This is a genomic window from Actinoplanes sp. GCM10030250, assembly GCF_042666575.1.
In the GTDB taxonomy this organism is placed as follows: Bacteria; Actinomycetota; Actinomycetes; order Mycobacteriales; family Micromonosporaceae; genus Actinoplanes.
In genome coordinates, this window is sequence record NZ_JBHTDO010000024.1 from 115,344 (window position 1) to 163,420 (window position 48,077).

The 48,077-nt window shown below is 68.8% G+C and carries 38 protein-coding genes (1 of these 38 only partly in view); 21 read left to right on the top strand and 17 right to left on the bottom strand.

The window, feature by feature from the left end:
- The 6 genes from ACFQV6_RS27715 to ACFQV6_RS27740 form a co-directional block, all read left to right on the top strand.
- On the top strand, positions 1-4 hold the end of the coding sequence (locus tag ACFQV6_RS27715; protein WP_378030532.1) for a sensor histidine kinase. 1,070 nt of this gene lie to the left of the window's left edge; the window shows 4 of its 1,074 coding nt (coding positions 1,071-1,074); the start codon falls outside the window, past its left edge; it ends in the stop codon at positions 2-4.
- A gap of 14 nt (positions 5-18) precedes the next feature.
- Positions 19-462 carry a roadblock/LC7 domain-containing protein gene (locus ACFQV6_RS27720; protein ID WP_378030533.1) on the top strand — a complete coding sequence of 148 codons (444 nt, stop codon included), beginning with the start codon at positions 19-21 and terminating at the stop codon, positions 460-462.
- 16 nt (positions 463-478) lie between these two features.
- The gene (locus tag ACFQV6_RS27725; protein WP_378030534.1) at positions 479-838 is read left to right on the top strand and encodes a DUF742 domain-containing protein; all 360 of its coding nucleotides are present in this window, start codon (positions 479-481) and stop codon (positions 836-838) included.
- Between the two features lie 37 nt (positions 839-875).
- On the top strand, positions 876-1,493 hold the full coding sequence (locus ACFQV6_RS27730) for an ATP/GTP-binding protein (protein ID WP_378030569.1): 618 nt from the start codon (positions 876-878) through the stop codon (positions 1,491-1,493).
- A gap of 16 nt (positions 1,494-1,509) precedes the next feature.
- Positions 1,510-2,754, top strand: a complete 1,245-nt coding sequence (locus ACFQV6_RS27735; RefSeq protein ID WP_378030535.1) for a styrene monooxygenase/indole monooxygenase family protein — start codon at positions 1,510-1,512, stop codon at positions 2,752-2,754.
- Positions 2,755-2,903: 149 nt separating this feature from the next.
- Positions 2,904-6,293, top strand: a complete 3,390-nt coding sequence (locus tag ACFQV6_RS27740) for a TIR domain-containing protein (RefSeq protein WP_378030536.1) — start codon at positions 2,904-2,906, stop codon at positions 6,291-6,293.
- Between the two features lie 175 nt (positions 6,294-6,468).
- Here the strand turns inward: ACFQV6_RS27740 and ACFQV6_RS27745 are convergent, their stop codons facing one another.
- Complete coding sequence (locus tag ACFQV6_RS27745; RefSeq protein ID WP_378030537.1) at positions 6,469-7,290, bottom strand: hypothetical protein; 822 nt, start codon at positions 7,288-7,290, stop codon at positions 6,469-6,471.
- A 3-nt stretch (positions 7,291-7,293) separates the two neighbouring features.
- Positions 7,294-7,971, bottom strand: coding sequence for an alpha/beta hydrolase family protein (locus tag ACFQV6_RS27750; protein ID WP_378030538.1), 678 nt, complete (start codon positions 7,969-7,971; stop codon positions 7,294-7,296).
- Between the two features lie 426 nt (positions 7,972-8,397).
- On the opposite strand from ACFQV6_RS27750, the gene ACFQV6_RS27755 reads away from it, so the two are divergent.
- From ACFQV6_RS27755 to ACFQV6_RS27770, 4 genes are all read left to right on the top strand, one after another.
- Positions 8,398-8,997, top strand: a complete 600-nt coding sequence (locus ACFQV6_RS27755) for a hypothetical protein (RefSeq protein ID WP_378030539.1) — start codon at positions 8,398-8,400, stop codon at positions 8,995-8,997.
- Positions 8,981-10,327: a DUF4407 domain-containing protein gene (locus ACFQV6_RS27760; protein ID WP_378030540.1), complete on the top strand. Its 1,347-nt coding sequence runs from the start codon at positions 8,981-8,983 to the stop codon at positions 10,325-10,327. Before ACFQV6_RS27755 ends, ACFQV6_RS27760 begins: the two co-directional genes overlap by 17 nt.
- On the top strand, positions 10,324-11,811 hold the full coding sequence (locus tag ACFQV6_RS27765) for a hypothetical protein (protein ID WP_378030541.1): 1,488 nt from the start codon (positions 10,324-10,326) through the stop codon (positions 11,809-11,811). Before ACFQV6_RS27760 ends, ACFQV6_RS27765 begins: the two co-directional genes overlap by 4 nt.
- A 108-nt stretch (positions 11,812-11,919) precedes the next feature.
- Complete coding sequence (locus ACFQV6_RS27770; RefSeq protein WP_378030542.1) at positions 11,920-12,150, top strand: hypothetical protein; 231 nt, start codon at positions 11,920-11,922, stop codon at positions 12,148-12,150.
- A gap of 39 nt (positions 12,151-12,189) precedes the next feature.
- Here ACFQV6_RS27770 and ACFQV6_RS27775 read toward each other — a convergent pair whose 3' ends face one another.
- Together ACFQV6_RS27775 and ACFQV6_RS27780 are read right to left on the bottom strand one after the other, a co-directional pair.
- Positions 12,190-12,687 (bottom strand): DUF4262 domain-containing protein, encoded by a 498-nt coding sequence (locus ACFQV6_RS27775; protein ID WP_378030543.1) that lies wholly within the window; start codon positions 12,685-12,687, stop codon positions 12,190-12,192.
- A 242-nt stretch (positions 12,688-12,929) separates the two neighbouring features.
- Positions 12,930-13,184, bottom strand: coding sequence for a hypothetical protein (locus ACFQV6_RS27780; RefSeq protein ID WP_378030544.1), 255 nt, complete (start codon positions 13,182-13,184; stop codon positions 12,930-12,932).
- A 210-nt stretch (positions 13,185-13,394) separates the two neighbouring features.
- Here ACFQV6_RS27780 and ACFQV6_RS27785 point away from each other — a divergent pair, with 210 nt between their 5' ends.
- The 3 genes from ACFQV6_RS27785 to ACFQV6_RS27795 all read left to right on the top strand — a co-directional run bounded on the left by ACFQV6_RS27785 (position 13,395) and on the right by ACFQV6_RS27795 (position 17,063).
- The gene (locus tag ACFQV6_RS27785; protein WP_378030545.1) at positions 13,395-14,348 is read left to right on the top strand and encodes a beta-ketoacyl-ACP synthase 3; all 954 of its coding nucleotides are present in this window, start codon (positions 13,395-13,397) and stop codon (positions 14,346-14,348) included.
- 315 nt (positions 14,349-14,663) lie between these two features.
- The gene (locus ACFQV6_RS27790; RefSeq protein WP_378030546.1) at positions 14,664-15,143 is read left to right on the top strand and encodes a hypothetical protein; all 480 of its coding nucleotides are present in this window, start codon (positions 14,664-14,666) and stop codon (positions 15,141-15,143) included.
- Positions 15,144-16,763: 1,620 nt separating this feature from the next.
- Positions 16,764-17,063: a CPCC family cysteine-rich protein gene (locus ACFQV6_RS27795; protein WP_378030547.1), complete on the top strand. Its 300-nt coding sequence runs from the start codon at positions 16,764-16,766 to the stop codon at positions 17,061-17,063.
- Between the two features lie 545 nt (positions 17,064-17,608).
- On the opposite strand, the gene ACFQV6_RS27800 is transcribed toward ACFQV6_RS27795, so the two are convergent.
- On the bottom strand, positions 17,609-18,511 hold the full coding sequence (locus ACFQV6_RS27800; protein ID WP_378030548.1) for a hypothetical protein: 903 nt from the start codon (positions 18,509-18,511) through the stop codon (positions 17,609-17,611).
- 406 nt (positions 18,512-18,917) lie between these two features.
- Here ACFQV6_RS27800 and ACFQV6_RS27805 point away from each other — a divergent pair, with 406 nt between their 5' ends.
- Positions 18,918-19,715 (top strand): formylglycine-generating enzyme family protein, encoded by a 798-nt coding sequence (locus tag ACFQV6_RS27805; RefSeq protein WP_378030549.1) that lies wholly within the window; start codon positions 18,918-18,920, stop codon positions 19,713-19,715.
- Positions 19,716-20,026: 311 nt separating this feature from the next.
- On the opposite strand, the gene ACFQV6_RS27810 is transcribed toward ACFQV6_RS27805, so the two are convergent.
- A complete protein-coding gene (locus ACFQV6_RS27810) occupies positions 20,027-20,746 on the bottom strand; it encodes a hypothetical protein (RefSeq protein ID WP_378030550.1) in 720 nt (239 codons plus the stop codon).
- A 344-nt stretch (positions 20,747-21,090) separates the two neighbouring features.
- On the opposite strand from ACFQV6_RS27810, the gene ACFQV6_RS27815 reads away from it, so the two are divergent.
- Positions 21,091-21,558, top strand: coding sequence for a hypothetical protein (locus ACFQV6_RS27815; RefSeq protein ID WP_378030551.1), 468 nt, complete (start codon positions 21,091-21,093; stop codon positions 21,556-21,558).
- 86 nt (positions 21,559-21,644) lie between these two features.
- Here the strand turns inward: ACFQV6_RS27815 and ACFQV6_RS27820 are convergent, their stop codons facing one another.
- The 8 genes from ACFQV6_RS27820 to drmD all read right to left on the bottom strand — a co-directional run bounded on the left by ACFQV6_RS27820 (position 21,645) and on the right by drmD (position 37,207).
- Positions 21,645-22,043 (bottom strand): hypothetical protein, encoded by a 399-nt coding sequence (locus tag ACFQV6_RS27820; protein WP_378030552.1) that lies wholly within the window; start codon positions 22,041-22,043, stop codon positions 21,645-21,647.
- A gap of 778 nt (positions 22,044-22,821) precedes the next feature.
- Positions 22,822-23,241: an ASCH domain-containing protein gene (locus tag ACFQV6_RS27825; RefSeq protein ID WP_378030570.1), complete on the bottom strand. Its 420-nt coding sequence runs from the start codon at positions 23,239-23,241 to the stop codon at positions 22,822-22,824.
- 6 nt (positions 23,242-23,247) lie between these two features.
- A complete protein-coding gene (locus tag ACFQV6_RS27830) occupies positions 23,248-23,595 on the bottom strand; it encodes a hypothetical protein (RefSeq protein ID WP_378030553.1) in 348 nt (115 codons plus the stop codon).
- Positions 23,595-24,335 carry a DISARM system phospholipase D-like protein DrmC gene (gene drmC, locus ACFQV6_RS27835; RefSeq protein ID WP_378030554.1) on the bottom strand — a complete coding sequence of 247 codons (741 nt, stop codon included), beginning with the start codon at positions 24,333-24,335 and terminating at the stop codon, positions 23,595-23,597. The genes ACFQV6_RS27830 and drmC overlap by 1 nt, the downstream gene beginning before the upstream one ends.
- Entirely contained in the window at positions 24,325-26,328 is a 2,004-nt protein-coding gene (gene drmB / locus ACFQV6_RS27840; protein ID WP_378030555.1) for a DrmB family protein, read from the bottom strand. Before drmB ends, drmC begins: the two co-directional genes overlap by 11 nt.
- A gap of 4 nt (positions 26,329-26,332) precedes the next feature.
- Positions 26,333-30,007, bottom strand: a complete 3,675-nt coding sequence (gene drmA / locus ACFQV6_RS27845) for a DISARM system helicase DrmA (protein ID WP_378030556.1) — start codon at positions 30,005-30,007, stop codon at positions 26,333-26,335.
- A complete protein-coding gene (locus ACFQV6_RS27850) occupies positions 30,000-34,025 on the bottom strand; it encodes an Eco57I restriction-modification methylase domain-containing protein (protein WP_378030557.1) in 4,026 nt (1,341 codons plus the stop codon). Before ACFQV6_RS27850 ends, drmA begins: the two co-directional genes overlap by 8 nt.
- A 62-nt stretch (positions 34,026-34,087) precedes the next feature.
- Positions 34,088-37,207, bottom strand: a complete 3,120-nt coding sequence (gene drmD, locus ACFQV6_RS27855) for a DISARM system SNF2-like helicase DrmD (protein WP_378030558.1) — start codon at positions 37,205-37,207, stop codon at positions 34,088-34,090.
- A 139-nt stretch (positions 37,208-37,346) separates the two neighbouring features.
- Between drmD and pdxY the strand changes: the two genes are divergently transcribed.
- Positions 37,347-38,198 (top strand): pyridoxal kinase PdxY, encoded by an 852-nt coding sequence (gene pdxY, locus ACFQV6_RS27860; RefSeq protein WP_378030559.1) that lies wholly within the window; start codon positions 37,347-37,349, stop codon positions 38,196-38,198.
- A 106-nt stretch (positions 38,199-38,304) separates the two neighbouring features.
- Positions 38,305-39,243 (top strand): LLM class flavin-dependent oxidoreductase, encoded by a 939-nt coding sequence (locus tag ACFQV6_RS27865; RefSeq protein ID WP_378030560.1) that lies wholly within the window; start codon positions 38,305-38,307, stop codon positions 39,241-39,243.
- Here ACFQV6_RS27865 and ACFQV6_RS27870 read toward each other — a convergent pair.
- The gene (locus ACFQV6_RS27870) at positions 39,206-40,153 is read right to left on the bottom strand and encodes a LysR family transcriptional regulator (protein ID WP_378030561.1); all 948 of its coding nucleotides are present in this window, start codon (positions 40,151-40,153) and stop codon (positions 39,206-39,208) included. The two genes, ACFQV6_RS27865 and ACFQV6_RS27870, sit on opposite strands and share 38 nt — an antisense overlap.
- Positions 40,154-40,212: 59 nt before the next feature.
- Here ACFQV6_RS27870 and ACFQV6_RS27875 point away from each other — a divergent pair, with 59 nt between their 5' ends.
- Positions 40,213-41,292: a methyltransferase gene (locus ACFQV6_RS27875; protein WP_378030562.1), complete on the top strand. Its 1,080-nt coding sequence runs from the start codon at positions 40,213-40,215 to the stop codon at positions 41,290-41,292.
- On the opposite strand, the gene ACFQV6_RS27880 is transcribed toward ACFQV6_RS27875, so the two are convergent.
- A complete protein-coding gene (locus ACFQV6_RS27880) occupies positions 41,264-42,172 on the bottom strand; it encodes a phosphatidylinositol mannoside acyltransferase (protein WP_378030563.1) in 909 nt (302 codons plus the stop codon). The genes ACFQV6_RS27875 and ACFQV6_RS27880 overlap by 29 nt on opposite strands.
- Before the next feature lie 95 nt (positions 42,173-42,267).
- Here ACFQV6_RS27880 and ACFQV6_RS27885 point away from each other — a divergent pair, with 95 nt between their 5' ends.
- Together ACFQV6_RS27885 and ACFQV6_RS27890 are read left to right on the top strand one after the other, a co-directional pair.
- On the top strand, positions 42,268-45,345 hold the full coding sequence (locus tag ACFQV6_RS27885; protein WP_378030564.1) for a S8 family serine peptidase: 3,078 nt from the start codon (positions 42,268-42,270) through the stop codon (positions 45,343-45,345).
- A gap of 167 nt (positions 45,346-45,512) precedes the next feature.
- Positions 45,513-46,124, top strand: coding sequence for a hypothetical protein (locus ACFQV6_RS27890; protein ID WP_378030565.1), 612 nt, complete (start codon positions 45,513-45,515; stop codon positions 46,122-46,124).
- A 7-nt stretch (positions 46,125-46,131) separates the two neighbouring features.
- On the opposite strand, the gene ACFQV6_RS27895 is transcribed toward ACFQV6_RS27890, so the two are convergent.
- The gene (locus ACFQV6_RS27895) at positions 46,132-46,920 is read right to left on the bottom strand and encodes a CAP domain-containing protein (protein WP_378030566.1); all 789 of its coding nucleotides are present in this window, start codon (positions 46,918-46,920) and stop codon (positions 46,132-46,134) included.
- Between the two features lie 249 nt (positions 46,921-47,169).
- Between ACFQV6_RS27895 and ACFQV6_RS27900 the strand changes: the two genes are divergently transcribed.
- Entirely contained in the window at positions 47,170-47,919 is a 750-nt protein-coding gene (locus tag ACFQV6_RS27900; RefSeq protein WP_378030567.1) for a spermidine synthase, read from the top strand.
- The last annotated feature ends 158 nt before the right edge of the window (positions 47,920-48,077 follow it).

Consider the following 48,077-nt stretch of genomic DNA (forward strand, 5'->3'; position numbering starts at 1 on the left):
CTGACGAAGGACACCACCATGACCGATTACCGCCATCCGTCCGGTGAGCTGCCAGACGTCACCTGGCTGCTGCGCCGGCTCGCCGAGGAGGTCCCCGGCGTCACGAGCGTCGTGCTCGTCTCGTCCGACGGCCTGCAACTGGCGGCGGCCGGCACCATCGACCGCACGCTCGCCGACAGCGTCTCGGCGCTGACGTCCGGCCTGCTCGGCATCGTCAAGCAGCTCGGGCGCGAGTTGAGCGTCGGCGACCCGGAGACCTTCACGATCCGCTACCCGCACGGCCATCTCGCGTTCGTGCGCATCGGCGACTCGGCCGGGCTGTTCGCATCGGCCTCGGTGGACACCGATCTCAAACGCCTGGGGTACGGGATGGGCCGGTTCGTCGAAGGCGTAGGGCACGCGCTGACCCCGCAGATCCGCCAGCAGCTGCACCAGAACACGCTCAGCCGGTCGGCCGGATGATGGGAGCCCGACCGTGATGCCCACGCCCTGGCGCATGCACTGGAAGGTGCGGCCCTACCTGCTGGCCGGTGGCCGCACCACCACCCGCGACCCCCTGCTCGTGCACACCCTGGTGTCCTCCGGTGGACGGTACGACCCGCTGTTCGCCGCCAGCCTGGCCCCGGAGACGCGCACGCTGTACGAGAAGGCGCAGGACCGGCGCACGTGCTCGGTGGCCGAGCTGTCGGCCAGTTGCGGTATGCCGCTGGGCCTGACCCGGGTGCTGATCGGCGATCTGCTCAAGGTCGGCCATCTCGTTATCCACGACGACCGCCGGCCGGCCAACGACCCCGACCTGTTGGAGAGACTTCGTGCAGGGCTCCTCAAGCTCGCGTGACGCCGCGGTACCGCCGGCGGCGGTCACCTCGGCCAAGATCGTCGTCGCGGGCGGGTTCGGCGTGGGCAAGACCACCGCTGTCGGCGCCATCTCCGAGATACCGGCGATCAGGACCGAGTCCTGGATGACCGCCGCGACCGCCCAGATCGACCGGCTCGATCCCGGCATCGACAAGACCACCACGACGGTTGCCATGGATTTCGGCCGGATAACCATCGACAATTCTCTTGTGCTGTACCTGTTCGGCACTCCGGGACAGCCGCGCTTCTGGCAGATGTGGGACGACCTGTCCCGGGGCGCGGTCGGCGCTCTCGTGCTCGTGGACACCAACCACCTCGACCTGAGCTTCCCCGCCGTCAACTACTTCGAGCAAGACACCGACCTGCCCTGGGTGGTCTGCGTCAACCTGTTCCACGGCCACCTCAGCCACGACCTCGCCGACGTCCGGGACGCCCTGTCGCTGCCGGCGCACGTACCCCTGATCTCCGCCGACATCCGCGAGTCCCGGCACGTCGCCCAGGCCCTGCTGGCCGTGGTGGATCACGCTCGGGCGCAGACCGCCCCCGGTGGCCGGCTGGGCCGTCCGGGCGCGCAGACCACGACCGGAGGCCGGCCGGGCCATCCGGTTGCTCCATTCGCCATCGCCGGCGGATGACCAGTCAGGAGGCAGCATGCGCAAGGTCCTCATCGTCGGAGCCGGGCAGTCCGGGCTGCAGCTCGGGCTCAGCCTGCTGGCCGAGGGATACGAGGTGACGATCATGTCGGCCCGCACCCCGGACGAGATCCGCGGCGGCTGGCCCACCTCGACCCAGGCCATGTTCAACCTGGCGCTCGACACCGAACGGGCCTACGAGCTCAATCTCTGGGAGGGGCAGGCACCCGCCCTGGGCGGTCTGCACGTGACGCTGTCCGCGCCGCCGGGCACCCTGGCCCTCGACATGATCGCCCCGCTGGATCACAGCGCGTCCTCCGTCGACCAGCGCCTCAAGATGGCCGGCTGGCTGGAACTGGCCGAACAGCGCGGTGCCGACGTCATCTACAACGCGGTCACCACCGAGGATCTCGATGTGCTGACCCGGATGGGCCGCTACGATCTGGCCGTCGTCGCGGCCGGCAAGGGCGAGCTGGTCGCCGCGTTCGACCGCGACCCGGAGCGCTCGCCGTACACCACACCGCAGCGTGGCCTGGCCGTCGCCTACGTGCACGGCCTCGAACCCGACCCCCGGTGGCCGGAACCGCACATCGGCTTCCACGCCGTACCCGGGTTCGGCGAGCTGTTCATCATCCCCGGCCTGACCCTGAACGGCCCGTGCGACATCCTGTTCTGGGAGGCGGTGCCCGGCGGCCCGCTCGACCGGTGGCCGGACGGGCCCACCCGGATGCACCCCGAGGAGCACCTGCGGCTCACCCTCGAGCTGATCAAGCAATACCTGCCGTGGGTCGACGAGCGGGCCGGCAACGTACGCCTCACCGACGCCAAGGCCACCCTGCACGGCCGGTACACCCCGACGGTGCGCCGCCCCGTCGCCCACCTGCCCAGCGGCGGCGCGGTCCTCGGCATGGCCGACGTGGTGGTCGCCAACGACCCGATCACCGGGCAGGGCTCCAACACCGCCGCGAAGTGCGCCGACGCGTACCGCAGGGCCATACTCGACCGCGGTGACCAGCCGTTCGACGCGCAGTGGATGAACGACACGTTCGAGGCCTTCTGGGCCGACCACGGGCGCGCGGTCACCGCGTGGACCAACGCCATGCTCGGGCCGCTGCCGGCGCACGTGCAGCAACTGCTCGGCACCGGCGCGGCCAACCCGGCGGTGGCGCGCCGCTTCGCCAACGGCTTCTCCGACCCGCGCGACTTCGACAACTGGTTCATGACCCCGGACCGGGCCGCCGCGTTCCTGGCTCAGGTGACCTGAGCGTTCCGGCTCGGTTCTCACCGTGGCCGGGCCGCGCCGGGCTCGATGCCGGATTGAGAAGGTTCACTGTGGCCGGCGCTCTTCTCCTGAGGGGCGCCGGCGTGGAGAATCGGTCGCCGCCGATCATTTCCGACCACGGGGACCGAGCCATGCCTTTCGATGGGTTCATCTCGTACAGCCATGCCGCCGACGGTCGCCTCGCGCCCGCCGTGCAGCGTGGCCTGCACCGGCTCGCGAGGCCGTGGCACCGGCGCCGGGCATTGTGGATCTTCCGGGACCAGACCGGGCTGGCGGTCACTCCCGGCCTGTGGTCGTCGATCCAGACCGCGCTGGACGGATCACAGCACTTCGTGCTGCTCGCCTCACCGGAGGCGGCCCGCTCACCGTGGGTGAACAAGGAGATCGAGCACTGGGTCGCCACGAAGTCCCCCGAGCGGATCCTGCCGGTGCTGACCGACGGCGAGTGGCGCTGGGACACCGCGACCGGTGACTTCACCGACGACTCCACGGCGGTGCCGGCCGCGTTGCGCGGCGTCTTCGTCGAGGAGCCGCTCTACCTGGACCTGCGGTGGGCCCGGGACGACCTGCACCTGAGCCTGCGGCACGCCCGGTTCCGGGACTCGATCGCGCAGCTGGCGGCGCCGATGCACGGCGTCAGCAAGGACGAGCTGGAGGGCGAGGACGTACGCCAGCACCGTCGAGCCCGCCGGCTGTGGTCGGCGGCGACGGCGATGCTGGTGGTGCTGGCCCTGGTGGCCTCGCTGACCGGGATCCTCGCGATGCGCAACGCCGGGCGGGCCAATGCCTCGGCGGTGGAGGCGATGCGGCAGCAGCAGATCGCCTCCGACCAGCGCGGTAGCGCCGAACGAGCCACGCAGGAGTCGCGCAAGCAGCAGGAGAACGCCCAGCTCCAGGAGGACCGGGCGAAGGCCGCCGCGACGGAGACCCGGCGGCAGGAGCGGCTGGCCCGCGAGCAGCGCGCGCTGACGACCCAGGCGGCGGCCGAGGCCACCCTCCAGCAGGAGAACGCGGGACGCCAGCAGGAGAACGCCCAGCGGCAGCAGGAGAACGCCCGGCGCCAGCAGGAGAACGCCCGGCGCTCCGCCGAGGACGCCCGGCGGCAGAAGGAGAACGCCCGCCGGCAGCAGGAGAACGCCCGGCGCCAGCAGGAGGACGCCCGGCGCTCCGCGGAGGACGCCCGGCGGCAGAAAGAGGACGCCCGGCGGCAGCAGGGGCTCGCGGACCAGGCGGAGACCCGGGCGCGGGAGCAGGAGCGGCTCGCACGGCACCACCAGGAACTCGCCGAGCAGGCGACCGCCGAACGGCTGCGGCAGGAGAAGATCGCGCGGGAGCAGGAGCAACTGGCTCGGGAAGCCGCTGAGGAGGCACGCCGCCAGCGTGAGGAGGCGGCACTGCAGCGGCGGATCGCGATCAACCAGCGACTGGTGGAACGCGCCCGCGCGATGATCGCCTTCGACCCCAGGAAGGCACTCATGCTGGGCGTGGCCGCCCAGCAGCTGCACGCCGACGACCAGACCCGTGACCAGCTCAGCCACCTCGTCATGTCGACGAACTACGCCGGCGCCCTCACTGACGTCACCGAGGTCGCCGCGATCTCGAACGGGATCCTCGCCACCGCCGAACCCGGCGGGACAGTGACCCTGTGGGACATCTCCCGCCCCGCGCAGCCGGCCCGGCTCGCCGGCGTGCCGGCCGGCACCACGACCGGGAAGACGCTGGTGCCCTCCCCGGACGGGAAGACTCTCGCTGTCCTCGACGGGCAGTCGCCGGCGGTCCTGTGGGACGTGAGCGACCCGGCCCACCCGGCCCGGATGACGGACCTCGGCGACGCCACCGGGACGGTCACGGTGGCGTTCAGCCCCGACGGGCGCACCGCCGCCACCAGCAACCGCGACAAGAACACCACCCTGTGGGACATGACCCGCGGCCAGGCTCCCGTCGCGCTCACCACGATCACCGCAGCACACTCGCTGTCGTTCGGCCCGGACGGGAAGACCGCGGTGACCAGCGGCGCGACGGCCACCATGTGGGACCTCGCCGATCCGGCCCACCCGGTCCAGCTCGCCACGATCAGCAACGCCCGCCCCGATGGGATCGTCGTGTACAACCCGAAGATGGCGGTGGTGGCCGTCGAGGAGAAGGACGGTTACGTCGCCCCCTGGGACGTGCGGGTCCCCGCCCAGCCGAAGCGCGGTTCCTCGCTGGACGCGGCGACCGGCGACGCCGAGCTCACCCGGATGGCGTTCACCTCGGACGGGTGGACGCTGGCCCTCAGCGACTCGAGCGGAACAACGCGGCTGCGGGCTCTCACCCTCGGCGCGATACCCGGGCAGACCGGCCTGCTGGGCCGGGTCGGCATCCTGACCGGCCGCGACGGCCCGATCCGGTCGATGGCCCTCAGCCCCGACGGCCGCATCATGATCACCGCCGGCGAACGCCGAACGGCGACACTGTGGACCACCAGGGGCGCGTTCGCGCGGGACGTGATCGCCGCGCTCCCCCGGCCGGCCCCCGCCGACATCGTGGGCGTGGCGTTCGGCCCCGACGGCCGCACGCTGGTCGCCGCTGACGCACCGGGAACCGCCGTCACCTGGGACCTGGCCGACCCGGTCCACCCCGTCGAGGGCCCGTCCCCGTCACTGAGCAGCGGACGGATCCAGTTGATGGACCTCAGCCAGGATGGGCGCACGATGGCCGTCGGCGGCATGGACGACGTCGTCACGCTCGTCGACATGACCCGGCCGGCCGAACCCGCACAGCTCGCCACGATCACCGGCGGCAAGCAGGTGTACGCGCTGACGCTCAGCCCCGACGGCAAAACCCTCGCCGTCGGCCGCGCCGGCAGCACCACGGACCTGTACGACCTGACCGACCGCTCCCGGCCGGTCCCGCTCGCCGAGGTCACCGACCGCGGGATCGTGAGCTCGATCGCGTTCAGCGCCGACGGCCGCACCATGGGCATCGCCGCGGGCTACAACGTGACCCTGTGGAGCCTGGCCGACCGTTCCGCCCCGGCACGCCACGCGGAGCTCTCCATGGGCACCTCCACCTTCACGCTGGCCTTCAGCCCGGACGGGAGCACCCTGGCCGTCGGAGCCGGCTACGACGGGACAGCGATCCTCTGGGACGTCGCCGACCTGGCCCAGCCGCACCGGATCGGCACCCTCCAGGGGGCCGAGAACGGGGTGGCCTGGCTGGGCTTCAGCCCCGACGGCCGCATCCTGGCAACGGGCGGAATCAGCGAGGCCCGCCTGTTCGAGGTCACCGACCGCACCACACCGGTCCGGATCGCCACGCTGGCGCACGCACAGCTCCGAACCCGCGACCTGGTGTTCAGCCCCGACGGGCACACCCTGGCGGCCGGCGGGAGCCGAGCCGTCACCCTGTGGGACTACTCGGTGCCGAAGGAGCTGAGCGCCGACCCCGGTCGACACGCCTGCGCCATCACCGGCCGGGGCCTGACTGCCGAGGAGTGGGCCCGCTACGTGCCCGAACTCCCGTACCAGCCCACCTGTTGATCCAGGCGCTGTTACTGCAAAGGCCGGACATCCACGGGGGAAGATGTCCGGCCTTGCGCGAGCATCAAACCACACTGCCACCGAACATCACCACCCTTGCCCGCGGCAACCTGTGGCTATCGATCACCGCAGCCTCGTCGGCCCGATCGCCTCGACGATCCGTGTCCTCCGCTGGTCACCATGGCCTGAGGAACGGCCGTCGACCCGAACCGCCGCCGTCCAGTAGCCGGATGGCTTCGGCGAGGTGCCGTTGCATTCTCTGGAACCGGCAGCGCCTGAAGTCCATGTCTCCGTCGAGGTCGAGGAGAAAATTCGAAACGACACGAATCCACCACAGCTCGCCGTCTGCGTCCTGCTTCGTTTTAAGGAATAACAACCTGAACGATCCATAACCGATGACCGTACGGGGCGACGTGCGAGTGAGCATTCCTTCGCCGATTGCGCGCTGCTCCTCCTTGAATATCAGTCGGTCGGTCCACTGGTGCACGTTCGGAGCGTCGTTCAGCCGGCCGCTCGCGAAGTCGTCCCTGATCTCCCCGATCACTTTCTCCAGCTGTTTGTCGATTCGGCGACGGCTGGCACGAAGGAAGGTCAGCTCCTGCCGATAGAGTTCGAGCCATCCAAAAAATGAACAAATACGATAGTGCATGCTCAGCAACCGATACTGCTTGTAGTATTCATCCTCGACAGAGTTGGCGAGCAGCCGCTCGGCCGGGGGCGCCAGCAGGACTGCGGTCCGCAGGTAGGTCGTGGGGTATGACTCACCTATCTCATCGACACGCCCCTTGAACTCGCGGGCCGCGAGCAAGAGCGGATCCCTGTATTTCGCGTGCACCGAGATGAGAGCCTGCCGACTCTTCCAGCCCTCCAGCGACCGCGCGAATATGTACTCCTTCAGCCACGTGGCGACGAGATTCCCGGCGACGGTGACCAACGCCGCGATGACGGACAGCCCAAGAACTTGAGACCAGGTCAGACCGAGCAACACTCTCACCACCCGTCATAGATTTTTGAACCAGTCGATGAGGAAACCCACGAACTTCTCGTCCCACGCCGGCAACTCCAAAGCATGACGGGCCCTTGGTATGACCTCGTGCGACGAGTTCCGCGACGCTCTCAGATACGCCAATATCTGTGAGTGCGGAATGCGCTCGTCAAGCTCGGATTCCACGACCAGGACGTCGCCGGCGAAATTGGACACCGCGCGGATGCTGTCGAAATCCGACGGCCGATGATTCTTCGGTGCCGGGAACTCGACGTCAGAAGCCAGGGCCGGAGCTCTCAGCACCAGCCGTTTCACGTTCCTTCGCGCTGACAGCAGAGCCACCAGGTAAGCGCCGTAACTGGCTCCGCAAGCCCCCATCCTGGCCGCGTCCGCACCTTCGACCACAGTCAGGTGGTCATACGCCGAGACAACGTCGTCGATGTGCTCATAGATCGAGTAATGCGACAAATTCGCCTTGTCGGCGCCGTGGCCGCTCAGATCGAAGGTCAGACATCGGAGGCCAAGCGCAAGTACTGTCCGTTCCGCGCGCGGCAGATAGGCTTCCTGACTGCTCCCCAAGCCATGCACGAACAATACGGCCGCACTCGAAGGTCGGCCGCCGGCCCTTTCGGTTACGGTGCCCCGCAGGCGCCGGCCCGCTGAATCAATATCCACAGTTCGTGTGGTGAGCATGAAGACCTGCCTTTCGGGCACCTCCTGCCCAGGCGAAGGACGATTCCACGATAGACCGATCGAATTGTTCCGGGAACCCGCCACTGACACTGACTCCCAAAGCTGCCGCGCGGCAACAACCAGCTCTCACACAACCTCACCGTGCGCGCCCGCTGGTCCAGGCACCCGTCAGGGTGGATGGGCTGTGGCGGCTCGCCTGCGGGCCGGCCCAGATCCGGCTGGATGTGAGTGCGGTCCAGCCGCACTCATAGGCGTGATCAGATCCGGTCGGAGCCGTCGGGGCTTCACTCCTTCGTGTGACTGCGTCACGGCCTTGGCGCCGATACCTTGGATCGACCGCGCGTCGATCGAGTTCGGAGCCCTCTGGTCATGGTGACGAGTACCGCCACGACCGCTCCCACGCGGAGGGCGCCCGACCCCTACCCGGTGCTGGCCTATCTACGCGTACTCCGGCCGTACCGGCTGGGGCCGCTCTTTCGCCATTACTACCGCGCCGAAGACCTTCCGGAAGCCGTCGAGGGCACGGTTCTGGTTCTGGGCATGAACGGCGTGTTCGAGCGAGCCGTCTTGGAACGTCGCGGCGTCCGAGCGAATGCCGATGCGCCGGCCGACGCCTATCTGGTCTCGACCGTCAACCACACCGTGCACTGCACCGTCGAGCTGAACTCGGCCGAACCACAGCAGACGTTCACCATCTCCGCGCGCTTTGCCTGTTTCGTCAACGACCCGGCGGCGTTGCTCCGCAACGGCTGTACCCGAGCCGCAGATCAGTTGACGTCCTACCTGTACGGGCTGGTCAATCTCCGAGCGGAGCTGGCCAAGCACCGCGTCACGGACCTGGAGGCGGTGCACGCCGTGTTGATCTCCGAGGCGCAGGCGGAGGTGGAGTTGTCCCCGCCGTCGATACCCGGCATGAGCGTGCAACGGCGGCCGTACCTGAGCTTTGATCCGAGAGGCGTCCCTGACCTGGTGACTAAGAATGTCGGACCGCGACCGCCGGAGGGCACGGATGGCTGCACGACGTAAAAGCCCCTTCCGCCGGCCGATCGGCAGCCACCTACGAGCCGTCGTCGGCGTCCAGGAAGCGGTGCTGGACGAGGTGCCGAACGAACGCCCTCGATACACCGCCCTCGGCGGCCTGATCCTCGGCGCGTCGCTGCTCGCGGTCGTCTCCATGCTGGCGGCGATGCGCTGGATCACCGACTCGTGGGGTGTGGCCCTCGCCGTGGCGCTGATCTGGGGCGCGATGATCCTGACCCTTGATCGCTGGCTGGTGACCTCGGTCTCCGGGGCCAGCGGTGTCGGACGGCTGGGCAGCTATGTGCCCCGAATCCTGATGTCCATGCTGATGGGCGTGGTGATCGCCGAACCGCTGGTCCTGTCCGTCTTCCACCGCGAGATCGAACAGAAGGTGTCAGTCGACCGGATACGGTCATTGCAGGAGTACGAGAGCAAGCTTCGACTCTGCAATCCGGTTGCCGGGACGGACGAGTCGGCGATACCCCGGGACGTCACCGCCTGTCAGGATTACCTGCTCGTCGTTCCGGACCCTGGCGCGGATCTGGTGGCGCTGACCGCCTACAAGGCTCAGGCGGACGAGCTGCGGGACTCCGTCGACGCGGACGCCGAGAAACTGGCTCGCCTCGAAGCGCAAGCACGACAGGAATGCAACGGTGAGAACGGTCTCGCGCTGACCGGAGAGGCGGGTCAGGGGCCGAACTGCCGGCGCCTGCGTGCCGAGGCGGACCGTTTCCGTGCCGGCCAGACCAGCGAGACGGCGCGACTCGCCGAGCTGCGAAAGCTGATCCAGAACAGACAGCAGTCGCTCAGTCAGGTCCAGGAATCCTCGGCGCGGGTACGCAACGCGGCGATCGAGCGCCTGACCCGGTCGCGGGAGGCGGCACAGGGGCCGATCGGGCTGACCGATCGGCTGACCGCTCTGCAGCGCCTGGGTTCCGACAGCGGCAACGTCGCCGCGGCGACCTGGCTCCTGCGACTGCTGATCATGATGATCGACGTTCTCCCCGCCCTTGCCAGGCTGGTGATGGGCACCACGGCGTACGACCGGATCGTCGCCTACCACTCGGAGATCGCCGTGCGGACCCAGTTCGCCGTCGCCGAGAATCGTCGCGACCTGGTCCTCGCCGACGAGGAGCTGGCCCGGGAACGCAAGGAACTGGAACTCGCGGTGCTGCGAGAGCAGATCGAACTCGAGGCGAGCATCGACCGCCTGCTGGTCGACTCCCGCCGCGCCGGACTGATCTCGCGACGCGCCACCGAACTCCGTGGCGCGAGCAAGAGCATCTCGGCCACCGACCTGCCGGACAAGCGCGACCATCCGAGTATCGGGCCGTGACCTATCGTGACCGCGAGTGCCGGCGCGTACAAGCCACGTCCGCCGCACACCGCCGCCGGCAGATCAGCCGGCGAGTTCTGCCCGCCCTGCTCCTCATCGGCGCGGCCATCGCCGTTTCCGCCCTGCTGGGGGCGCCCTCGACCGCGGACACCGGACCCGCGCGCACCCATGCGGAGGTGCCCAAGGGTGCCTTGATGATCTCCTTCGGCGCCGGGCGGACACCGCTGACCCGGACCATGACGGTGCGACCGCCGATCGGCAAGATCGCCGGGAATCCGCCGGGCGCCTTCCTGGCCCGCCTGGAGTCCGACCTCGCCGACACCCGCACCGGGCGCCAGTTCCCCGCTCAGCAGGTGACCGTCGCCGCCAGCGAGATAGTCCCCGGGGTACTGGCGCTCACCGTCTCGGCCAACCCCTGGTCACCGGAGCAGGTCCCGGCCGGCGACTTCCGCGGCTCGATCCGGGTGTCGAAGGACGACTCTCACGCGGAGGTCCCGGTGGTGCTGCGCGTAGGCGAACGGGGCGGCTGGTCGGCCCTGTACGCCGTCCTCATCCTGGTAACCGGCGCGGCCGCCGGGTTGCTGATCAAATGGATCACCGAGCGGTTGACCCCGCAGGCGATGATCTACCGTCGTCTGGCGTCGCTGCGGCGGGCCGTGGGCTGGGGCTCGGACGGCCGGAATCTGCCGGTCGCGGCCCGGCTGAGGATGGAGGAGTTGCAGGATGTCATCGCCCGGCACGACTACGGGCGCGCCGAGCAACTGTTCACCGATCTGGAGACCGGACGTGAGCGCCTGGCCTCGATGGCGAGCCGCTTCGTCGTACTCGATAATGCGCTGTCCGCGCAGGCCCAGGCGGTCAGTGTTCAGCCCAGGCCAATGCCGCGCAACGTGCTTGCACGAGTCGACGCTGTCATCGACGAATGCCATCGCCGCCTGCAGCTCGCGAAGGGCGCCGCGTGGCCGGACCGGGCGGACGAGATCGCCCGGGACCTCGACGTCCTGCGGCTCAACTTCATCACCGCGTCGCAGGTGATCACCTCCTACCTCGACACCCCGAACGAGGGCACCCTGCGGACCGCGGTCGACCTACTGCAGCGCGGGGAGTACGACAGCGCGGCGCAGGAATACGACAGGTTCCTGCAGTCCGGCACCGTTGAGACGGGCACGACGGCCGAGCCGGGAAAGAGCCGCCGCCCGAACCCGATGCGTGCTCCCCGGCCGGAGGAGCCCGGACTGTCGCCCTGGTTCCGGGCCGCCCGCCCGATCGCCGGCATGGCCTCGGTGCTGGTCGTGGCGCTGGTCGGGCTCAAACTGCAGTACCTCGGCAACCCGTCTTTCCAGGGCGACCTGACCGCCTGGGTCACCCTCGGCCTGTGGGGCTTCGTCGTCGAGCTGAGCGGCACCTCGGTCATCGAGGTCGTCTCGCGGCTCGGCGCCGGGCACGGTTCCGGCACGCAGCCGGCCTCCGTGACCCGCGCCTGAGTTCAGGACGGCACCGGCTGAGGCACGCCGCCGTGCTGCAGCCAGGTCCGGCTGGCGGCGAACACCGTACGCGGCGGTTGCGGGTCGTTGATCTTCGGGGGTGGGCCGATGTCCTGGCCGGGTGTCACGGTGGTTGATGCGTGCGTGCGGCGCGACGGCCGGGGCGGCAGCCCCACTGCCGTCACCGACGACGACCCAGCGGCGACAGACGCCGACCGGTGTGCAGTGGCTGCTGCGGTGGGCACCTCGCATGCGGCGTTGCTCGGCCCGGGGCGAACCCCGGACGGCGGCTGGCCGGTCCGGTTCTTCACCGCCACCGTGGTCCGCGACGGACGCTGAGGCGACAAGTCGCTCGGATCCACCGCCGGTTGAGGCTTATCACCCGGACGAGACGGGTCGACCGAGTACCGGCATATCGTCCACGCGCGTGCCGGGCTGCCAGGGCCACCGGTGGTACCGGTCCGGCCATACGATCTGCAAGGCCTCCACGGCAGCACCTGTGACGGCGTAGAACTGCGCGGCAACGGGGAGGTGGCGACCAGGCTCGGTCACTGCGACGAACTGAACCTGGTGGCCCTCGATAACGTCGTCGGCATATTGGCCGGGGGCGAATGCTCGCCGGCCCGCGATCACCTCCCCGGCAACGGTACGCAGAACAGGCCGGGAGATGTCGGGAGGCAACCCGAACAAGATCAGCTCAGGATGCCCGTGGCCAGTCAGTCCGATCGTGTACCAGCACGCTTCCAAGGGAATCGGCTGCGGCACGAACTGCAGGTATACACCGGAACGCTCAACAGCCTCACCGATCTGGCCAAGTCCGGTCTCCTGGTGTCCGGCCGTCACAGGTTCGCCCTTCGCCAGGTCGTTTTCAGTCACAGCACCACTGCTGACTCGCCAGGTGCCCGTCTGTCCCGGCTGCATACCCGGAAGTCGAACACCCACACCCGGCTTTCAACCCGACCGTCATCATCCGCGTACGCAGACCCAGCGGGGCCGTAACGCAACGTCCACGTCTCTCCTTACACCGGCACCCTGAACTGGCGATGAGAGTGCATTTGCATCACCCGTCGCTTGGCGTGCTGGACCATGGCCGTGTAGCTGGGGCGGTCGGTGCCTCGTCAGGCGCTGTGCAGTTCGCGGCCGGCACGGTTGAGCCATGCCAAGGCGCGGACGGCGCCGTACGTACCCGCTTTCAGCTGTGCTGCGGCGCGGAACGCCGTCTGATACAGCTGCTCGGCTTCGGGCGTTCCTTTGCACTCGATGGCGAGCACCGCGAGCGACTCGACGCTCTCCCACGATCCCGCCTTCAAAGACCCGGCGGCTTCCAGTGCCCGTTGCAGCGGCGAATGCTCATCGTGGCGGTGTCCGAACATCAGGGTCCTCTCCAAGAACTGCTTCGGGAGCGCGTAGCCGGCCGCGCCGAGAGTAAGACCACCGCGCCCGGAGACGCACGTGCCATGAACTCAGCGCCCCCGCTGGGGCGTCGCTCGTTCGCAGCCGTGTACCACTGGCGCTTGCTGGGTTACCGGCGAGGAACAAAGCAATCAGGGTGCACCCAGGCGGGCATGCCATGATCCCTGTTCATGGCCTATCCTTCGCCGCGCCACACCGGTCACCCCGGGTCGCGCATCTTGAGCGTCGCCTCCTACCGCCCACGGACCGAGGTGGGTAACGAGACGATCGCCGCCCTGATCGACTCGAGCGACGAGTGGATCCGCCGCCGCTGCGGCATCGAGTCGCGCCGGCGCGCCGCACCCGACGAAGACCTGGTCATGATGGCCGCGGCGGCCGGCTCCAAGGCCCTCGCCGGCGCCGGTATCGATCCGCGCGACGTCTCGGCCGTCCTGGTGGCGACGATGTCCCACCGCGGTCGCGCGACAACCGCAGCACCCCTGGTGGCCGACGCGCTGGGCGCCACCGCGGCCGCCGCGATGGATCTAGGGGCGGCGTGCGCCGGCTTCCCGTACGCACTGGCGACGGCCGACGCGCTCGTGCGCAGTGGCGCGGCCGGCTACGTGGTCCTGGTCGGCGCCGAGCGCATGACCGACATCATCGACGAGCGCGACCGCGGCACGGCGTTCCTCTTCGGCGACGGCGCGGGCGCGGTGGTCGTCGGTCCGGCGCCGACGTGCGAGATCGGCCCGGTGGTGTGGGGCGCCGACGGCTCCCGCAGCGAGGTGCTGCGCTACGACGAGGCAGGCATCCTGCGGATGGTGGGCCCCGAGGTCTTCCGCTGGGCGACCTCCATCGTTCCCGACGTTGCCAGGCGCGCGCTGGACGCGGCGGGCATTTCCGCCTCCGACCTTGCGGCCTTCATTCCTCACCAGGCCAATCTGCGCATCACCTCGGTTGCGGCCAAGGCCCTCGGGCTCGGCCCGCACGTCCGGGTGGCCACCGACATCATCACCAACGGCAACACCGGCGCGGCCTCCATCCCCCAGGCCATGGCAGCCCTGCCCGACACGACGGGTCCGGCGCTGCTCGTGGGCTTCGGCGCCGGCCTTTCGTACGCTGCGCAGGTCGTCACATTGCCCTGACCTCGGGATGTCATCAAATCCCGCTGAACGCCGCCGATGGGTATCGCGCAACAGTCATCTCGGCCCGGTGGTACGCAGCTGACCTCGCGGAACCTCTGAATGACAAGAAGGTAGTCGACGCCAGCCCGTCGAAGTCAGTCGGCTGCGTGCCGGGGCAACGGCTGGGCCGGTCATCCTGGCCCCGCCGGACGAGGGCCTGAACTCTTCCGGACCTGGGCAGATCGCTGGGAACCAGACCGGGTTCCCAGCGATCTGCCGACGGAGTGCGTCTATGGGTTGATGCGGTCTGCTTGATGGACGTGGCAGACTCGTCGCGTGAACTCAGGCCCGGGATCGTCGATTCCGTACTTCAAAATGGGCGGGGTCCGGCTTTACCTACCAGACGAAGAGTTCGGCCGACGCCTTGGTGGAAGCACGGCTGAGCTCTCGGCATACATCCAGACGCTTGCCAGGGTCGGAGAGCAGTATTTCGGTCATCTCGGTCGCGACTTCGGCTCACTCGGTGTCCTCGTTGCCGTAGGGATCAAGCCCGAGCGCCAGGTGAAGCTCTGGTGTGAGGTTGTAGGCGGCCAAATCCCGGACGACGTGTGGTCGTCCTTCGTGGAGCTGCTTGATGGGGCGGGTGTCAACGTCCGTCCGCAGGTCTCAGCGCCTGTGGCGTTTGCCATCGAGGCCATCCTTGGAAATGGCCCTGCCTCCTTCCCTGACGCCCCGACCGCGTGGATTGCTGCAGTTCAGGATCACGACCAGGGCGTCTCGGTACCCGAAGGCATTTTCGAAATCGTGTTCCCATAGCGCTCTAGCCAACGCACCTGTTTGCCGCTGATCGTGCGTGACGCACAGGTGTCACCTATCCGCGAAGCGGCCAGGGCCGGTGACCGTGCGTAGACAAGTCGGCGCAAAGGCACGAAACCAGTTAGACCAAGGGTCACACGCACGGCCACCAGACCACAGCCCAGCACGATCAGGCTGCGACAGCGATCCTCACCATCAGCCCAGGATCGCTCGGATGACGGCGGTATCCCCGTCCAGTTCCAGCAGGTGTACGACGTACCCTCCCGGATCGGGCTCGGCTCCGGGTTGGTCGCATCCGAGTCGCCCGCCGCCGTCGGCGTGTACCGCCACAGCGCACCCGGGCCCTGCCAGGAAGCCGCCACCGCCGCCCCTGCCATTGGCGTCGGTCAGTCGCACACGGACACCGCCATTCTCCATGGAGGCCGACACCGTCCACCTGGCGAGTGAGAATTCGACCGAACCGGAGAAGGACACTTTGCAGTCGCCGTCGGCACACTTCGGGTACTTGGTGCCGCCCCCGCTCGGCGCCTGCGTCTTCGTTGTCGCTTTGGGCTTCTGTGTCGCTTTGGGCTTCTGTGCCGCCTCCACTTTCCGTGACTCGTCCACGGTGGGGGATGAAGATACGGAAAGCTCGGCGTCACGCGGGCTCGAGGGGGAAGCAGCCAGGGAGGCGGTAGCGGCGGCGTCAGGGCTCGACGGCGTGGTCCCGGAGGACGATTCCGCCTTGGAGTCGCAGCCGGCTACGGCCAAGACCAGCAGTAGCGCCCCGATCGCTGTGCGTTTTGTGGAGGAACGTCGGCAATGCTGCATGCGCGGAGTCTAGTGGCCCGAATTTTGCCCGGAGCCCTGGGTGCATAGCTGTCCATCCACCACACGATCGTAGCCGAATAGAGTGTGTCCGATCAGGCTGCGATCAAGGCACTCAGCGGCAGCGGCGTCATTTGGTGGACATGGTCGCTGCCGTAATCAGAATAGACGACCATGAGCGGTGTAGACATATTTTCTGAACATGAGTCTTCCGAGGCTTGGGCGCAGGCGAAGGAAATCAAGGTCTACCGACGACGCGAGTAAGGTTAAGGAAGAATCGGTTCAATTGGTTGCCGGCACGGCAAGCGCGCACACCTTTCTCATCGCGGCCGCACCAGCCGCTTTTTGGTCTTTCTCATCGCTTCAATCGAGCGTCGGAGAATGAGACGGACTATTCAGGATGCCGAAGCCGAGTAATTTGGCACCGTATCACGCCGCAAATTTGCGGAGCCTCCCCTTGGGCATGCGTTGTTCGACCGGGTACGCGGAGGACACAAGTTGCTACGCGGGGTCCAGTTTGCCGACCCGTGCATTTAGAGGCGCTCAGGCGGATTCAAAATCCCGAGGAAACGTTAAACGTGAAATCTGTCGAATGGCTGGACTGTGAGTGCCAATGCCAACTCGCCGGAACGTGATGCCGCCGCAGCCCTGGAAACCGACCTGCGCACCCCCGATCCATTGGACGCCGACTCCGGCTTATTGCGGGCCGTGACCGCCGCTCGCGTCCGACATCACTGATTTGCCGAATTGAGTGCGTTGGTCTCAGTAGCAACGCCAGCCCGGTACCACTCCACGCGATGCAAGAATGCCAGCGTGAGTGACACGTTCGTCAACGTAATCAAGCCACCCCACAGTGGGCCCTATGCATGCCCCTGCTGCGGGTTTGTCACGCTGAGCCAGCGAGGCTACTACGAGCTCTGCCCCGTGTGCTTCTGGGAGGACGACGGGCAGGACGATCATGATGCTGATGAGATTCGTGGCGGACCAAACCGTTCTTTGAGCCTTACTCAAGCCCGGCGAAACTTCGCAAACTATGGCGCCTCAGATGAACGGAGATTTGCCCTCGTCCGTGCACCCTTGGACAGTGAGCAGCCGCCGCGAAAGCAACAGTAGGTTTGAGTGCCAGCCATCGAACGCCCTGAACGGCCGACGAGAGTGCATTCGATCATGCTAAATACTGCTCCTGCACGAGCAGTAACTCGATTCGGGTTCGCATTGGAATCTCTGTCAACGCCTGAGCTCATTAGCTCGGAACGTAGAGAGGTCCCCGTCTCTGAGCGGCAACCTTCAAACGTTTCGCCGCAAAGTCCGCTCGACGCTGGCTCAGAGCCCTGAAGTCTATGTATGCGTGGGCTACAGGAGTGTCAGGGAGTGCCGAATCGTCGATGGCCCGCAAATCAGCCTCCTGCGCCTCCTGGACCGCGACTCCCCACGTCCCAGCCGAATCCAAGGATCTGTCCGCGTGTTGGACATAGGCTTCTTCGGGGCTTAGAGAGGATCTTGTCATCGATAACTTGCCGTTATCCTTTTTGGTCGGCCGGAATGCCTGACTGGACGGAACTCCGTCATGCACGAAGCTTGGATGTACTTGCCTCAGCAGCACCTCACTCTCATTCTCGATCAGAGACTCGTCCGCCTCAAGCACAGGAAATGTCGCCTTATCGGTCACTTCTGCCGCCCCTAACGTGGAGCATTACTTCATCGAGATCATAGCCATCGAATTCCAAATCACGCACCCTCTCGCTTTCAAGATTCAACTCTTGAAATCTGATGAACCGGTCCGGCTGGATCTCGATGCTTGACTCGACATCATTCGTCGACCACTCAAGCTGGATACCGCCAGTTTCGGTAGGAAAAACCGAAACACCCAGCCCGAGTTCTCGATCAAGCATCGTTGCCAGCGTCCGACCGACGCCCATTGCCTCAGCGTCAATCCGCTCGCCCGAACCGTCCAACCAGCCAGCTTGCAGCCTGCTTAGCTCGTCGAATCGCGCCGAGAACCTAGGGGCATTCGAGAGCTCTCGGTGCCCGTTTCCGCCTCTTACCTGAAGGGCATCCCCGCTGGCCGCTTCAATTACTATCCGCTTTTGATCACTCTTAATTGACACTCCGAGCGCTTCAAGAGCTTCGATCCGTTCTTCACCGACGATACCCATCCTTTGCATCGCGAGCGCACCGTAGAATCGATCTCTCAGATCTTGATTTTCAATGCGCCGAATCGCAGTTTCAGGGTCATGCGTATCTCGATCCACCTCACGCCGCTCGTATTGATGCAAAGTCACGGCAACAGCAGATGAAACGCCGCCGGCCGCCAGCGCAACAAAGGCCTTAGTTAAATCGTTATTGTAGGTCAGAGTGAGGGCGCCGCTCAATAGCGTGAGCACCGCTCCAACTACTCCAAAAAGAACAAAAAGATGCGTTGTCGCGCGAGGCCGTGGAACCTCAGTGAGCTGCGCACTTTGATCGCGACGCAGCCGAGTGCCCTGATAAATTCCGTAGAAGGAATAGACCAGCAGCACGACCAAGAAAGCACCGAAGGCCAACGTTACGCTGAGATCCACCAGCCCCTCCAGTAGTTGCGTAACCTATGAACCGAAAGCCGAACACTATTGCACGGTACTCCCTTGCAAGTAGACGGCATCCCCAAATGATCTCAACGTGTGAACATCATCGGTCGTCACTGTATTGTCTAGCGGATGCATGCGCTACGGGCTAACCCGTTTGGCGGAGCGAGCCCGCCTCGGAGGACTGAACAAGCTGCGCAAAACACCGAAGCTATCGGTTCGTGGAGATGCGCTCTCTCATGCGTAGAACGAAGGCCACCGCCTTCAAGCTCACCCGCACTCAACTGCCGCTGAGCGGTCGGCCGCCCAAGCGTCTGGTTGTCCAAGGCCGTCTTCCCGATACCGCAATGCCGGTATCGCGCTGGCTGCGCGCCTGGTCCGCTGGCTGCTAGCGTTCGACGCCGTGTGGAGCGAGGAGATCTTGGCGGAGCGGCCGGCATGGCGGCACCTCGCGTCCGGCGTGGTGTTCCGGAGAGTGCCGGGCGGCACGTTCCGGATGGGTTTGTCGGAAGCTGAAGTGGACGCGGTACGCGCTATCGAGCGCGCGGGCGGAGTCGGGGACACGATCGATGCCTTCGTTGCCGGCGCCCGCGACGCCCAGCCGGTACGTGAGGTGCGGGTTGAGCCGTTTCTCACGGCGCGGCACCCGCTGACGGTTGCGCAGGTGCGGCATTGGCTGCCGGGGTACGAGGATGGCTACGCCGAGGACGAATCCGGCACGGCGCGACTCGAGGACGAGCTCGACGAGTTGCTCGAGGCGCTGCCATTCCGGCTGCTCAGCGAGGCGGAGTGGGAGTACGCGGCCCGAGCCGGGACGACCACTCTGACGTTCTGGGGTGACGAGAAACCGGGCGAGGACCGGCTTCTTGACGACTTCGGCGACGCGCAGATGACAGCAGCCGCAGAGAACGCGTTCGGGCTGGCGGCGATGGGGTCGGCGAACGAGATATGCGCCGACGTGTGGATAGCCGGCTTCGCAGGTGCTCCGGCGAACGCCACACCACGAATCGGCGGTGGCCCCGCACCGTGCGCGGCGGTGCAGCTGACGTCTATCCGTGGCAAGGCAGCGATGAATGGCTGCTGCTACTGTCCGCCACCCGGTACGAACACCACCAGTTCACAGCGGTCCGCCCGGTCGCGCCACTACCACCCAGCTGAACCCGGCACCGATGCCCGAATCCGGGGTGTCGAACTGACATAGTTTCAACTCTCCATACGACAACGGATCCTTCAGCCAATGCGGGCCGTACTCACCCACCGCCGACCGAGTTATATACATCGAATGATCCTGAGCGGCACGGTTCCGGCGAACCGCGGCGGGCCCGCGGAAGAGCGCATCAATGCGCGCCGATGAGCCGGCGTGGAGGCTGGCGTGCGTGGTTTCAGAATCGCCCGCGACCGCAACGCCTCACATGCCGCAGAGCACGCGCTGACTGACGAGTCGGCGTCACTGTCCGTGCACGCCGGCGCGTGCACGCTCATAGCCGATGAGAGGGCGTTGCGCACCCGATCTCAAAGACCATCCTCTCCTGCGGCGTGATCTATCAATCCGGCCCCGATGTCAGATAGGAAGTCAGGAAAGCAAGGACAGAACTGAAGACGCTCATTGGCGGCGAGGCAGATCAGCACTCCGGTCAGCCTCAAGACAAAAGCGGTGGCCTTTAGCTCGATCGCTCCAGGCGCGAATTCTCCCGGGATGGTTTCTAGAATCTTTGCGGAGGCCAATTTGCCGGCAACTTCGGCGGGAGCCTTACCGTCATTGAGCGCCTTGGCGGCAGCGAGCGCGACCTCCACGCCGGTATTAACCAAAGGCTGCCGGAGGTCCCGTGCAACCTTTTGAATGGCGAGGCTTACCGAGCCTGAGGTTACATTCGCGACTATTATCAAGGCTGAAGCGAGGCCGGCCAAGACTTGACAGTATGCGACGGCTTCTTCAATCGGTGACGAGTGGGGTACGTGCTCTTCGCTCCCAGTTGACTCTGGAAGGATCCACGCGAAGTCCTCGGGGAAGCTTGACGGCCTGGGTTGGCAATCGGACCTTGCAACGGGGCTATTGGCGAACCGGCGCTGCGCGTAGCAGCGGACTTCCATCGGCGGCGGCTCCGCCAGGGGGAGAGATAGCGAGGCAAGGTAAGCGTTCAAAGATTGGCGACCCCGCAATAGATTTTCGATGCCACTTCGAAGATTCTGACCCGCCTGAATAACGTCGGCGAGCACTGCCTTATCGTCCACCGCAAGTAAAGTAGCGGCCACGTGGAGCAGATGCCCCTCGGCGGTCACACACTGCATCAAATCAAGATCTATGCGAGCTATCTCCGCCCTCAAGGCGCGTCCAAGTTCTCCAACGCTTGACATGAGTACGCTCCGCTCTCGCCGTTACCATGACGCCTGCCCGTCATAACAGCCAGCATCGCATTGCATCGCAAAGTGAAGGCTTGCTCATCTGCCGCCGACAACGCGGCGCATGCCGGTCTCTCAGCCGGCCCACGCGAACGGGCTGGATAGAGCTTCGCCAGCGGCAGAAACGCCGTCCGGGTGGTGGTGACGGAAGCCGTCCAACATGGAATGCCTCAGCGATGCCATACCGCGTGACGGGACTGTCAGTGTTGAACTTCGGCGCCGGGTGGGAGCGCGTACCAGGCGATGAGGACGTCGCCGCACGAGTAATGATCTTCATGGCGGACCGTCGCCTCTTGTTCGGCGACCGCCACCACAGCGACGAACGGGAGTGCGTTGGCTCCGCTCATGCGATTCGCAGGTTTCTGACGGAGCAGATTATCGAGGCGAAGCCGGGTAAAACGCTCGGCCAGCGGCTCACCCTACTCCGTGAGGCCGCCCGCAACTTCGTCGATAGAGGCGGCTCCGACGCTGCCGACTTCCGCCACGATCATCTCCAGTTCGGCCTTGCGTTAGGTGACCTCCGAGCCGCATTCGCGCTTCATCTTGCAGCCATCGCTGAGGAGTTTGATCTGGACCTCGAATACGAACTTGCTCGACTGGTCTTCCCGGAAGACGAAGACGAGACCGAGCCGACCGAGGCCTAGCAGCACCGAGCCACGTTCACTCTCATGCCGCCGTCCGCGCGTGGCAGATCATCGCCAGTGTCGTCGTGCTGTCAGCGATGAGCGAGTCAGGGCATTCTTTCCACGTGTAGCGGGCCCACGTCATCAATCCCGACGAAGTCCTTGTAAGCTGCGAGGCCCGAGTCGGTCGTGGCGTACTTAAGCGAACCAACTTCGCCTCGCGGAACGCCTACCGGTAACTGGTTCCACCAATACGGGTCCACCAGATATGGCACGCACTTCGGATATGGCAACGGCGAAGCGGTCTCGTCCTCGACCGGTTCTTGACACAGGTAGAGCTGAATCATGCCCGAGATCGCGAGGTCCATGATCGCCTTCTCAGTTTCTTGCTGCACGCCGACGAAGGACATCTCCGAATGGCACGAAAGAATTTCGGCTACGGCTTCCCGCAAGCCGGTGTAGTCTTCGATACCGAGCCACAGCAACGACGCGATCTTCTGATTCATAGCCTTCCATGACGGGCAATCAGACTAAAGTAGGGCTTACCGTCGAAGGAACTGTAGGCGCCGGCCCAAGCCCTGAGCAACTGGCCGGACTCGTCCACGCCGCCGCCTATGAGCGGCGCAGGCGTTCATCGAATCGGTACATTTGGGGCGAGTGAGGCACTCACATGCCGCCGATAGCGCTCGCGTCGGGTGCGAGGCGTGCCCCGTTACGGTGATACTGCGGCGAGCCGGTGGCAGATCCGGGTTATTGCAGCGTTGACGAGCTGGCAGCCGGGTACGCACGGCGGCTCGGAGGCGCATGGGGCCACTGGCGTGCCATGCCCCATCGGGGGTTCAAATCCCCTCCGGCCCGCAACGCCCTCACACGCCGCCGAGCGCGCGGGCTGCGGAAACTATGGAAGCCTGTGGCCGGCCTCGGTGATATGAGTGGCCAGCACGACGCCCTCTGGGCTGTCGGACCAGACCGCGGCGCGTGTGGTCTCTCGCGTAAGGTCGTCGCCGGTCAGCGGGATTGCGGAACTAGCGCACGTCAACGAAGCCTCGTGCCGCGCTTCTACCGCGGAGCGGACTTCGGCAGGTGCGCACGGCCGTTCATCCAGCGGAGCTGGATCCGTCAACGTAACCCACCGTGGGGTCACCTGGAGAGACGCGGACCGGATAGTTCCAGCGTCGCAGGGCCCGGCTCTACTGCACCGCGTCGACCCGCTCGTCGGCCGTACGGACGCCGACTTCGCCGCGATCCGCCGGTGGCTTACAGCTCAAGACAGGGGCTCCGGTATCAGAGGTGCGTGACGACGCGGAAGCGTTGGAGCACCGCCGGGGTGTCGTCGGTGATCGTAAAGGTCGGGTCGCCCAGCCAGCCGCGGTAATCCTCGCCGTGCCAGTAGGCCTCGTGGCCCGCGCGCCATTCGGCCACCGTCGTGTAGCCCTCGCCCTCGTCGATGGCGTGCGCCAGGTCGACGTCGCCAACCCGGGAGATGTGGACCTCGGTCACCTCAAGCACGGCGACCGGGCGGCCAGCCGAGTCGATCAAGGCCGAGCGCCGGCCAACGGTGGGCAGCGGTTCGGGCTCGACCTCGTAGTCCTGCAGCAGGCCGGTGGTGCTGGTCTTGCGCCCGCCGAGCACAGCGGCGACCAGTTGGTCGCGCAGCGGGCCGGGAAAGGCGAGTTCGAAGTGCGGCAGCTCGTCGGTCACCAGGCGAGGCTAGTGGCCTGACGGCGGACCCCAGAGCGGAGGCCGGAGCCGGAGGATCGCCGGCCTCACGGCAGGATCGGGGCCAGCGCGGCGGTGACCGTCGGCGTAAGGCGGCGTGCGTGAGCGCTGTAGAGGGTTGGCAGGGACAGCACCTGGTCGCCGACGTACACGTAACCGGATGCTGCCGGCCCGGTTGATGTTGATCAGGTTCTCCTGACCCCGGACCAGGCTGAGGCGGTCGTACTGGCCGCCGCCCGGGTGCGTCTCGATCACCGTCAGGTCGGGGTGGCGGCGGACCAGGCGGGTGGCCAGCCACCAGGACTGCATGATCACGAATCGCATCGGTGGCATGGTCATCACCTTCCGGCGGACGCCAGGGCGTAGCTCTTGCCGTGCTGCGCGGTCAGCTCGTTCTCGATGGACGCGGCGAGGGCGGTGTCGTGGACCAGCAGGCCGAGTTCGATGTTGCGGTGCTCGGCGTTGTAGGAGAAGTTTGCGCTGGTCAGCAGGATCAGGGCGCGGTCGACTATGACGAACTTGGCGTGGTTCGTGACGGGTTTGCTGTCACCGGGACGTGGCTGGGTGCCCCACACCGTGACCTGGGGCAGGTCTGCGGCGGCCTTCGAGGGCTGGCCGGTCGCGGTGTCGAGGTACAGCCGTACGGTTACGCCCGGGCGTTCGCTCGCCTCGCGCAGCAGCGCCCACATCTCCGAGCCGGCGGCGAAGTTGTAGCTGGAGCAGACGACCGAGGTCCGTGCCTGTTCGACCATGCGGCGGGCCTCGCTGGTGAGCCGGCCGGTTCTGGCGCCGGCGCCGGGCATGGTCCAGACCGGGGTGACGGTGGCGCGGCCGATCGTGCCGTCCGGGCGGGGGCCGCGGGCACCGGCGATGGCCTGCAGCACCGCGCTGCTCAGGGCGGGGTTGGTGTGGCCGAGGCCGGCGGTCTTCAGGAGGGTGGTGGCGGTGTCCCGGCGTGACCTGCCGACCTCTTCGAGGGCCTTGGACGTGTGCCAGCCCTCGCGCAGGGCGGCAGCCAGCCGGGCGGCCTCGGTGCCGTCGAGGTAGGCGCCGAGAGCGGCGTACGGGTCATTCGGCATCGAAGAGCCCGGTGACCTGCTCGCCGCCGATGGTCGGCAGGGTCAGCAGCAGCCGGCGGTCGAGGAAGCGGTTCGCGCGTTCGCACGAGGTCTCGGAGGCGAAGGAGCAGCAGTGACAGGCCGCGCCGTGCAGGAAGTCCTCCGGGTCGGAGGGGGTGCGCATGGCGCAGATCGGGTCGGAGGAGCAGCGGGCCGCCCGCCGCAGCGCGGAACGGACCAGGTCGCCCATCTGGCGGGCCAGGGCGACCAGGCCACCCAGGGTGCCCTCGCTGTCGGAGGCCGTGGTGCAGATCAGCAGGCCGGCGGCGGCGGGCCGGTCGCTGTCCGGCTTCCACGCGTAGATCCGCTCGGAGAGACTGGCCGCACCGTAGCCGCAGCTCATGGCCATCTCCCGGATGAGCACGTGCGACAGCGTGTGCACCAGCCAGTAGCGGGGCGGGCGGAACCGTTCGTCGGGGTCGACGCTCTGCGCGGTCTGGGAGAACCGGCGCTGGAAGTTGCGGCGGTGCGCCTGGCGGTGCGCCTGCCAGAGGGCGCTCTTCTCGATCCGCTCCTCCCACGGCGCGACGAGGTCCTCGCGCAGTTGCAGGAAGACGCCCTCGCCGCGGTCCTCGGTGGCCGGGATCCATCGGGGCCTGCCGTTGCGGGTGAGCGGGACCAGCCGGTGGGGCAGGTCGCCGGCGCGTTCCATCTCGTCGATGCGGGTGAAGCCGATGAAGGCGTTGACCTTCTTCATCCGGTTGACCTCCACGACCCGCTCGACCGGCTCCGGCAGGTGGGCGGGGTGGACGGTGGTGACCATGAGGCCGGTGGAGTTCTCCTGTTTCGGGAACAGCGCGGGCTGTTGCAGGTAGGTCCACTCGGGGACGAGTAGCGAGATCGGATCCCAATCCTGAGAGCCCCCCTGATCGGTCGCGGTCTCGGCGGACGGGTCGAGCACCTTCTGCGCGGCGGCCAGCAGCGCGGCGTCGGTGACGCCCTCGACGTCGACCTTCTGCTTCAGTACGAGTTTGCGCAGCCACTTCGGGCTGTCCGCGGCGTCGTCGAGGTCTTCCCGGCAGGCCCGCAGGGCGTCGAGGATCGCGTCGCGCTTGTCGGCTTCGGTGCGGGGCATCACGATGACCGACTGGGTGGCGGCGAACCAGAGGTTCGAGGCACCCATGGTGATCAGTTTCGCCCGGTGGTCGCAGCCGGTGTCGAAGGCGTCCAGGTGGGGATGGCGGCCCCGGCACTGCGGCATCCGGCGGGCACCGGTGGCGCCCTGTGCCTCGTTCATGCTGCGGCTGCTCTTGCACTGCTCGCAGTAGACGGTCGCGCTGACGGCCTGTCCCACGTTGGCGTCACGCAGCTTCAGGGTGGGATGCGCGATCCCCGACGAGCACGCGACGCCCTGGTGCACCCACCGGTCGTAGGGGAACTCGTCCAGGTGGCCGTCCGGGCAGCCCAGCAGGTAGCGGGCCGGCACCGCGACCCGCGTGTTTCTGGTCTTGCCCGCCGGCTTGCCGCCGCCCCGGCCCGGGCAGTTCGTGTGGCCGAACTCGGCCAGGTCGGGCCGGAACGGGTTGGTGTTGCTGTACTGGAAGCGCGGCAGGGCCGCGAGCAGGTCACAGCCGGTGCAGCGCATCCACTGCGGGAACACCCGCGCGGGCACGCCGAGGTCGTCGCCGGCTTTGCTCTGGCCCGAGGTCGCCTGCCAGGGGTACGGCCGGAGCTCCGTCACCTGAGGCCCGAGGTGCACCTGGACCGCCCGCAGCAGGCGAGGCTCGATGATCGTGGGGATGTGGGCGCGGCGTGCCCAGATCCGGTCCCAGTCGTCGAGTCCCGCGGGCATCACGGAGAACTGCGGCAGGTCCATGATCGCGCCGGGGCCGTAGCTGTAGAGCAGTGCCGACGGCCGCGCCGAACCGACCTTGGCGCGGTTCTTGTCGTTGGCCTGCTCCGCGTCGCTGAGCGGGTCCAGCGGCGCCGATTGGAAGATCATGGTGTCGGTCATGCCGCTACTCCTGATCCGCCGGGAAGACCCAGGCCGGGGCGTTGTCGGGCGGCGCCGCGAACATCCGCTCCCGCATCGGGCTCACCAGCAGGTTGATCTCGGGCTGCACCTCGCGCATCGAGTGGGCGACGACGAACGGTTCGCTCTCACCGTTCCACGGCTCGGCGGCGGCCTTCTCCGGGCTGGTCATCAGCGGGTACGTCTGGCCCTCCTTGCCCTTCTCGTACACCAGCGACATGGTCATCTTGTCCGCGTGCCGGTGCCGTTTCGCCCAGCGCTGCAGGCGGTTGTGCAGCCGGTCGTTGGCCTCGCCGGCGACCACCTCGTCCCGGGTGCTGGCCAGGATCCGCTCGTTCAGCCGGGCGATGAGGTGCTGGATCGCCTCCTGCTGCGCCTCGATCCGGCCCGCGTTTGCCTCCGGCGACAGCCCGTCGGCGAGGTGGGCCTGGCTGACCCGGAGCGCGCCGACGAGGACCCCGTCGATGCCCCGGTCGAGCGAGGTCGGCGAGAACGGGGTGACCGACAGCGCCTCGACCTGCTTGTAGAACGTCTCGTGGTAGTGCCGGAACTGCTCGAAGTGCGCCAGGTCGCGGGGCCGGGCCCAGTTGCCGAGCGAGACCACCAGACCCGGGCGGTTCGTCGGGTCGCGGCCGACACGCGAGGACGCCTGGATGTACTCGGCGGTGTTCTTCGGCTGCCCGACGACCAGCATCAGCCCGAGCCGCTGCACGTCGACACCGACCTGCAGCATCGAGGTGGCCAGCACCACGTCGAACGGCGCCGCGGGGGCGGGCGGCGGCTTCTTGCCGTCCTTCACCGCCGCGATCCTCGCCAGCGTCGCCTGCGTACTCAAATGGTCGGGGTCGAAAGGGACCGCGAGCTGGTCGAGGGTTTCGGCGATGTCGCGTGACGCGATCCGTGAGGTCAGCTCGCCGGTCCGCAGTTGGCTGAACGCGGCACCGACGCGGCGCGGAAATCCGGAGCTCCGGGCCGGCCTGCCGACCCGCGTCTGCACGTCGTCGGCGACATACCGGGCCATACCCGCAAGCTCACGCGTGGCATTGAAATAGCCGACCAGCGTCATGTACGGGTCGGCCTGCGCGCCGCACCGATCGAACAACGTCTGCCCCGCCAGCAGCAGCACCTCGGCGACCCGGATCTCCGCGCTCGACAGCCGTACGCCCTGCGCGCAGACACCGATGTAGCGCCGCCCCGGCGTTCCCGCGTCCGGTGCGATCTCGCGGGAGAAGAACGTGTCGGCGACGTCGAGCACCTGGGGCGGGAAGATCTCCACCCCGCGCCCGTACAGGCTGCGCACCTGCCCTTCGGCGTTGCGCACGGTCGCCGTCGACGCCACGATCAGCGGTTTGACCGTCGCGCCGCCGGCCAGCTGCCACGTCGCCACCGTCTCGACCACGACCTCGAACAGGCCGACAGCGGTACCGAGCGCCCCGGTGATCAGGTGCAGCTCGTCCTGGATGATCAGGTCCGGTGGGCGCAGCCGGGCGGTGGGCGCCACGGTCGCCGCGGGCAGGCCCTCCTCCGCGTTGTGCTTCGTCTTGATCGCACAGCCCGCGTAATCGGGATGCACGTACCCGTGCCTGCCGCATTTGCGTGAGACGTAGCCGAACAGTGCGGCGGCCTCCCCCTCGCGGGCCAGCCGGGCGAACTTGTCGACCGTGGCGATCACGAACGCCGGTGTCAGCCGGTAGATCTCCTCGTCGACCGTCAGCACCGGCAGGCCTTCGGCGCTCCGGCCCTTGGCGAACGGGCACTGCGCCAGGTCGTCGCCGCAGAACACCAGAATGCGGCGGTCGGCCTTGCGCGCCTTGACATGCTTCGGCGAGATCGGCGTGCCGCACCACGGGCACCGCTGGATCTGCAGCACGGTCAACCGGTGGCCACGGCCGGGATCGTGCACCTTGTCGAGCTCGATCTTCGCCTCGTCCCAGCGTTTCGGGCTGACGTCGGTGCCGACCCACAGGCCGATCCGGAACGGTGTGGCACCCCAGGTCTGCTCGTCGGCCCGGCGTAGCAGTTCCGCGGCGCACACCATGGCGGTCGCGCGCTGGAACTGCTGGGCGGTCAGCAGCCGCAACGTGTAGCGCATCAGCACGGCCACACCGTCGGAGCCGTCGAGGTCGCCGCCGGTCGCGGCGACCCGGCCCTGCCGCCGGCGCATGGCGAACGTGAACGCCGCCAGCCCCAGGTACGCCTCCGTCTTGCCGCCGCCGGTCGGGAAGAACAGCAGCTCCACCTGCGCGAGCTCGCCGCTGCGCGCCGGTGCCGCCGGATCGGTCAGCGCGGGCAGCTGCATGAGGATGAACGCCAGCTGGAACGGCCGCCACGTCGGTGCCGCCTTCGGGTCACCGAGGACCTGGGCGGTCGCGTCGTCGATGCTCAGGTGCTCGTCCGCGTTGCGTGCGGCGGCGATCAGGGAGTGCTGCCGCTGTTCGTGCATCACCCGGTTCATGAACTGGAAGCAGCGCAGCGCCTCGGAGCCCTCGGTCAGGCAGGCGAGCCCGGCGGCGAGCCGCTGATGCGCGCGGGCCGCGTTGTGCAGCACCACGTCCGCGGTGTCCCGCAGATGCGGGGGCAGGCTCTCGGCACGGGTCCGCTGACCGGCGAGCCAGGCCCCGTACCCGTCGATCAGCGGTGTCAGGCCCGCCTTCACTTCGGCGGCACCGGCCTCGGCCAGCCCGGCCATGCTGAGCAGGGCACCCTCGACCGACCGCGCGTGGACCTGCGGGGTCTCCGCGGTCGGCAGCCACGACGTCCACACCGCCGTCGCGCGCCGCGCGCCCGGCTCGACCGACCAATCCACCGAACAGGTACGCCCCACCGCGAACTCCAGCCGATCCCGGTACTGCAGATCCAGCCGGCGAACCTCCTCGTCGTGTTCCGGCCAGTTGTCGGTGAGCACGTCACGGACCGGCAGGAACACCGCCGCACCGCCCGCCTCCACCCGCAGCCGGGTCTGGAACAGCCACTCGTTCACCGGGATCCGCACCGGCGTCACCCGGTCGTTGCACAACGCGATCTCCACCAGGCGCCGGCCGTACCGGGGATCGTCGAACCGGTCGACCCGCACCTTCACCTGGTCGGCGACGGTGAACTCCGCGGTCCGGCCGGGAGTCAGGTCAGCCAGGTTGATCGTTGTGGTGTGCTGCTGCGGTGTCCGCCGGTACTGCTGGCGGGGCCGGCCCTTCGGCTCGTCACCGGTTTCTTCGAGGGGTTCGCTGCGGTAGACGCCCCAGCTCGACACGACGGTGAACTCGTCGAGGTCCTCCGGCACCTGGAACCGCAGACCCATCGACGCGGGCACCATCAGCCCCTGCTTCGGTGCCCGGTCGTCCACCGCGTCGTCGCCGCTGTCCGCCGTGCTCTCGTCCGGCGCCGTCGCCGGCACACCCCGCTGGGCGTGCACATCCTCGTCCTGCACATCGGCGAGCACCGCGTCCTCGGCCGGGGCGTCCAGCCGGGTGCCGGCCAGCTTCACCGGCGCGATGTGACCGACCAGGTAGAGCTGGCGCGGGCTCTCCAGCAGCACCTCTTCCGGCCCGTTGCGCGGGCCCAGAAGCTCACGCTCCAGGATGTCGGCCAGGTTCTCCCGGACGGTCGCACCCGTCCCGTCCGGTTCACGCGACAGCTCGTACGCAAGGGCCGGGGTCTCAGGCATGGGAGTGACCCTTCCGCGAAGCCACCGGGGTCTGGTTCGCCGCGCGCCGATGGTTCTCCGCCAGCAACCGATCGAGGATCTCCACCCGGGTGGCCGGGCTCACGGACCACCGCCGCACCTGCCGGTAGGTGTCGAACTCGTGAGTCATGTCGAGATCGCCCCAGCCGTACGCCTCGGCGACTGCCTGATCCAACTCCACATGGATCTCCCGGAGCCGCCGCACATCAGCATCGGACTCGTCACCGATCTCGGGATCGTTGATCAGGTTGTAGAGCCTTGTCAGCCCCGACTGCCGCCGCAGCATGATCGCCCGGCGGGTGGCGTCCAGCTCCCGCCCGGCGGCCTCGGCTCTCGCCGTCGCCGGCGGAAGCGGGAAGGTCTCCCACACCTCCGAAGGCGTGTACTGCGGGTCGGTTCGCAGCGTCGTGCCGTACTTGACGGCCCACATCTGATGAACCGACGAGGACAGGAAAGCCTGATCGGTGAAGGCCCCGGTGATGAAGACAACCGTCTTGTCGTTGAACACCTGATCGGTCCGGACCCGAACCGGCATGACGGTCTTGGACACCCGGGCGATTGCCAGGACCTCGGTCAGCGGCTCGATCGCCGTTCGCATACGCGGGCGTACGGCCTCGAACTGCCACCACTTGTCACGCACATTCGGACGCGGGCTGTTCCTGCGCTCCGGTTTCACCAGGCGCTCCACCCGCTGGAACGGCAGCCGGTAGGCCCGGCACTCCTCCAGCTCACGCGTACCGAAGTCGATGACCCAGCGGCGGGGCCGGCAGTCCGGTGACGCGTTCAGGTCCTCACCACTGAGGTAGGGGCGAACGACGTCCCGGTAACGCTCGTCGGCGGCGATCCACTCTTGCGCCTCGGCCGGGTCGAGGACGAAGCCCGTACCGTTGACGATGCATCCCTGGAATGCGACGTTTCTGTTCTCCTGGAGGCTCTTGGGTCTACCGTCGATCGCTCCTTCCGCCTCCAGGAGGGTGGAGATCCGCTTCACCGGCGCATCGTCGGAGAAGCGCCGGACCAGGTCGTTCATGCTGTCACGGGTCGCCCAGACGGCCGCGTACTCGAGGTTGGCGCCGCTCGCCGGCCACTTGCGGCTGCGCACCGCCCGCGAGATCTCGGTACCCCGCTCGACCAGCCTGTCGAGGCCGACCTGCCGCGTGTCGCCCTGGGCGATCGTGTTGGTGCCGATGATGCCGATGGTGCCGGTGGACCGGAGCAACCCGTGCGCCTGGAGGAGGAAGTAGGCAACCAGATCCGCGCTTCCGCGAGCGCCTTCGGCGGCGACGTTGATGAACCAGTCGCGGACGTTGGTGCCGAGCGCGCCGGTCAGTTTCTGCCCGCCGAGGAACGGCGGGTTGCCGATCACGGCGTCGAATCCGCCACGGTCGAGGACCACGTCGGGCAGTTCGAGGGCCCAGTGCAGCGGTTGCCAGGCCGGGTACTCGGTGGGGACGGTCGGGGTCAGCCCCTCGTCGATGATGGCGTCGAGCATGGCGGGCGACTCCGGGTGGCCGTTCGCGGGGAAGGCGAGCGCGACGGCCGTCTGCAGGGCCCGGTAGGTGTCGTCGAGCGCGCGGCCCGGATTCCCGCCGAGCGCCAGCCCGGCGGCCACCACGCCGTCCGCCACCCGGCGCAGCTGGGCGGTGAGGTCGCGGATGCGGCCGAGCTGCCGCTGTTTCGCGGAGGTGTTGCGCTGGGGATCACGCTCGTCGACCTCGGTGGCCAGGCGTCGGCGCAGGTCGGTGACCTCGGTGACGATGTCGTCGATGCCGGGGTCGAAGAGGCTGGCCTGCTGGTGTTTCGGCGGGTTGATGTGCAGGTGGCGGAGCTGGTCGAGGCTGGTGAGCCCGAGCAGCGAGTTCCCGCAGAGGACCTTGTCGTCGACGAAGGAGAACGGCAGGTCGCGGTCGAGGGAGACGAGCCAGAGGGAGAGCTTGCACATCTCGACGGCCATCGGGTTGATGTCGGCGCCGTAGAGGCATCGGGCGACGACCTGCCGGATGGCGTGCTGGAGGATGTCGGATCGAGCCGGGGCGCCGGGCTGTTCGGCGGCCCAGGCCTCGACGAGTCGGGCGCCGAGATAGCGGGCGGCGCTGACCAGGAAGGCGCCGGATCCGCAGGCGATGTCGGCGACCTTCAGCGCCAGGATCTCCTCCGCGGAGCGCAGTCGCCATTCACTGGAGTCGTTGGTCTGGTACGGCCCCGGCGAGTAGCAGAGCGGTTCGAGCGCGTGGTGGACGATCTCCTCGGCGAGGGCTCGTGGTGTGTAGTGGGCGCCGGAGTGCCGTCGTGAGGGTGTCTCGATGACCAGCAGGCCGCCGTCGAGAACGACGACGGGCCGGTCGCGCAGGTCGGCCCGGACGATGCCGGCGAAGCGGCGGATCCGTCCCCGCAGCCGCGCGTTGCTGGTGACGGTGCGCAGCATCCGGTCGGCCTGCTCGCCGGGGCCGGCGGTGAGCAGCCTGGCCAGGGTTGCCGCGGTCCTGGTCTTCGATCCGGGCTGGTCCTGCTTGGTCCAGGTGATGACCGCGGTGGCGAGGTCCCTGGGCTCGGGGTGGTCGGAGGCGAGGCGTTCGAGGACGCCGAGGGGGATCTCGGGTTCCTGGCCGGGAGTGCCGACGAGCCCGAGGACGGCTTGACCGCGGACGACGGTGCAGGAGTAGCCGAGCAGGCCCTCGTAGATGTAGCCGATCTGCTCGACGTCGACGTCGCGGAAGGAGATGCGGCGCGCGGGCCGGCCCTTGAGCTCGGCGACCTGGACGGCGCGCAGCACGGCGAACATGACCCGGTCGGAGATGGGGACGGCGAGGGTGCCCTGTGGTCCGAGTTCCGTCAGCAGGGGCATGTGGCCGGGGTCGAAGAGCGATCCTCCGTACGCCGGCATGCGCATGTTCTCGAACGAGGCGCCGCCGAAGAGAGCCTGGCTGGTGGCGAGGAGACGGTGCCAGGTGAGGTAGGTGGAGTCGAGAGCCTCCTCGTGCTCGTGGCGGGCACGGTGTTCGAGGCGGTCGAGCTCGCCGCTGATGCCGTACCCCTCGGTGAAGAGCGCGGAGGTGGGCAGCAGGCCGCGCTGTTCGGCGAAGAGCAGGAAGACGACGCGCATCATGACGGTGACCGCGCTGCGGTAGACCTCGTGCGGATCTTCGGGCAGTGGGTCCGGCCGGCCCCGGCGGAGGGCGTCGGCGGCGGTCTCGGAGAACGCTTGGACCAGGGTCTCGACGGCGCGGCGGACCTGGGCACCGAGGGCTTCGGTGATCTCCTCAGCCTCGGCGACAGAGTCGGCGAAGAGCCTCGGTAGCCGCTCCTCGGCGGCGCCGCCGATCAGGTATTGGCGATCCAGCAGGGCGAGAAACGCGTCGCGGGCGCGGCCCTCCTCGATCCAGGTCTGTGAGTCGACGATGCCGGACGCGACGGGGGTGCCGGTGCCGGCACAGACCAGGGCCCACCAGCGTCCGTCGGTGACGACGCCGATGGGTACGCCGCTGTCGCGCAGCATCTGTTCGAGGCGGTCGATCGGGGTGGCGGCCCAGCCGTCGCCGCCGGCCTGGTGCAGGCTGTCGACCCGGTCGACCACGTGGACCAGGGCGCCGACGCCGTCGGGGCCGCGCAGGAGCGCGGCCGGGATCACTGTGACCGCCTGGTTGGGGGAACTGGCCCGCGCGCCGGGAACGGTCACGACCGGTGGCCATTCCAGGTGGCGCTGCCAGCCGGCGACCCTTTCCAGAACGGTACGCACCCACGCGTCACGGGCTTCGCGGTACGCGCCGACGGCGGCGGCCTCACCCAGGCGTACGCCAGAATCGGTCTTCTCCCAGATCGCCTCGAACGTGGCTTTCGCGGTTCGCAGGGTGTCGCGGCGGGCCGGCTCCAGGCCGGGCATGCCGTGTGGCCAGACCCGGAGCAGCGGCGGGACGGCGAGGAACGGTCCGTCGGTCTCGACTAGCTCGAGCCAGGTGCGGTGGGAATCAGCGGGGCTCGCGGCCTGGGAACGGGTCCTCACCGAAACGACCATAAATGCGAGCGTAATTCACGTTAGCCGCCATGATGTGCGGTTCGCCCAGCTCAGCTTGCCGCGTCCTCGGGGGTGAGGGCGAAGATCAGGGCCGCAGCCGTGGTGTGCGGCTTGATATCGGTGTAGCGGGCCTCGATGGCCGCGATCTCGCGGGCCTCCTCGTCGGACAACTCGGCCTCGCGGCGGCGCATCGCCTCGATGTCGCGCTGCCGTTGCCGCTGCTGGTCCGGATCCTCGGGGATCAGCGACAACTGGGTCTGCCGATCAGGAGCGGTCAGCTCTTCGAGAGACGCGATCAGGTTGTGCCGGAACGCCGCGAAGATCTCCTGCGCCCGCGCCGCGTCGGAATCCTGCCGCCGGGCGAGCCGCCCGGTGACCTGAGTGTGCCGGGAGCCGGCCCGCTTCTTGATCGACTCCTCCAGCCGGGTGCGCAGCGGCGAATTGGCCTGGTTCCACTGCGCGGCCAGCCTGCGGCGTGCGGCCTTCGACGCGAGCTTCAGCCGCGGTGCGTCGAGAGTGAGATCAAGCGCCGCCTCGGCGCGTTCCCGGGCCATCGCCCGGCCGCCGTGCAGCCGCACCGCGGCCAGGAAAATCTCTTCATGCAGCCGTACGCCACCCTGCCCCACCAGCACCATCCGTGTCACAGCGGCGACGACGGACTCCGGCAGGTCCCTGACCACCACGGCGGTCACCCGGTTGAGAGGCGACTCCGCGCTCCACAGTGACCGGCGCAGCAGCCGCTGGGCCTTGGCGACCAGCGGATGCCCCAGGTGCACGTACGCGATGTCGTCACGGCCTTTGGCCTGCTCGTCGTCGAAGGTGAACGGCCGGGGCCGGCCCGGATCGAGCTTCGTGTCGAGGCCGACGAGCGTCTGCTGCCAGGCGGGGCTGACCGCGCCGACCTCGTAGACGCCGTCCTCATCGGACGGGAACAGTTGCGGCTGGTTGTTGATCCGCAGGGCGGTGTCGACGACCCGGCGCAGGTTGGCCGGCCGGAGGTGCAGGCCGGCCTTGCTGTCGGCGTAGCCCCGGGCCAGTTCGGTGAGGCGCACGTTGAGCTCCCGGCTGCCCTTGAGCACCCGGTTGACGACCTCGTTGGCGTCCACACCGGTGAACGGCGCCGGCGTGGGCCGATGGGCACCGTAGTGCTGCTGGATCTCCGCGCCGATGACCTCGTTCACCGAGCCCAGATCCCGCGCCACCTGGGCCACCTTGCCGGCGACCCGGGCCATGAAGCTCATGTCCGCGGCGTACGTCGTCGAGGTGTTCCGCGGCACGAAGTGGAACACCTCCGGCGGGTGCGCCTGGCCGTAGCGGTCCACCCGGCCGATCCGCTGTTCCAGCCTGGACGGGTTGAACGGGATGTCGAAATTGATCAGCCGATGACAGCGGCGTTGCAGGTCGATGCCCTCACCGGCCGCATCGGTGGCCAGCAGCACCCGCACCGGGTGACGGGACGGGTCGGCCGAGAACCAGGTCCGGATGAGCTCCCGGTCCTCGCTGGGAGTCGACCCCTGGATGACCGCGAGGACCTTGCCGTAGCCGTGCTGGTCCAGGATCCGCTCCAGCCAGTCGGCGGTGTCGGCGTACTCGGTGAAGACCACCACCCGTTCCTCGTTGAAGGCGCCGGCCGGCCGGCAGATCTCGTCGAGACGGGCGATCAGGGCACCGAGGCGGGAGTCGGCGCGGTTCTCGTACTCCAGGCCCCAGCGCGCCAGCCGTTCCAGAGTCCGCGTGTCCCCCGGCGGCGAACCCTGCCGCAGGGCCGTGGCCTCGTCCTGCTCCCACAACCCTTCCTCCTCGTCACTGGCATCAGCACCCAGGATCTCGTCGTAGCCGGCGAGCAGCGCCGCCGCGCTGCCGTCCCAGTTCTGCAGGTACGCGGTCAGCGTGGTGCCGAACGCCCACGGGCTCGACATGAACCGCTTCTTGAGAAGCATCGCCGTGATGTCACCGCCGCCGCCGCCCCCGCCGCCCCGAGGGCCCTTGCGGGCACGGAGCACGGCGTCCAGCTCAGCGAACCGGGCCTGCTCGTCGTCGGACGGCGTGAACCCGATGGTCTCCACCGTTCGCGGCGGGAAACCCATCTCCGGCAGGTCGCTCTTGAGCCGGCGGACGGTGACCTCGTCGAGTGCTTTCGGGTCGAGTCTCGCGCCACGCTGGAACCGGCGCGGATCGACCATCTCCAGCAGGGCCGTGAACGACTCCGGATGGCCGTTGTGCGGTGTCGCCGACAGGAACAGGCGGTGCTCACAACGGTCCGCCAGCGCGCGCACGGCCGTCGTACGGAGGGTGTCGATCGCGTACCCGCGCGCGCCGGTCGGTGCCGGCGGGCTCGACGGCGCCACGTGGTGCGCCTCGTCGACCACCAGGATGTCGAACGCGTACCGATGCGCCGAACCCCGTGACGCCGGGGCGTACATGTCCCGCAGCAGCCGCTGGGCACGCAGCTGCGGCAGCCACGCCATGCTCACGATCACCCGTGGGAAGATCCGGAACGGGTTCGCCGCCAGCCCGTGCGCCCGGCGCGCCTCGCGCATCATCTCGCTGTTGACGATGACGAACCCCAGCCCGAACTTGTCGCGCATCTCGTCCTGCCACTTCACCGACAGGCTCGGCGGGCACACGATGATCGCGGTCCGGGCCCGGTGCCGCAGCAGCAACTCCTGCACCACCAGCCCCGCCTCCACCGTCTTGCCCAGGCCGACGTCGTCGGCGAGCAGCAGGTTCGTGCGTGGTGCGGCGAGGGCCCGCCGCAGAGGTTCCAGCTGGTACGCCTCGACCGACACACCGCTGCGGAACGGCGACTGGAACGACCTGTCGTCAGCGGACGTGACGGCACCCCAGCGCATCGCGTCGACGAACCCGGCCAGGTCGTGCGGATCGTCGAACGCCTCCTGCATCAGGGTGACCGGCAGTCCCTGAGCCGGCGTGATCGTATGGCCGACCTCCAGCTCCCAGATGACTGTCAGCTCCTCGCCGAGCCTGTCCTCGTCAAGCGCCTGCAACGTGACGGCGTGATCAAGCACCGGGGCTGACTCGTCCGCCGGGCTGCGCGGCAGGCTCTGCTCCACGACGTGCGCGACTGCCCAGGTCGAACCGCGTACCTCGACGATCTGACCGGGATCCGGCACCGCCGGCACGACAGGCGACATCGTCTGCACTGCCATGAGCCCTCCCGCCACGCACCGCTGGAACGCCCCATCATCACCACCCGGTACGGGGCCGGGCAGCAGATTGGCGGAGCGCACCCCGGGCCCTTCGAGGGACCGCTATATTGCCGCGCCCGCGGTTCTCTAGGCTGGGGTCATGAAGGTTCTGTCCATCCAGTCGGTGGTCGCCCACGGCCACGTCGGTAACTCCGCGGCCGTGTTCCCGCTGCAGCGCATCGGTGTCGAGGTCGTCCCGATCCCCACGGTGAACTTCTCCAACCACACCGGCTACGGCGCCTGGCGGGGGCCGCTGCTCCCACCGGCGGACGTGGCGGAGATCCTCCTCGGCGTGGAAGAGCGCGGAGTGTTCCCGCAGGTCGACGCCGTGCTGTCCGGATATCAGGGCGGGGCGGGCATCGCCGACGTGATCATCGACGCGGTGCGCCGGATCAAGGCCGCGAACCCCGCGGCGCTCTACGCGTGTGACCCGGTCATGGGCAACGCCAAATCCGGATGCTTCGTCGCACCCGAGATCCCGGTTCTGCTGCGCGACCGGGTCGTGCCGGTGGCCGACATCATCACCCCGAACCAGTTCGAGCTCGGGTTCCTCACCGGCACCGAGCCGGCGAGCATCGAGTCGACCCTGGCCTCGGCCGACCTCGCCCGCGCCATGGGCCCCTCGACCGTGCTGGTCACCAGCGTGGAGCGCCCAGACCGGGAGGACGGCGTGATCGAGATGCTCGCCGTGGACGATGCCGGCGCCTGGCTCGTGACCACGCCGCACCTGCCGTTCAAGGCGAACGGCTCCGGTGACGTCACGGCGGCCCTGTTCACCGCGCACTACGTCGGGACCAAGGATGCGGCGGTGTCGCTGGAGCGTACGGCCTCCAGCATCTTCGACCTGATCGAGACCACCTACCGCTCCGGCGAGCGCGAACTCCAGCTGGTGCAGGCCCAGGAGTTCTACGCCGCGCCGCGCATGCAGTTCAGCGCCAAGCAGGTGCGCTGAACTCAGCACCGTGAGCGCCAGCTGAGCTGGAGGGGCGGCCTGGGCGGGCGCGGGGCGGCGGGGCGTGGGGCGGCGGGGCGGCGGGGCGCGGACGTAGCCTGGGGGCATGCGGTTCGGGGCGCACCTGCCACTCATCGACTTTGATGGGCGGGGGTGGCGGCCGGGGGAACTGGGTTCCTATGTCGACGTTGCCCGGCAGCTTAGGTATGACGCGGTCGGGGTGAACGATCACCTCGTGTTTCAGCGGCCGTGGCTGGACGGGATCGTTGCGCTCGCCAGTGTGATCGAGCGCAGTGGTGACATGCGGCTGGCTACGACGGTGGCGTTGCCTGTGGTGCGTGGGGCGGCGGCGCTGGCGAAGGCCGCCGCTGCGCTGGACATCCTCTCCGGGGGCCGGCTGGTTCTGGGCGTCGGGCCGGGATCGTCGGCGCGGGACTACGCTCTCGCGGGCCTCGACTTCGACGAGCGCTGGCCACGGTTGGACGACGCGATCCGAGCGATCCGGGCGCACCTCGGCGGCGCGTCCGCGTACGAGAAAGATGGCGGCGCGTCCGCGTACGAGAAAGGTCTGGTGCTGCAGCCGGCGCCGGTTCGCCTGGCGGGACCACCGATCTGGATCGGCAGTTGGGGGTCGGAGGCGGGTATGCGGCGCGTCGCCAGGCTGGGTGACGGCTGGCTGGCGTCGGCCTACAACGCGTCACCCGCGCAGGTGGCGGAGGCGAGGGCGCGGCTCGGTGTGGCACTGGAGCGGGCCGGTAAACGGCTCGACGGCTTCGAGTGTGCGCTGGCCACGATGTGGATCTACGTCACGGACAGCGGTTCGGAGCGCGACGAACGCCTGTCCGCGCTGGGCCGGATGCTGAACCGTCCCGCCGAGCAGCTCCGGGAGCGGGTTCTCGTCGGGCCGGCGGCGGAATGTGCCGCCACCCTGCGTGCCTACGCCGAGGCCGGAATCGATCAGGTCTTCGTCTGGCCGCTCGCGGACCCGCACGACCAGCTGGAACGCCTCATGCGGGACGTCGTGCCGCTCGCGGTGCGCCCCTGAGCCGCCGGGTCACGCCCTCCAGGATCGAGATCATCTCGCTGACCACCGGTGGCTGGTAGGCGCTGTCCGGGTAGGCGACCGAGATGCGGCGCACCGGTGCGCCGACCCGGATCTGGCGGACCTCGACGCCGGCCGGTGCGCGGGCCACGGCCAGGCCGGGTATCACGGCCACGCCGAGGCCGGCGGCGACGAAGGCCTGCACGGCGCGGTAGTCGTCGGAGGTCAGCGACACGCGCGGGTCGAAGCCGACCGCCCGGCAGGAGTGGCGGACGATGGTGAACCACGCGCTTCCGGGCCGCCCGCCGACCCAGGATTCCTCCGCGAGATCGGTCAATTCCACCGTACGGCCGCCGGCTGCCGCCCGGTGACCGCGCGGCAGGACGGCCTGGAAGGTGTCGTCGAACAGGTCGACCCGGCCGCCGGTGAACCGGGTGGAGCCGGCCAGCACCTCGTTGTCGTAGATCACCGCGAGGTCCAGCTCACCGTCGTTCAGCCGGGGCAGCAGCCCCTGGAGGTGGTCGTCGACAACGGTCAGCGCCGTGCCGGGCTGCCGGTCGCGCAGCTGGGCGAGGGCGGCCGGTACGAACGTGGTCAGCGCGGTCGGGAAGCTGCCGAACCGCAGGCGGCGGCCCCGGCGGCCGGCGATCTCGGCCAGGTCCTGCTCGGCGCTGTCGAGGCGTGCGGTGATCGCCCTGCCGTGGCGGACCAGCGCGTGACCGGCGTCGGTCAGCGCCATCGGCCGCGTGCCCCGCTCCACCAGGGGCAGCCCGGCCTGCCGTTCCAGGGCGGCGACGTGCTGGCTCACCGCGGACTGGGTGAGGCCGAGCGCCTCGGCGGCGGCCGAGAACGATCCACAAGTGGCGATCTCGCACAGCACGCGGATGGCCCGGACGTGGCCTATTAGCTCCACTAATCGGCCTCCAGCGTTCGGCATTGTCACTAATACAGCGCCAGCCTAGCGTCCGGTCCATGACTAGCATCGACACCACTTCTCAGATCGATTCCGACAAGCTGATGGCCTTCGTGTTCCGGGCCGTCGAAGAGGTGGGCGCGACACTGAACTGCGCCCTCGTGGTCATGGGCGACCGGCTCGGCTACTACCGCGACCTGGCCGCGCACGGTCCGACCACCCCGGCCGAGCTGGCCGAGCGGACCGGAACCGGCGAGCCGTACGCCCGGGAATGGCTGAACGCGCAGGCCGCCGGCAAGTTCGTCGAGTACGACGCCGGCACCCGCCGGTACACGCTGCCCGCCGAGCACGCGGTGGCGTTGACGGACGAGAACAGCCCGGCGTTCCTGCCCGGGTTCTTCCAGATCGCACACGGAACGGCGCGTGACGCGTACCGGATCATCGAAGTTGCCCGTCTTGGTTCCGGGCTGGGATGGCACGAGCACAACGACGACGTCCATGTCGGCTGTGAGAGGTTCTTCCGGCCGAGCTACGCGGCCAACCTGGTGAGTTCCTGGCTTCCCGCGCTGGACGGCGTGGTCGGCAAGCTCGAGCAGGGTGCGAAGGTGGCCGACGTCGGATGTGGCCATGGCGCGTCCACCATCCTGATGGCGCAGGCGTACCCGAAATCGGTCTTCACCGGCTCCGACTACCACCCCGAGTCGATCGCGACCGCACGCGAGCGGGCGTCCGGCGTGCGGGGGCTGGAGCGGGTGCGGTTCGAGGTTCGTTCCGCGACCGGCGCATCCGGCGGCGACTACGACCTGGTGACCATGTTCGACTGCCTGCACGACATGGGTGACCCGGCCGGTGCCGCCGGGCACGTGCGGGACATGATCGCCCCCGACGGCACCTGGATGATCGTCGAGCCGGCGGCCGGCGACCACGTCGAGGACAACCTCAACCCGGTGGGCCGCGCCTACTACGGATTCTCGGCGCTGCTCTGCACACCGGCGTCACTGTCGCAGGAGCCCGGCACCGCCCTCGGCACCCAGGCGGGCCCGGCGCGCATCCGCGAGATCACCACCGCCGCCGGATTCACCCGGTTCCGGGTGGCCGCCCAAACACCTTTCAACAATGTGTACGAGGTCCGGCCCTAGACACGGCGGCCGGCCAGACCGGTTGCAGCACGTGCCAGTCGTGGGGATGGCGGCGGACGGCACCGGTGAAGACGTCGGCCAGCTCCTGCGTCATCGCCGCCACCCGGGCCCGGGTGGCGGTGTCACCGCCCGGGACGATCTCGGGGTGGATCCGGATCCGCAGCAGGGGACCGTCGTACCAGAGCGACGCGGGCAGCAGCGCGGCACCGGTGCGCAGCGCCAGCTGTGCGGGCCCGGCCGGGAACGTCGCCGGCGCATCGCAGAACCGCACGCCGATGCCGGCCCCGGACGTGTCCCGGTCGGCGACCAGGCACACCACCTCGCCGGCACGCAGCCGCTGCATGAGCGTGGTGACCGTCCGCCGAGTCTCGTCGGCGGGGAGAACCTCGGCGCCGAGCTCCGCACGGTGGCTCACGAACCGCTGGTAGAGCCGCTCCGGGCGCAGGCGTTGCGCGACCGTGGTGAACCGGTGCCCGTTCAGCACCAAGGCGGCTCCGGCCAGGTCCCAGTTGCCGCTGTGCGGCAGCGCCAGCACCACTCCGCGGCCGGCGTCACGGGCGGCGGCCACCCGGTCCAGCGACTCGAAGACCACGGCGTCGCGGATCCGGTCCCGGCTCCATCCGGAGAGCCCGAAGAACTCCCGCCAGTACCGCAGATAGGAGTGCACGCCCCGAGCGGCCGCGGAGGTCACCGCGGGACTGTCCGCGGCCTGGCCGAGCACCTGGGCCAGGTTGACCCGCAGCTGGTGCATCCCGCCCGCGCCGGACCAGCGCATCGCGGCGGCGGCGGAGCCGAAGACGAGCGCGGCGACCGGGTCCGGCAACCGCGGCGTGGCCCACCAGGCGAGGCCGTAGAGCCGGCTGGCCAGGTCCTCTTCCACGCCGGGATGGTAACGGGTCCGATGTCGACGGGTCACCTGTGCACAAAAGGTGATCCTTCTTCGTCTTCCTGTGTGTGTTCACACCAAGAAGATCATTGGCAGCGGTATCGGCAGGGACGCTCGTCCTGGCGCTGTCGGCCGCAACCGTCGCCGGCAGCCCCGCCCACGCCGCGGACAACCCCACCGGCGGCGCCACCCGGACCGTCACGCTGATCACCGGCGACCGGGTCACCGTCGCCGGTGACGCCGTCACCGTTTCCCCGGGGCCCGGCCGCACCGGCATCCCGTTCGCGACCAGCACCGTCAACGGTCACACCCGGGTGGTACCGGCCGACGCCCTCCCGCTGCTGCGCGCCGACAGACTCGACGAGCGGCTGTTCGACGTCACCGGGCTGATCGCGGCCGGCTACGACGACCGGCGTACCGACCTGCCGCTGATCACCGGCGGTGGCGCGACCGCGAGCGGTACCCGCGTACGCAAGCTGCCCAGTCTCGGCGCGACGGCTGTGCGTACCCCCAAAAAGGATCTTGCCCGTGCCTGGACGGCCCGGACCGGCAAGGGCAAGGTCTGGCTCGACGCCAAGGGGCGGTTCACCGCCGCCGAAGGCGTCCAGCAGATCGGCGCCACCCTCGCCTGGCAGGAAGGACTGACCGGCGAGGGAGTGACCGTCGGGGTGATCGACTCCGGCGTCGACGTCACCCACCCCGACCTCGCCGTGGTCGTCGCCGCACAGACCGACTTCTCCACCGGCACACCCACCACCGGCGACGTGCACGACAACGTCGGCCACGGCACCGCGGTCGCCTCGATCCTGGCGGGCAGCGGCGCGGCGTCCGACGGCCGTTACCGGGGTGTCGCACCCGGAGCGCGGCTGGTCTCGGCCAAGGTCGGCGACTGGGAGGTCACGGAGTCCGCGGTCATCGCCGCCATGGAGTGGACCGCCGGCACAGAGCACGCCAAAGTCGTCAACATGAGCCTCGGCTTCCCGAAAACCGCCGGGAGCGACCCGCTCGAGACCGCGGTCGACGAGATGACCGAGAGGTACGGCACCCTTTTCGTGGTCGCCGCCGGTAACGACGGCAACAACGGCAACGACCCGAACAACGGCGACGACTACCTGATCGGTTCGCCCGCCGACGCCGCCGCCGCGCTCAGCGTCGGCGCCGTCGACCGCAACGACCAGCTCGCGGCCTTCTCCAGCCGCGGGCCGGGCCGGGACGGCGACTCGGTCAAGCCGGAGATCACCGGGCCGGGCGTCGACATCACCCACGCGCTCAGCAGCGATGCCGGCAGTGGGCCGTACGGCCACGGCAGCGGCACCTCGTTCGCCGCGCCGCACGTCGCCGGCGGCGCGGCCATCCTCGCCCAGAGGCATCCTGACTGGACGCCCGCTCAACTCAAGGCCGCCCTCATGGGCAGCGCCCGGCCGGCCGAGGGCCTCAGCGCGTACGCCCAGGGTGCGGGCCGGGTCGACGTGGCCCGCGCGGTGCACACCACCCTGCTGGCCGACCCGCCGAGCCTGAGTATGGGCACCCAGACCGCCGGCCAGGCGATCACCAGGACCGTCAGCTACCGCAACCACGGCACCCAGCCGCTGACCGTCGGCCTGCGGGTAACCGCGCCGTTCACGGTGAACACCTCCGCACTGACCGTTCCCGCCGGCGGCACCGCTTCCGCCCGGGTCACCGCTCCGGCCACGCTGACCGGCGGCGCACACACCGGGCAGCTCACCGCCACCGCCGGCCGGCAGGTCGTCACGACACCGGTCGGCGTGGTCCGCGAGACCGCGAAGGCTGATCTGAAACTGCACGTCCTGGGCCACGACGGGCTGCCCACCGACGGCCACTACACCCAGGTGATCGGGCTGGACACGCCGTACCTGCACGACACCGTCTACGACTACCCGTGGACGCCGGACGTCGAGCTGCGTGTACCCACCGGCCGGTACGCGATCATCACCCAGTACTTCCACGAGGCGGAGGACGGCACCTGGGTCAGCGCCGCGGTCGCGCAGCCCTCGGTTTCGGTCACCGGCACGACCGACATCACCGTGGACACCCGCGTCGCCAGGCCGGTGACCGCCACCGTTCCGGACGCCGGCGCCCGGTTCGACGCCGGATCCGTCGCGTTCGGGGTACGGACGCCGAACGGCTGGGCCTCCTATGCCGTCAACAGCTACGGCGGAGCGCTGAACAGCGCACAGCTCGGCGGGGAGGGGGACGCGCTGCTCTCCGTGATCCGGATGGCGTACACCTCCGACACCGCCGTCTACCACCTCGCCTGGCCGATCAAGGGCCGCGTGCCGACCGGCTTCACCGCCGCCGTCACCGCCCGCGAGCTCGCGGCCGAGACCGGCGAGATGTACCGGCAGGCCACCGGCAGCACCGCCAGCCTGTACGCGGGCGTGCACGTCCCCGGCAACCCGCTGACCTTCGCCCCGCTCACCACCGACCTCTCCGCGACCCGCTACTACACCACCGGCGACGGCGTCAGGTGGAGCACCGGGATGTACGAGTGGCGCGAGGAGGAGAACTACGAGGAGGTCAGGACAGCCGGAGAACCGCGGCGCTACCAGCCCGGCAAGCGGTACACCGCCGTCTACAACGCCCCGGTCGTCGCACCCTGCCTGACCGGCGACGGCAACACCTGGATCGGTGACGAGTTGCGGATCCGGGTGGCGATGAACTGCGACAGTGCCGGGCACATCGGTACGACCAGCAACGTCCCGGGCAGCACCACCCTGTTCCGCGACGGCAGGCAGGTGGCGCTCTCCGAGATCGGCGGTGAGGCCACCTTCCGGGTACCGCGAGCTCGGGCCGGCTATCGGCTGCACCTGGACCAGAGCCGCCCCGCCGCGTTCCCCACCTCCACGCACACCACGGTGGACTGGACGTTCACCGACCCGGCCGCGGTGCCGGCTCTCGGCACGGTCCGGATCAACCCGGCCGGCGCGGGGGTGCGCATGACGGCACCGGCCGGCACCAGTTCGGTGACGCTCGAGGTCTCCGCCGACGACGGTACGACGTGGCAGGCCGCCCCGGTCCGCCGCAACGCCGACGGCACCTACCAGGCAGCCGCCCCCCGCACCGGGTTCACCTCACTGCGGGTGATCGCGAAGGGTTCGCTCGCCACGGTCACCGAGACCGTGATCCGGGCGCTTCCGCCGGCCTGACAGATGCTCCACCGGCCCGCCCCGGGGGTGATCCCGGGGCGGGCCGTGGACTTCATGGCCCCGCCAGGACAACGTCCTGCCTGGATCGGATGACAGTCTCACCGGGAGACTGCGGCGCCCGGCGCGTACGGAGTGGACGGTTTCGCGGTGGACGTTACGGTGGGCTGATGCCTACGAGACTGTCACCAGCGGAATGGGCGCGGCGTCGCCGGGCCGACCGTGTCGATCGCCGGCTCGAGGTCGCCGGGGCTCGGGCGTTCGGGCGACTCGGCCGCCTCGGGGAGAGCTGGCACATCGTCGACTGGTCGCAGACCGGGTTGACCCGGCGGCACGACGAGAACGATCCGGTGCGCGCCCGGGCCGGATTCCTGGCGATCGGGCCCGGCGGGGTCTATGCCGTCACCATCGCCGACCAGGGACTCTTTCGGGTTCTGATCGTCGGTGACGTGGTGCAGATCAACGGCAGACGTCTTCCGTACGTCGCCGAGGCCCGCCGTGCCGCCAGCCGAGCCGCCACGGCGCTGTCCACGGCGGCCGGCATCAACGTGCCGGTGACCCCGGTTCTCGCCTTCGCGGGCGTCGGCGTGATCAGCACACACGGCCTGCCGCCCACCTGCCTGGTCGCCGCCGACCGTGAGCTGGACAAACTCTTCAAGGCCGGCGGCAACCGGATCAACGCGGGCACCGCGGCCCGGCTCGCGCGGATCGCCCGGGACCGCGCCGCGCACGACATCCAGGCCTCGCCCGCCGACCCGATCCGGCCGGCCCCTCCCCGTTAGCGCAGCGTCAGGCCGGTGTTGCGAAGTTCTGGGTCCAGTACTGGGTGCCCGAGGAGGACTTGGCCAGGCCGACGCCGATCTGCTCGTACCCGCAGTTGAGGATGTTGGCCTTGTGACCGGGACTGTTCATCCAGCCGTCCATCACGCTCGCCGCGCTGGTGTAGCCGGCGGCGACGTTCTCGGCGACACCGCGCCACCGGTACCCCTCGGCGGTGACCCGGTCGCCCATGCTGGCCTCCCCCGGCAGCTGGTGCGACATGCTGTTCTGCTGGGCCTGGAGCTCGGAGTGCTTCTGCGCCGCCGCCTCCAGGCGCGACTCGCTGGTGAGGTCCGAGCAGCCGGCCTTCTGCCGTTCGACGTTGACCAGCCGGATCACCTCGGCGTTGACCGACGAGGATCCGCTGTCCCCGCCCGTCGGCGCCTGGGTCGTCCGGGTCGGTGCCGGTGACGGGGTCCTGGTGCGCGGCTTGGTCGTGGTGGGCTTCGGCCGGGCCTGCGAACGTACGGGCGCCGAGGTGGACGCCGACGGCACGGCCGTCGCTGACGCCGACGGTGCGGCCGCGCCCGAAGCGGTGGGCTGCGCGGACGGCGGCACGATCGCCGCGGTGTCGGTGATCTCGGTCGTCGTGGCGCCATCGGCCGGAGCTGTGACGCCGGGAGTGGTGGCGGCCAGGCTGATCTCCCGGTCCCCGGAGCCGCTCCCCGCGACGATGGCGGCCGAACCGGCGCCGATCAGCCCCAGGGCCCCGATGGCCGTGAGGGTGAAGCGGATCCGCCGGTTGGGTGGGGTGGGCACGAACTTTCACCTCGTCGACTCGTGTGGCAGCAACGCTGCCGGAAGCAGCCGACCTACTATTCATTCCCGGTCAGGCGAAAGATCGATAATAAGGAAGCCTTAAGGATCGATTCATCGAAACCTAATCGTCGGCCCGCTGGGCCTCGTCGCTCCCGGGCACCCGGACTGCTCGGCCCGCTGTCGCGGGCACACTTTCCTGCGTACACAACAATGTTTGGTCGTCTCACCACGCGCCGGAAGGACACACCCATGCGATCGAGGCTCGTCGAATTGGATTGGGTCGCGACCCGCATCGGTGAGATCAGCCTGCGGCGGCGCGTCGAGCCCACCACCAACACCGAGGTGTACGAGGTGAAGCTCGGCGACGAGTACCTGATGTCCAGCATGTTCACGGTCGCCGAGGAGGAATTGTCCCGGCTCACCCTGGCCGCCCTGCCGGACGCGCAGTTGAATGACGCGCGGTTGGACGTCGCGCGGTTGGACGTCGTCGTCGGCGGGCTCGGCCTGGGTTACACCGCCGGTGCCGCTCTCGCCGACGACCGGGTCCGATCGCTGATCGTGGTGGAGGCCCTGGCCCCGGTGATCGACTGGCACCGCCGTGACCTGGTGCCGCAGGCCCGGGCCCTCACCACCGACCCCCGCACCACCCTGCTGGAGGGCGACTTCTTCGCGCTGCTGCGCGACGGCACGGGTTTCGATCCGGCCGCACCGGACCGCCGCTTCGACGCGATCCTGCTGGACGTCGACCACTCCCCCGTCAACGTCCTGGATCCCTCACACGCCGACCTCTACACCGCTGCCGGGCTACGCCGGCTCGGGAGCTTCCTGCGCCCGGGCGGGGCGTTCGGGCTGTGGTCCGACGACGCACCCGACGAAGGGTTCCTGGCCCTCCTGCGCGAGTGTTTCGTCGCGGCTACCGCCCACGTGGTGACCTTCGCCAACCCACTGACCGGCGGCGACTCGGCGAACACGGTCTACGTCGCGACCACCGCTCACTAGCCACTCGATTCACAGCGGATCCCCGTTCCCCGTTCGCCCTCAGCCCGCCGGCAACCAGCTGGCTCCCAGTGATGCCTCCCGCAAGGCCGCGAAGTTAAGGGGTTTTGGTGGGTGGCAACACTCGTCCGGTGGATATGAGTGCATAAGGAACGGGACCT

Coding starts and splice junctions, on each gene's coding strand:
- ACFQV6_RS27780 (WP_378030544.1), bottom strand. CDS start 13,184: ATGTTCGGACACCGCCACGATGAGCATTCGCCGCTGCAACGGGCACTG.
- ACFQV6_RS27900 (WP_378030567.1), top strand. CDS start 47,170: ATGCGATCGAGGCTCGTCGAATTGGATTGGGTCGCGACCCGCATCGGT.
- drmB (WP_378030555.1), bottom strand. CDS start 26,328: ATGACCGACACCATGATCTTCCAATCGGCGCCGCTGGACCCGCTCAGC.
- ACFQV6_RS27725 (WP_378030534.1), top strand. CDS start 479: ATGCCCACGCCCTGGCGCATGCACTGGAAGGTGCGGCCCTACCTGCTG.
- ACFQV6_RS27890 (WP_378030565.1), top strand. CDS start 45,513: ATGCCTACGAGACTGTCACCAGCGGAATGGGCGCGGCGTCGCCGGGCC.
- drmC (WP_378030554.1), bottom strand. CDS start 24,335: ATGCCGAATGACCCGTACGCCGCTCTCGGCGCCTACCTCGACGGCACC.
- drmA (WP_378030556.1), bottom strand. CDS start 30,007: ATGCCTGAGACCCCGGCCCTTGCGTACGAGCTGTCGCGTGAACCGGAC.
- ACFQV6_RS27760 (WP_378030540.1), top strand. CDS start 8,981: ATGGCTGCACGACGTAAAAGCCCCTTCCGCCGGCCGATCGGCAGCCAC.
- ACFQV6_RS27815 (WP_378030551.1), top strand. CDS start 21,091: ATGCCATACCGCGTGACGGGACTGTCAGTGTTGAACTTCGGCGCCGGG.
- drmD (WP_378030558.1), bottom strand. CDS start 37,207: ATGGCAGTGCAGACGATGTCGCCTGTCGTGCCGGCGGTGCCGGATCCC.
- ACFQV6_RS27720 (WP_378030533.1), top strand. CDS start 19: ATGACCGATTACCGCCATCCGTCCGGTGAGCTGCCAGACGTCACCTGG.
- ACFQV6_RS27770 (WP_378030542.1), top strand. CDS start 11,920: ATGTCCTGGCCGGGTGTCACGGTGGTTGATGCGTGCGTGCGGCGCGAC.
- ACFQV6_RS27735 (WP_378030535.1), top strand. CDS start 1,510: ATGCGCAAGGTCCTCATCGTCGGAGCCGGGCAGTCCGGGCTGCAGCTC.
- pdxY (WP_378030559.1), top strand. CDS start 37,347: ATGAAGGTTCTGTCCATCCAGTCGGTGGTCGCCCACGGCCACGTCGGT.
- ACFQV6_RS27820 (WP_378030552.1), bottom strand. CDS start 22,043: ATGAATCAGAAGATCGCGTCGTTGCTGTGGCTCGGTATCGAAGACTAC.
- ACFQV6_RS27750 (WP_378030538.1), bottom strand. CDS start 7,971: ATGCTCACCACACGAACTGTGGATATTGATTCAGCGGGCCGGCGCCTG.
- ACFQV6_RS27740 (WP_378030536.1), top strand. CDS start 2,904: ATGCCTTTCGATGGGTTCATCTCGTACAGCCATGCCGCCGACGGTCGC.
- ACFQV6_RS27865 (WP_378030560.1), top strand. CDS start 38,305: ATGCGGTTCGGGGCGCACCTGCCACTCATCGACTTTGATGGGCGGGGG.
- ACFQV6_RS27875 (WP_378030562.1), top strand. CDS start 40,213: ATGACTAGCATCGACACCACTTCTCAGATCGATTCCGACAAGCTGATG.
- ACFQV6_RS27830 (WP_378030553.1), bottom strand. CDS start 23,595: ATGACCATGCCACCGATGCGATTCGTGATCATGCAGTCCTGGTGGCTG.
- ACFQV6_RS27785 (WP_378030545.1), top strand. CDS start 13,395: ATGGCCTATCCTTCGCCGCGCCACACCGGTCACCCCGGGTCGCGCATC.